The organism is Photobacterium sp. 270122K (genome assembly GCF_059941365.1).
Genome location: NZ_JBPOEN010000008.1, coordinates 57672 through 114937 on the forward strand (window position 1 = coordinate 57672; position 57266 = coordinate 114937).

Below are 57266 nucleotides of genomic sequence, written 5' to 3' on the forward strand. Positions count from 1 at the left end.
TATCAACCCGCTTCGCTCTGATGCGGTGACGCGCACGGTGATATTGTAGTTCCCCACAAATCCCCCGCCCCACACGGTATCAATGATCCGCTCGGCCGCCACATGGCGTAACTCTTCCAATTGCTCACAATCGCTACGGTGCACAGAAATCCCGCGGCCTTGCGTCACAAAGCCTTGGATCTCATCACCTGGGATCGGCTGACAACAACGCGCCAAATGTGTCATGAGGTTATCCACCCCTTCCACCACCACCGCATCACGCTGTGGTTTTTTGGCTGACGACATTTTGCTGTTCGCTTCCGCCAACTTCTCCAGCAACTGCTGATCTTCTTCTTCCGCGGTCGGCTTGTTAACCAAGGCATTGATATGGTTAATGACTTGGTTGATACGCAAATCACCACTGCCGACCCCGGCAAAGAGTTCATCCGTCGAGTTTACGTTAAAACGCTTCAGCGCATAGGCTTCGGCATCTTTCAACGTGGCACCGATTTTGTGCAGCTCGTGCTCCAAAATCTCACGGCCTGCCGCAATGTTTTTGTCGCGATCTTGTTTACGGAACCACGCATGCACCTTCGCACGCGCTCGGCTTGAGGTCACAAAGCCTAAGTTCGGGTTCAGCCAGTCACGGGATGGATTCGGCTCTTTCTGGGTGATGATTTCAACCTGATCGCCCATCTGCAAGTGGTACGTGAACGGCACAATGCGCCCTTCCACCTTGGCCCCGATACAACGGTGCCCCACTTCCGAGTGAATGTGATAAGCAAAATCCAACGGCGTGGCATTTAGTGGCAAATCCACCACGTCCCCTTTCGGGGTAAAGGCATACACGCGATCATCAAACACTTGGCTACGCAGTTCGTCGAGCATTTCACCCGAATCCGACATTTCTTCTTGCCATGCCAGTAGCTTACGCAGCCAATTGATTTTCTCATCGTACGACGATTTTGCGCCACCCGATGACGACCCGCTTTCTTTGTATTTCCAGTGTGCGGCGACACCCAGTTCCGACTCTTCGTGCATTTGCTTGGTACGGATCTGAATCTCAATGGTTTTGCCTTCCGGCCCCAACACCACGGTGTGGATAGACTGATAGCCATTGGGTTTCGGGTTCGCGACGTAGTCATCAAACTCTTTAGGCAAGTGGCGGTATTTGGTATGTACCACCCCTAACGCGGCGTAACAGTCTTGCAGCGCATCAGCGATAATGCGCACAGCACGCACATCAAACAGCTCGTCAAACGCCAAGCTCTTTTTCTGCATTTTACGCCAGATGCTGTAAATATGTTTTGGTCGACCTTGTACTTCGGCTTTGATGTGGCATGCCTTCATCGAGTCCGCTAAGTCTGTAACAAAGTGTTCGATGTAATGTTCGCGGTCGATACGGCGCTCAGACAGCTGCTTCGCGATCTGCTTATAGGTGTCTGGGTGACGATAACGGAAGGCGTAATCTTCAATTTCCCACTTCAGCTGACCAATCCCGAGACGGTTCGCCAACGGGGCATAGATATTGGCACACTCTTTCGCGGCGGCACGGCGCACGGCATCCGGCTCATCTTTCACTTCACGCAGGTTACAAATGCGCTCCGCCAGCTTGATCACCACGCAGCGGAAGTCATCCACCATCGACAGTAGCATGCGACGAATATTATCGACCTGCGCTGACTGCTCCGCCCCTTCTTTGGTGGCATTGAGCTGGCCGATGGCCGCCATCTGGCTGACGCCGACCACCATCTGTGTGATGGTTTGGCCGTAGTCCTCTTGCAACTGCTCAGGGGCATACACCCCCGCTTCCACCAAGGGGAACAGCAGTGCCGCAACCAAGGTATCTCGGTCCATGCTTAGCGTTACTAAGATCTCGACCATTTCGCGGCCGCGCCATAGCAACAAGGGTGCCGTCTCTTCCTTCGCCGTCAAATCGAGACATCGCTGGTAGGTCTGCGTTAATCGGTTGGCGACCTTGCCATCCTGCTGCAGACTGTCAATCCAAGACGAAAGCTCGAATGTATCATTTTCCTTTAAATGCGCACCGCGAACTGCGACCATTTCTCTATCCTGTTTCTCTGTGTAGATGAATCAAGGGCGGTAACAATGAAGACACGATCAACGACGTGACTTCACGAATAACGCCATGGACTCCAAATGCCCGGTATGCGGGAACATGTCCATCATACCCAGCTTTGCCAACTGATAACCGTGTGCCAGTAACACCTGACTGTCCCGTGCAAGGGTGGCCGGGTTACACGACACATACACCACCCGCTCTGGGTGTAATTTCACGACATGTTCCATCACGCCTGCTGCACCAGCACGCGCTGGGTCCAACAGGATTTTATTGAATTTTTCCTGTGCCCACGGCATGGCGGTCACATCATCGTCAAGGTTCGCTTGGTAGAACGCCGCATTGTGTAATTGGTTATTAGCAGCATTCTCTGATGCACGATGCACCATCTCATCGATACCTTCAACACCTACCAGTGCATTTGCCTGTTTTGCCAGCGGCAGGCTGAAGTTGCCTAAACCACAAAACAGATCCAACACACGATCTTGCGGGGTGATCGCTAACCAATCCATCGCCTGCGCCACCATGTTTTCATTCACCTCACGGTTCACCTGAATAAAATCTTTCGGTGAAAACGATAAGGTTAACCCATCCAACACGTAGTGTGGGTGAGCGTCTGACAGGCTCTCCACCGTCTCTGCGGTTGGGGCGAGGTATAACATTACCTGATGTTCGTCAGCGAACTGCTTGAGCACCGTCATGTCTTGGTCAGAAAACGGCTGTAAGTGGCGGATCAGTACCACGCGCCCATTATCCGCTTCAACCAACTCAACGTGGCCTAAGTGTTTTTTACCTTGTAGCGACAACAGCGTCTCACGCAATACCGGCAACAACGCATTCAGCGAGTCAGCCAGTACCGGACACTGCTCGACGTTTACAATGTCTTTGCTTTGTTTTTTACGGAATCCCATCACCAGCCCTTTGCCCATCGGCATCACGCTAAAGCGCGCACAACGGCGGTAGCCCCATGGTTGGCTAACAATCGGTGCGACTTGGTCAACATGACCGGCATTGGCGAATTTCCCCATCAACTCACTCAGGGATTGCTGCTTGGCAGCAATTTGTCCGTCGTGCGACAGGTGTTGCAAGTTACAGCCCCCACACTCGGCGTATAGCGGACACTGCGGTGCAATGCGGGATTCGCTGCTGGTCAGGCGCTTGATCAATTTGGCGCGGGCGTACTGTTTTTTCTCTTCCGTGAGCTGCACCACCACGTGTTCACCCGGCAAAGCGCCGTCAACAAAGACGGATTTGCGATCAACGTGACCAATACCGGCACCAAGGTGATCCAATCGGCTAATAGTGATTTCTTTGTGCTTGGTGTCGGTGACTTTTCGTTTCTGAGGCTTAAAAAAGCGTGCCATAGTTTTGGACTCACGGAGCAGTTAGTACAAACTGAGTGATAATATCGACAGTTTGGGATTAGTGGATTGTCGAATAGCCCTAGTTTCATTAAGCTAACGACCACAGATGGGCGACAATTCTCCCACAGAATCGCATTCTTGTAATTAAGAGAACCATGACCAAATATGGACTTCGTGCCAGGGTCTTCACCCTGACATTAGCACCGACACTGATTATCGGCCTCCTCCTCAGCGCTTTTTTTACGATGAGCCGTTATCGCGATCTGGAACATCAGCTCCTTTCGACCGGTGCCAGCATCATCGAGCCCTTGGCCATTTCGACGGAATATGGCATGGCGGACCAAAACCGGGAAGCCGTGCGTCGCTTGATCAGCTATGCCCATCGTAAGCATTCGCAAATCATCCGCAGTATCGCGGTGTTCAACACCCACAATGAATTGTTTGTGACCTCGAATTTCCACCGTAATTTCGAGGCACTGATGTATCCCGATGATCAGCCTATCCCGTTATTACTGGAAACGCGGCTCAGCGAAAATTCATTGATCCTGCGGGCGCCGATCCTCAAAGAAGGCCAGTTTAGCAATCCGTCGTTCCCGGGCTATCAAGCGCAGGCCCTCGGCTATATTGCGCTGGAGCTCGATCTCAGTGCGTTGCGTTTGCAGCAATATCAGGAAGTGTTTACCGCTCTAATGGTACTGCTGCTTGGCCTGACCCTGTCATCGCTGTTTGCCTACCGGTTGATGAAAGATGTCACCCGCCCAATTTCGCACATGGTCAGTGTGGTCGACAGAATTCGCAGGGGCCACTTGGATATCCGTATCGAGGGCCACCTGCTTGGTGAGTTAGACACCCTGAAAAACGGGATCAATGCGATGGCCATTTCACTGTCGGAATACCACATCGAAATGCAACAAAGCATCGATCAGGCCACCTCGGATCTGCGTGAAACGCTCGAACAGTTGGAAATTCAAAACGTCGAATTAGACATTGCCAAGAAACGTGCGCAGGAAGCGGCGCGCGTGAAATCGGAATTCTTGGCCAATATGTCCCACGAATTGCGAACACCACTAAATGGTGTGATTGGCTTTACCCGTCAGATGCTCAAAACCCGCTTGAGCAGCAGCCAGCAGGATTACCTGCAAACCATTGAAAAATCAGCTAACAACCTACTAACTATCATTAACGACATCCTCGACTTCTCGAAGCTGGAAGCCGGTAAGCTGTTGCTGGAAAATATTCCGTTTGATTTCACCGACTCGCTTGATGAAGTGATGAAATTGCTGGCGCCAAGTGCCCATGAAAAAGGGCTGGAATTAACGCTGAAAATTGACCAACGCATTCCAACGGGCATGATTGGCGATCCTCTGCGTATCCAGCAGGTGCTGACCAACCTGATCGGTAATGCGGTGAAATTTACCGAGCGCGGTAACATTGATGTCTCGGTAGAGCTGAAAACCGATCGCAATGAAAGTATTGAACTGCAATTTATGGTGCGTGATACCGGGATCGGGATCTCTGAGCGTCAACAGGCACAGTTATTCCAAGCCTTCAGTCAAGCCGATGCCAGTATCTCTCGCCGTTATGGCGGTACGGGACTGGGGCTGGTGATCACCCAGAAACTGGTGTCACAGATGGGCGGCGAGATCAGCCTCACCAGCCGTCTGCACCAAGGCTCAACCTTCTGGTTCAGCTTATACCTGAACAAAACCGATCTGCCGGTATCGCAGCCGATGGATACGCACTCACTGCAGCACAAGAAACTGCTGTTGATTGAACCGAACATGCAGGCGGCCTCTGTGCTGCAACAACGTATGATCCACGCCGGCTTGCAGGTCACCTACCGCTCGACCCTGCCGGAAGACGCGGAGCATCATGACTTTACCCTACTCAATCTGGCGCCGGGCGAGCAGCCGCCACTCGCCGCCTTGCTCAATACCGTCTTTAAAGCAGAACAGCTCAGTGACAAAGTGATCGTCAGTCTGCCGACCACGGAATTGGCGCTGTCTGATCGCTTGCTCAATGCCGGTGTGTCCGCCTGCTTACCGAAGCCTTTAGGCCACCGTAAACTGCTGGAAACGCTGATCAGTGAGCCGGAGGCACTCCATGAACCGGAACCGCTGCCAGAGCCCTTGCAGGCCCCGACGGTGCAGCCTTTAACGGTCATGGCCGTCGATGACAACCCGGCTAACTTGAAGTTGATCTCTGCCCTGCTCAGCGAGCGCGTGGAAACCGTGATCACCGCGACCGGTGGGCGCAAAGCGGTCGAATACGCCCAGCAGAAACAATTTGATTTGGTGTTCATGGATATTCAGATGCCTGAAATGGACGGGGTCACCGCCTGTCAGGCCATTCATGAAACCCACTTAAACCACAGCACGCCAGTGATTGCCGTGACCGCCCATGCCATGGCCGGTGAACGCGAACGCTTGATTAAAGCGGGGATGGATGACTACCTGACCAAGCCGATTGAAGAGCACATCTTGCAGCAGATTTTGGCCAAGTGGACGGATCCCAACAAAGTGACGGCTGCACTACCAGACTCGACCACGATCGAACAGGCACACCCCGAGCCCACAGCGGAACACCATAACGTCAGTTGGGACTGGAATTTGGCTTTGAAACAAGCCGCAGGCAAAGAAGATCTGGCCAAAGACATGCTACAAATGCTGCTCGATTTCATGCCGGAAGTGGAAATGCTGGTCAATGAAGCGCTGGATGGCAAAGCCATTGAGCTCTGGCCGCCGATCCACAAACTGCATGGCAGCTGTGCGTACAGCGGTGTGCCGCGCCTGAAAAACTTGTGTTACACCATTGAAACCGCGCTGAAAGCGGGTGCCAGCATGGACGAGATCGAGCCTGAGTTATTTGAATTGATTGATGAAATGGAGAATGTGGTCAAGGCCTCGAAAGCCTATAAGAGTTGAGCACTGTAACCGTTTCTCCGTCACTGTCCTAACAATAAAAACGGCGAGCCAAGGCTCGCCGTTTTTTTATCTGTTTCTCGGTTAGGTGCTTAGGTCGACCAAGTGCTTAGACCCCTAGGCGGTCAGGATTCGAGGATCACCGTCGCCACGGCGTATTTCTTTTCATCAGCAATGGTCAGGTGGACATGATTCACGCCCCGCTGTGTCGCAAGTTCCGCGGCTTTACCCGACAGGTGCAACACCGGTTTGCCGAAATCATCATTACTGACCGTAAAATCCTGAAAGCTCACGCCACACGCAATGCCGGTACCGAGGGCTTTGGCCCCCGCTTCTTTCACCGCAAACCGTTTGGCCAGATAACGTTCTTTCCGTTTCAGCGAATGGAAGATCACCAACTCTGACGGCGACAACACCCGCTCAGCAAACGCATCACCACTGCGCGCATACACGTTCGTGACACGCTCAATATCCGCAATGTCTGTCCCTAAACCGAGAATCGCCATTAACGACGGGCGCTCTGCATTTCGGCTTTCATGTCCGCCACGGCTTTTTGCAAGCCATCAAACACCGCACGTCCCATGATCGAGTGACCAATGTTCAACTCATACAACTCTGGCAACGCCGCAATCGGCTTCACGTTGTGGTACGTCAAACCGTGGCCCGCATTCACTTTAATGCCTTTATCGTGTGCATAACTGGCCGCGGCAGCGATTTTCTTCAGCTCTGCTTGTTGCTCGGCTTCGGTTTCTGCATCTGCATAGTGACCGGTGTGCAGCTCAATAAACGGCGCACCACATGCCAGTGCCGCATCAATTTGACCGCGATCCGCATCAATGAACAACGACACTTTAATGCCTGCCGCGCTCAAGGTCTCTGTGGCCGCTTTCACTTTATCCAATTGACCGACGACATCCAGCCCGCCTTCGGTGGTCAACTCTTCACGTTTTTCCGGTACCAGACACACAAACTCAGGTTGCGTCGCCAGCGCGATCTGCACCATTTCATCCGTCACGGCCATTTCCAGGTTCATGCGCGTTTGAATGGTTTCACGCAAAATGCGCACATCACGATCGGTAATGTGGCGACGATCTTCACGTAAATGAATGGTGATCCCATCGGCACCGGCGCGCTCAGCAACTTCTGCGGCGTGCACAGGGTCCGGATAACGGGTGCCGCGTGCGTTACGTAGTGTGGCAATATGATCGATATTGACGCCGAGTAAGATGTTGTTCATTTTCCGGTACTCCTTCCTCTAGGGATAAACAATTCCCTGCTTTTTAATGGTTTACTGCCAAGGTACGGCTTTAATGCTATCCGTGTAAAGCGCTTCGCAGCACGCAGCTGTTCAGGGGTTTCAAACCGTCTGGCATCAATCGCCTTGAGCTGTTCGCCGGAAAAGGTGAGGTGTCCCACCTTCATTGAGGCGATAAATCCCCGTTGCTCACGGTAGTTGTAAGTCATGGTGTCATCCACTGGCAAGCCGCTGCCTGCACAGTGAAGAAAGTCGATACCGTAGCCTAAATGGTACAGTAATGCGAGTTCAAAACGGCGCAATGCCGGCTCTGGGTTATCCGCTTGCGCCAGCTCACGCAGCACATTCAGATAATCGAGAAACAGCACAGGATAAGGGGTATTGGTTTCCAGCACACGCGCCACTAATTCATTCACATACAGGGCGGAGTACAGGATATAGCTGCGCATCGGCAGACCGATACTGATGGGTTCAGCATGGGTCAACACGGGCATGGTGCCGCGACCGGACCATTTCATAAAGAGAGGGGTGAAAGGCTGAAGAGCGCCTTTAAGATTGGAGCGCTTACGGCGCGCTCCTTTCGATAGCAGTGTGATACGGCCTGAGTCCTCGCTAAAGACGTCGAGGATCAGGCTCGTCTCACTGTAGGGACGAGTATGGAGGACGAAACAGCGCTGAAGCCCTTCCATAACCGTGCCTTATAGATCGTCGATATAGCCCAAGCTACGCAAGGCGCGTTCATCGTCAGCCCAACCGGACTTCACTTTTACCCAAAGCTCTAGGTAAACTTTACGCTCGAACAAACGTTCCATATCAAGGCGGGCTTCACGGCCAATCACTTTGATTTTCTCGCCGGCTTTACCGATCACCATTTTCTTCTGGCCAGTACGCTCAACCAAAATCAAACCGTTAATGTCAAAGCCATCGGTATCTGGGTTGTAATCGAAACGTTCGATTTCAACCGTCACCGAATACGGCAACTCTTCACCGGTGAAACGCATCAGCTTTTCACGGATGATTTCAGACGCCATAAAACGCTGTGAACGGTCTGTCACGTACTCTTCAGGGAAGTAGTACTGACCTTCCGGTAGGTGTGCGCGAACAATATTTTCAACGGTATCAACGTTGGTCCCTTTCTTTGCAGAAATCGGCACAACATCAACAAATTCCATCTTACGCGCCAACTCTTCCAAATGCGGGAACAGTTCATGCTTGTCTTTCACATTGTCGACTTTGTTGATCAACAACACGGTCGGCAAGCCGCTTTTCGCTAGCTTGTTCAATACCATTTCGTCATCGGCAGTCCACATGGTGCCGTCAACAAGGAACAAGACCAATTCGACATCTGTGATAGAACTGCTGGCCGCTCGGTTCATCAAACGGTTAATCGCACGCTTTTCTTCAATGTGCAAACCCGGGGTGTCGATATAAACCGCTTGGTAACCGTCACGGGTATCAACACCCATGATGCGGTGGCGGGTAGTCTGTGGCTTACGCGAGGTAATTGACAGCTTCTGACCAACCAAACGGTTGAGGAGGGTTGACTTACCGACATTCGGACGGCCAACGATGGCAATGAAGCCACAATGTTGCTTATCTGTCATGATTCCAACTGCTTAAGTGCAATTTCTGCTGCTGCCTGCTCTGCCTTGCGCCGACTGCCGCCTTTACCAATAACAGGCTGATCCAAGCCCGCCACTTCACACTGCACGGTAAACTCTTGGTTGTGCGCTTCGCCATGTACCTTGGTCACAGTGTACGCAGGTAAGGGTAGACGACGTCCCTGCAGGCATTCCTGCAGACGAGTTTTCGGGTCTTTCTGGTTGATCCCTGGTTGAATCGTTTCAAGACGCGACTGGTACCATTTCAAGACAATGGTACGAACAGATTCGGTACCGCTGTCGAGGTAAATCGCGCCAATGATCGCTTCTACGCAGTCCGCCAGAATAGAATCACGACGGAAACCGCCACTTTTCAATTCGCCAGGACCCAGTAACAGGTGATCACCCAGTTCAAATTCACGGCCCAACTCGGCCAGTGTTTTGCCGCGTACCAAGGTGGCACGCATGCGGCTCATATCGCCTTCATCAACCGATGGAAAGCGATGATACAAGTCATCAGCAATCACGAAGCTCAAAATAGAATCGCCCAGAAACTCAAGGCGTTCATTGTGTGTTCCGTTAGCACTGCGGTGTGTCAGTGCTAGGGTCAACAAGGCTGAATCATTAAATGTATACCCCAGCTTACGCTGAAGTCTATTTGCAGGAGTGGTCATTTTTTCCCGATCAGTTTATGCCACCGATGCGATTGAAACGCACACCGGTAGGAATCCAAGATGGAAGTGCACTATCAGCACCTCGTTCAAACTCAAAGCTGATCCAGATCCCGACCGCTTTACCCACTAAGTTGGCTTTTGGCACAAATCCCCAGTAACGGCTATCTGCGCTGTTGTCGCGGTTATCACCCATAACGAAATACTGCCCTTCCGGCACAACCCACTCATTCACACCAGGACGAGGCTGGTATGCCAGCGTGTTATCACGCTTAAGTGGATGCACCAAAATTTGGTGTTCGTGCTCACCCAATTTTTCATTGAATTGCACAAGTCGGGTCATCCCCTGGCTAAAGTCGCTATCAGTCATATTGGTCAGTGGGACTGGTGTACACTCTGCGCTGCCTTTCGGGGCAATACACAGTTGTTTGTGTGCGCTGTAACGCACTGTGTCACCAGGTAAACCTACCACACGTTTGATGTAGTCAATATTTGGCTGAGGCGGGTATTTAAACACCACCACATCGCCACGTTCCGCTTCACCGGTTTCCACCAACTGATGACGGAAAACAGGGTCTTTCAGACCGTACGCGAATTTTTCAACCAAGATGAAATCACCGACCAATAGCGTCGGCATCATCGAACCGGATGGGATCTGGAACGGCTCATAAATAAATGAGCGAAATACCATAATCAGCGCGATCACCGGAAACATCGAGCTAGCAGATTCTACCCAGCTCGGTTGCGGTGCAACGGCTTGTAGGGTTTGAGCATCCACCTGATCGCCAGCATTTGCCGCCGCCGCTTGAATCTTCAATTGGCGTTTCGGCGCCCAAATAAACTTATCTAAAGCCCAAATGATCCCTGTTACCAGCGTCGCCAGCACAAGAATTAGCGAAAAAGTATTTGCCATGTTTATCCCTACTTAATTAACTATCAGGCAAAACGGTCGGCAATGCCAAATCCCGTTCGCTCGATAAAACAATGCAGCAAGACCAGCTTGCTGCATTGCCATTATTATCTATATTACTGAGGACAAGAGTAGCAACTCTGGTCTTTCATTGTCTACGGATAACAATAGGTTAAATCTATTACTTATCTTTGCCCACATGCAGAATCGCAAGGAACGCTTCCTGAGGCAGTTCAACGTTACCGATCTGCTTCATACGTTTCTTACCGTCTTTCTGCTTCTGCAACAGCTTCTTCTTACGGCTGATATCGCCACCGTAACATTTTGCGATTACGTTCTTACGCAACTGTTTTACGGTTGAGCGGGCAATGACATTGGTACCGATCGCAGCTTGAATCGCGATGTCGAACATCTGGCGAGGAATGAATTCTTTCATTTTCTCTACCACGTCACGACCGCGCTGCTGTGAGTTATCTTTGTGCGTGATGATCGCAAGCGCATCAACACGATCACCGTTAAGCAGAATATCAACACGAACCATGTTGGATTCTTCATAACGCTGGAAGTTGTAGTCCAGTGATGCATAACCACGTGACGTTGATTTCAGACGGTCAAAGAAGTCCAAAACCACTTCAGACATAGGAATGTCATATGTCAGAGCAACTTGATTGCCGTGATACACCATGTCTACCTGCATACCGCGCTTTTCAATACACAGGGTAATTACGTTACCCAGGTATTCACTTGGTACAAGGATATTACAACGTGCGATCGGCTCACCCATGATGGCAATGTCGTTCACCGCAGGCAGTTTTGCCGGGCTATCAACATAAATCAAGGTACCGTCAGTCTTTGTCACTTCGTACACAACCGTCGGTGCCGTCGTGATCAGGTCGATGTTGTATTCACGCTCAAGACGTTCTTGAATGATTTCCATGTGCAGCATGCCAAGGAAGCCACAACGGAAACCAAAGCCCAGCGCTGAAGAGCTTTCTGGCTCATAGAACAACGACGCATCGTTCAAGCTAAGTTTGCCCAGTGCATCACGGAAGTTCTCGTAATCGTCTGACGATACTGGGAACAAACCCGCGTAAACCTGAGGTTTTACTTTCTTAAAGCCAGGTAGTGAGGTTTCACAGCCATTTTTGGCATACGTCAAGGTATCACCGACAGGGGCGCCGAGGATATCTTTGATACCACACACCACCCAGCCCACTTCACCGGTACGCAGCACGTCTTTGTCGATCTGCTTCGGTGTGAAGATACCCAAACGATCAATGCCCCAGACTTGGCCTGTGCTCATTACCTTGATCTTGTCGTTTTTCTTCATGATGCCGTTTTTAATACGCACCAAAGAAACAACGCCAAGATAGTTATCGAACCAAGAGTCAATGATCAACGCTTGCAATGGCGCGTCAGGATCACCTTCTGGTGCCGGAATGGCAGATACGATGTTTTCAAGTACATCATCAACACCCAAGCCGGTCTTTGCAGAACAGCGTGTCGCTTCAATCGCGTCGATGCCAACAATGTCTTCAATTTCTTCGGCTACACGCTCTGGTTCAGCCGCTGGAAGGTCGATTTTATTCAAAATCGGCACCACTTCCAGGTCCATTTCCATCGCGGTATAGCAGTTTGCTAATGTTTGGGCTTCTACACCTTGACCCGCATCTACCACCAGCAGCGCCCCTTCACAAGCGGCCAGTGAACGAGAAACTTCGTATGAGAAGTCTACGTGTCCAGGGGTGTCGATAAAGTTAAGCTGATAAGTTTCACCATCTTTAGCCGTGTAGTCGAGCGTCACGCTCTGGGCTTTGATAGTGATACCGCGTTCGCGCTCAAGGTCCATGGAATCAAGAACCTGCGCAGCCATTTCACGATCGGAAAGGCCGCCACAGACTTGGATTAGACGGTCGGATAAGGTCGACTTACCATGGTCGATATGTGCAATAATCGAAAAGTTACGAATGTGCTTCATGAATTGGCGTGACTAACTCGTGATAAAAAATGAATGGGATCTACAGATCAAGTTCACGGATTCTACCGAATTTCCCCGCTACTCGCTATCTTTCGATGCGGCATTTATTGCCAATCCTGCCGAAACAGGCTGACCAAGGACACGGATCAAGCTCGGTTGATAGGCAGAATCCCCTTCTAATCGTGCAGCATAATGCTTCGCAACCCCCACGCCGAGTGCGGCGCAACTTAATGCGGTGAGGATCACACCGAGTTCACTGCCGCCGGCCATGCCTACAAACCACCACTGACCGAGAGCAGCACCTACCACTAAGCATAGCAAAGGCAACACGTAGACTAACAAGGCTGAGTGAATCATGCTTCGCTCAGACAAGCCGATCTCAACCACATCCCCGACATTGACGGGTTGCAGCGTCGGGATGGTGATCTGGTGCTGGCGGCCAGGCAACGCTTTATTGACGATGCCACTGCCGCAGCTGTGTTGTGAGGCACAGCTGCCGCAACTGGTTTGTTGCTGACAACTGACCACGATGTGATCAGCGTGGCAAGCCACCACCGTGGCCAATGAATGCATCATTGTGGCTGACTCCCGGCAGCAGGAAACTCCACCGACTCGGCAACACGACGGGCGGTCGCGGGCGGAATATCCCCCACCACCGTCACTTCTTTGCCTTTGAGCATGTAGCTGTGCAAGGTACGACGCCCCTGACGCACTAACTGCTCACGCACGGTAAAATTATCAGCGGCAGAGACATAAATCGAGAAACTGAACAGGCCGTCACTGTACATTTTGCTCTCTACCGGTCGTTCGGTCATCATCAAGCGATGGCGATTTCGCGAAATCGATTCAAACCCTTGTGGCAACCATTTTACTTTCCAGTCCAGCTCCGCTTGGGGTTTAGGCGGCAACTGCACCACCGCTGGCAACTCAACGTTTTCAAGGCTTTTCAGCACATCCCCGACTTTCGGGTTAATCACGTAAGAAACGGCACGGTATTGTTCTAGCGGCTCACCATCACGATCCAGCAAGTCGGCCCGCATCACCAGTTTGCTGCGGGTATCAATCCACAATAAATAGGAATAACGGGCGCCGTCTTTGGGGGCGATACGCACTACATCACACGCAACGCCCGCCTCGCGCGACCGGCCCATGGCAATGAAATCGTAATAGTCGGCTAATTCGCTGATGTCTGTTTTCATGATCGGCGGCAACGGCGCCACCATCTTGTTACTGTCGATAGTGAACGGGTCAAGCCCCGGTTCAAAATAACTGACTTCATTGCCTCGCTGGATCACTTCGCGCGGTGGCCCACTGAGGTACACCAAATGAGCATAGGTTTCCCCGTTTTCCAACGCATGGCGATAACGCAGCGGTTCAATGCTGTTTTTCTTGATTAGGATGTACGACAACTCATAACTGAGTGCACGGCTGGCCTCATCCATTTGATGCAACAAAGCCTCGGCAGAAGGTGTCACATCTTCCGCAGAGGCTTGCAGTGGCATCGCAAGGCTGACCAGTGTCATCACACCGACCAGAATCTTCTTCATTTTTCCGCCATCAATTAGTTCGCTTCCAACATCGAGCGGTCAATGGAACCGTCTTCAGCGTTTAAGCGCAGCTGTAGTTCGTAGTCCTGCAACATCGCATTAATGCGACGGCGCTGCTCCATTACCTGCGCTTCCGTTGGCCCCGCATGACGATGATTGGCTTGCACCGAATCTCGCGTGAGGCTAACGGGCTCAGCAGTGCCAGCAAAAGGGATAGTTTCCAATACTGGGAGTTGCTCGCTGTTTGCTAAGCCGTCGGCACCAATGTCATTGCCGTTGTATTGCTGTACACCGACAATCACGGCCAATGACACGCTGGCGGCTACCGCCACCTGACCCAGTTGGGTTAACCAACTCGGGAGTGTCCACTTTGCCTGTTGTGGTGTCGGCTGAGATTCTGTTGGCACCGTCTGTGTTTCACGCACATCCGCAAGGTGCACCACTGGCGCGACCTCTTGCGGTGCCATACCGGTATGAGCCGGCTCATCGTCCAGCGCCAGTGCTACCTTGGCCGCAATATCCCAATCCATTGTTTGCGGTGCTTCCCCGCGCATGACATCCCCGATTAAAGAGAAGCTCTGCCAGGTTTCTTGACTGCTGTTATCAACAGCCAATGCATTTACAATGCTCTGATCCAGCTCTTCGCCATCTAACAATGCCGAAATTTTTTCTTTATCAGCCATCTTTTTTCACCGTTTGGCCCAACACTATCGCTGCATGAGAGGACGAATGCGTTTTTCAACCGCCTCTCGTGCACGGAAAATACGAGATCTCACCGTACCCACCGGACAATCCATGACTTCAGCAATCTCTTCATAACTTAAGCCTTCCAGCTCGCGCAACGTGATCGCTGTTTTAAGATCATCCGGTAATCCTTCAATGGTACTAAAGACAACCCGCTTCAATTCTTCTGACAACATTTGGTTCTCAGGGTTCGATATTTCTTTTAGCGCATTACCATTTTCATAATATTCCGCCTCTTCAGCATCCACATCGGACGCAGGCGGACGCCGCCCCTGAGCGACTAGGTAATTCTTCGCGGTATTCACCGCAATACGATAGAGCCATGTATAAAAGGCACTTTCACCACGAAACGTCGGTAACGCGCGATAGGCCTTAATGAATGCCTCTTGGGCAACATCCGGCACATCGCCAGAATTGCTGACATACCTTGCCACCAAATTACAGACTTTATTCTGGTACTTCACGACCAGTAAATTAAAGGCCTGCTTGTCGCCACGCTGTACCCGCTCAATGAGTACTTGGTCAGTTTGCTGCTCGCTCATCCGAGCGTGTACTCCTATGTCTATGACACCCGTATTTCTTATGCGTCCTGGCTAAAAAAGATTGTGAGCCATCAACGGAACCGATCGCATCGCCACTATGCGACCCAAACTGATCTGCCGTGCCCAACCAAAACAATATGATAAAAATATATGAGCGTGAGCACTATCTCTGACTCGGCAGAACCGACAAAGTTCCCGATAAAAAAATAACTTCTCAGAAATAGTGCGCGATTTTTCGGCGCCAATACCGCAGTATTAACATTCGCTTTGCTTTCCGCCACCGGCGTACTGAGCGCGGTCTGATACGAAAGAGAAACACCTTAGACTGTGCTTCGTCGCGCATTATAGCGTTTCATGAGAGCAATTTGTGAACCCGCCGTCAAAAATGAACAAATGACAGGGAATTTGGTAACATAACGGCATGACCACAGGGATATGAGATCATGATGAACGAAAACCGAGAGCATCAATGTGATGTACTAGTCATCGGGAGTGGTGCCGCAGGACTGTCACTGGCATTACGCCTTGCCCCCAAGGGGAAAGTGATTGTTTTAAGTAAAGGACCACGCAGCGAAGGGGCGACGTATTATGCCCAAGGCGGCATTGCCGCTGTGTTTGACGAAGGCGACAGTGTCGATTCCCATGTGGAAGACACCCAGATCGCCGGCGCCCATTTATGCGACGAGCAAGTGGTGCGCTTTATTGCCGAAAATGCCAAGCATTGCGTTCAATGGCTGATCGATGGCGGGGTCCCCTTTGATCGGGAAGAATGTGACAGTGACGACGCCCCCCGCTACCACCTCACCCGTGAGGGCGGCCACAGTCATCGCCGCATCCTCCACGCCGCCGATGCCACTGGCATGGCGGTACAAAATAGCCTGCAAGACAATGTCCACCAACACCCCAATATCACCGTCCTTGAACGTCACAACGCCCTCGATTTAATCACCGGCCAAAAGCTGGGACTGACCGACCAACCTAACCGCATCCTCGGTGCTTATATCTGGAACCGCAACCGCGAAGCGGTAGAAACTGTGCGCGCCAAGTTTGTTGTGCTGGCCACCGGCGGTGCGTCGAAAGTGTATCAGTACACGTCAAACCCCGATGTTTCGTCCGGCGATGGGATTGCCATGGCCTGGCGTGCCGGTTGCCGCGTCGCGAACCTCGAATTTAATCAGTTTCACCCCACCTGTTTATTCCACCCGGATGCCCGCAACTTCCTGCTGACCGAAGCCCTGCGTGGCGAAGGCGCCTACCTGCGCCGTCCGGATGGATCACGCTTTATGACGGATTTCGATGCGCGAGGCGAACTGGCCCCCCGTGATGTCGTCGCCCGTGCCATCGACTATGAAATGAAGCGCCTCGGGGCGGACTGCATGTACTTGGATATCAGCCACAAGCCGGCCGATTTTGTCATGAAGCATTTCCCGATGATCCACGAGAAACTGCTGACGTACGGCATCGATATCACCAAAGAGCCCATCCCGATTGTCCCAGCCGCCCACTACACCTGTGGCGGGGTCATGGTTGATCAGCAAGGACGCACGGATCTGGACGGCTTATATGCCATTGGAGAAGTGAGCTACACCGGTTTACACGGCGCAAACCGCATGGCTTCCAACTCGCTGTTAGAGTGCGTGGTGTACGCTTGGGCGGCGGCAGAAAGCATTGCCACACACATGGACAGTGTTAGCCTGCCAGATAGCTTGCCAGGATGGGATGAGAGTCAGGTTAGCTGCTCAGATGAAGAGGTGGTGATCCAACACAACTGGCACGAACTGCGCCTGTTTATGTGGGACTACGTGGGCATTGTCCGTTCCACCAAACGCTTAGAGCGGGCGATGCGGCGTATTCAATTGCTGCAAGACGAAATCAATGAATACTACAGCCACTTTCGCGTCTCAAATAATTTGCTTGAGCTGCGTAATTTATTGCAAGTGGCAGAACTGATGGTGCGTTGTGCATTGGAACGCAAAGAGAGCTTGGGCTTGCATTATACCTTGGACTATCCAGAGTCTTCGGCGGAACCTCGCCCGACCATCCTGACACCGGATCACCCCTGCTAATCGTACTTTTGTCTTGTGGCTTCGGTCTCGAGACTGCTGTCTTGTGGCTGACGTCACGAGACAGCTTTTCCAGCTTTTCTTTCCCCGCTCACTCACTCGGCCGATAATCCGCGATCCCATTCGGGTAGCGCGCAAATAACGTAATTTGATGATACGCCGATACCGTACAACTGTCCGGTGCGACTGCGACCCACACGGTTCGGGGGTTGGCTGGACGCGACGTCGACAACGGAGAATAAACGGGCGACGGAGCATGGCGTAATTGAAACACCACCAGCCACGGTGTGCGTAAGGTAAGGCGTTTGAGAGTCCACGACGTATTTTGCCACTGCACCTGACCGTCACAGCGGATCACCAGTCGCCCTTGCTGGCGGACGTGGTGCCACGCCCATTGCTCCCCTTCATGCCACAACCCCCACACACCGAGAACAAGCAGCGACAGCGGCAACGCATGCACAAACACCGTGAGCAGTAACAGAAACAGCGCACTGGCATAACCGACCACCAGTGCGTAAAAGAGGAAGCGAGAAGGGATCAGCGCAATATCAGCGAAGTTTGCTGTTGTTGTGGGCAACAATTTTATCGACCATGGCCGCGTGAGCCAGGTTGTCGCTGCGACCGTGTTGCATCATCCACTTAAACAAATCCGGATCATCGCAGGTTAACAGTGAAATAAAGTCTTGTTGTTCTTCAACAGGCAATGCCTCAAAACACTCTTCGAAGAACGGCATGATAATCACATCCAATTCCAACATACCACGGCGGCATGCCCATTTAACCCGTGCTTTATCTTCTGCACTCAACATTGTTACAACCTCAATCATCTTGCTCAGGGCGACAGGGCTGACGTGATATGCCATGCCCATGCGGGTGCCCCATCATGGAATATGCCACTCATACTAGCAGCCCCCTTTGGGCGCGACTATGCGCCAGCGCAAGCAAACCCCCAAGTTGAGATCTGCGATCACTTTTGTCCCCTCTCACCGCCCTGACAGTATCTGAGCGTTTACCTCAGGTATAGGTGCTGACAAACGGAAAAAGTCGCTTTAACATAGTCCTATCAGGGACGTTACTTGGCCGTTTACGTGCACAAGCATGCGCGAGTCAACATACCCCCTCCCATTCACCCCTTTTTGTCGTGGGGCACCATGAGGGATCGGCAACACGCCACCCGCTCACGATACGACTATGTTGGAAATACTATGAGCACTTGGTCTGAAAACTTCACGTTCCCGCCTCTCGCCCTGACATCAGAGGCAGATTTGCCGGCGCTGGCCTTGGTGGATTTAACGCACTGGGCACTGATCACGCTGATCGGCAATGACAAAAAATCGTACCTGCAAGGTCAGGTGACCTGTGATGTCGTGAGCCTTGCCGCTGATCAGTCCACGCTGGGCGGTCACTGCGACGCCAAAGGCAAACTGCGCACCCTCTTCCGTCTGTTCCACCACAACGACGGTTACGGCTTCTTCCAGCGCCGCAGTGTCATGGACACGCAATTGCCGGAACTGAAGAAGTACGCCATTTTCTCGCAAGTGGATATCAATGCCAGCGATGACATCCTGCTTGGTTTGGTCGGTCACGACGCCACGGCACGCGTGGATGCCCTGTTCGGCGGCGAAGGCGATGTGCGTGCCATTGACGGCGGCAGCGTGGTAAACATTGACGAACAACGCTGGCTGATCGCCGTGACGGCTGAACGCGCTAACGCCATTGCGGCACAGTTAGCGGATGCGGCGACCTTCAGCGATGATACCCTGTGGGATCGTTGTGATGTGGCAGCGGCGGTACCGCGCATTGACGCGGCCACCGAACTCGAATTTATTCCACAAGCCCTCAACCTACAGGCACTGGATGGGATCAGCTTTAAGAAAGGCTGCTACACCGGCCAAGAAACCGTCGCCCGTGCAAAATACCGTGGCATCAACAAACGTGCCATGTACCTGCTGAGCGGCCCGGCTGACACCTGCCCACAAGCGGGCGATGCCCTAGAACGCAGCGTTGGTGAAAACTGGCGTAAAGGCGGCACCATTATCGCCGGTTACCGTTTCAGTGATGGCACCGCCATTGCCTTGGTCTGCCTACCTAACGATTTGGATGCCGACACCCAATTCCGCCTTGCCGGTCACGAGGCGCTTTGGCAGCAACAGGTTTTACCGTACTCACTCGAAGAAGCGTAAGCCCGTATGCAAACATCCGTTACCCGTTATTTAGAGGAAGAAGGCGTGGAATATCGCCTGCTTCCTCACCGTCAGCCAGCCAAAACGGTTGAGGAAGCCGCCCGTGAACGCGGGGTCGATCCGCAACAGATGGTGAAATCGATTCTGCTGCGCGACATGAGTGGCTTTCATGTGTTGGCCTGTGTACCGGGCCCGGCACAAGTGGATCCCACCAAAGTCCGCACCATGTTTGGTTGTCGCCGCATGACCTGTGTGGCGGCCAGTGAGGTGGAAAAAGTCACGGGGCTCGTTATCGGCACCGTTGCGCCGATCGGCCTGAAACAGCCGTTGCCGATCATTTTTGATCACAGCATTACCGCGCACTCGCACGTCAATATCAGTAGCGGTGATCGCATGGCCGGTATCGAGTTGGCCACCGACGACTTACTGGTGTTGTGTGATCCAATGTTGGCAGATATCTGCCGCACGTCGTAACGAAGCAGGAGGCTTCATGAACACCATCAACTGGCGCGGCGTCGATCTGAATTTGCTGATCGCGTTTTCGGCCTTAATGGAAACCCGCAGTGTGACCAAAGCGGCCGCCAAACTGTCAATGGGACAATCGGCCATGAGCCATAATCTGTCCCGCCTACGCGCCCTGATCGACGATCCGCTGTTTGAACGTCATGGCCATCAGATGATTGCCACGGATAAAGCCTTGGAGTTGGCGCCAGTGGTGGAGCACATTTTGCAGTTGGTCACGTCAGAGATCTTGCAGCCGGGAGATTTCTCGCCCGCGCATTATCAGGGGATCTTCCGTATTGGCCTGACCGACTACGCCGAATTGCTGTTCGCTCCCGCGTTGTTTGATGCGATCCGCGAGCAAGCCCCGCACAGCCAGTTAAGCTTTTGCAATGTCGATAGGAATAACTATCAGCATGCCGCGGAAGCGCAGCAAATCGACCTGATCATCGGCTCGATGAAAGATCTGCCCCGGGAATTTGAGAGCCAGTATCTCTACACCGAAGATCACGTGTGCTTGTTTGACAGTCAGGCGACCGGCTTATCGACGCCGATAGATCTCGCGCGCTACATTCAAACACCGCAAGCCTTGGTCACCCCTGACGGCAAGCTGGCCAGCAATGTCGATAACCAATTGCAACAGCAAGGTTTTCAGCGCCACATTGCTGTCGGCTCCAGCAGCTTTTTGACCATTCGCCACCTGCTGACAGGCCGCAACTTGTTGTGTGTGGTCTCGACCTTAATGGCGCAATTGGATGTCTTCCAAGACACCCTGACCCAGTGCCGACCCCCTGTTGAGATCCCGGATTTTGATATCAATATGCTGTGGTTACGCCGCAACGCTAACCACCCGCGTCAAGAATGGCTGCGCCAGTGCGTACATCAGACCATCACGGCGAGAGTGAGTGAACTGCGTCAGCTCAACTAAAATCCCTCCGTGTTGTCGCGCTAACCTGATGCGTTAGCCATAAAAAAACGGTGTCACGTTCTACGCGACACCGTTTTTCTTTGGGATTCAGCCCACGCTTACCGCGCATGCGCAATCCCATTATTTATCCGCAGAAGGCTCGCTCTGCCCAGGCTCTTGGATCTGATACAACTTGTGCTCGTCACACGGCTCTTTGCAATTGCATTCTTTATCCACGCCCACATTGGCCAAGCCACCACAACTGCCTTGAATCGAACGCTTCTTCAGTAGACCGATGGCCATGCCGCCGATCACCAATAAAAATACCACCACCGTTAAGATGTAGGTCATAGTTTCAATCCTCCAATTTTCGTCAGCCCTTTCAGCACAGAAGCGCCCAGCGTACGGGTGCCGATCTTCGCCACAGGCGCTGGCGCAGCCTTCTTGGTGCCGCATCCACAGCCGCATCCGCCTTTTTCCCGCTTACACGGACGGCCTTGCTCAGCCGCGGTTAACGCTTCACGGGTGACCGTGCCATTGAGCACATCCGTCAGCGCACTGCGTGACGGTACACGGAAAATGACAAAGCCGGCATTGAGCAGCCTTGCCAGAGAGCGTTGCCCTACATTGCCCAGAATGAGGGTCGACACCCCTTGCTCTGCCAACTGGCGTTGGATCAGCTTTTTATGCTTACATCCCACCGCTTTACTGCCGCTGTTTTCAATGTCAGCGAGCCAACGCCCTTGTTCATCATAGACCTTAAACGTCGCCGCTTTGCCGAAGTGGCCCGCCACTTCTTGTCTTGGTGTCACTGCAATTGCCAATGCCATTTTTTATTCCTTTTCACGATCACTTGTTAGCGGCGAGGCCAGCTCTAACGCCATGCCTCCCACCAGCGCTTTAGCCACTTTATGCCGCGCACTGGCCACAATATTACCCAACGTTTGACGAGAAACGCCAAGCACCAAGGCCGCCGCTTGTTGATTGAGCCCATTCGCGTCAACCAACTTCAGCGCCTCAAGTTCATCCGCCGCCAGCGGGATAGCCGTCAGTTCTGACATCGGCACCCCATTGGGTTTAAAACACTGATAAGCGGGGCGGCAACTGATCCGGCGGGCTATTTTCGGTCTAGGCATCCTCTTTTACTCTCGTCATCGCGTTCATCACAATTGCACCTATTATTGGCATATGCCAATAACTCACTTTGATCTTGCGCAGTGATCGTGCAAAAACACCCACATCAAAGCAAAATAATGCTTAACAGCTTTGTAGCCAATCGGTGACACACCCGATAAACGATCCCCCCCGTAATAAGCACGTACATCTCTACTTTGTTGCCTTTCACCACCATTTCATCGCTGATAGGTAAAAAGTCCGTATTTTCACCGTTAAACCTCCCGAACAAAGCGCATGGATCCCCTGACCGCTCCTATCTGGTGTGTTAACACAAGGAGAATTCACTGCCGTGGCACTTACTGACAAAAGAAACACAATAATAAGATAGTTTTAACATTTTCATTATGCTGAAGGCATCACAGAAGCGGGCAAAAAGTTGATTTACACTTCTCACCGTCAAAAACAGAGGGAAAGGTTGGCTAATTATGCGCATGTTCAAACGCTACGTGCCTAAAATGATCGCAAAGCACGTCAGTCGTTTATTCAGTGGTCGGATCTATATTGATGGCCGTGGAGGTTATGAATTTAACAATGGATTGTTAATGGTACCCATTAAGGCTGAGCACCGTCACTACCAAACCGTGAATGAGATCAATCAAGAAATCAGACGCATGAAAGACAGCGCCTGCTAACCGTTTCAGCGTGTTCGCAAGAAAAAAGCCCATCGTTGGGCTTTTTTTATCCGTTAATCGTCATCATCGGCGATCACATCAAGATAACTGTCCGCATCCAGCAAATCCCCGTCTTCACCGTCATCATCCACTTTGATTTGGAATAACCAGCCGTCACCGTATGGATCGCTATTCACTAACTCTGGCGACCCTTCTAGCTCTTCGTTTACCGCCACCACAAACCCGGTTAAGGGCGCATAAATGTCTGACGCGGCTTTCACCGATTCAGCCACCGCACAGTCTTCACCGGCTTCTGTGGCACTGTCTAGTTCCGGTAAATCCACAAACACCATATCACCCAATAAGGATTGGGCATGATCGGTAATGCCGATGGTGTACACACCCTCCCCTTCAGGGCGCACCCATTCGTGCGTGTGGGTATATTTCAATTCAGAAGGGATATAGCTCATCGTAAACGTCCTTATGAAAATAACCTGCTCGACACCGAAAAAAGCATCAGGCAGCACGGGTTTCGTCATCATGAAAGAGAGCGACATCGTGGGATACGCCGCCCCTCGTTTTTCCTGATATTTACTGTAGGAGAAAAATTCCCGCTCCGGATCGATTTTTTCAAACTTGCGATAAAGCGCTATTTATTCATAGTATTAACTGAAGAAATCGGCATTCATCAGGCATAAAAAAACCGCCCAACAGGCGGTTTAAAATCAGCAGTGCGTATCACTCAGTAACGGGCCAAATCCGGCAACTCACCGCTCAGTCCCAATGCGCGACGCATAAACTCGTCTTTCAGTCCCGGCGCCTTATCGGCCAGCAACATACCCAAATCACGCACCAGCTTTTTCGCCGGGTGCGCGCCAGCAAACAAGTCTTTGAACCCTTGCATCGCCGCAATCATCTTGGCCGCCTCGGCTTTACGCCAGCGCTCATACGGACGCAAGTTCGCCAGCTTGCCGATGTCTTGATCCTGTTGCCACAAGCGTTTCACTTCTTGTGCCAAGGCCGCGGCATCTAACAAGCCAAGGTTTACCCCCTGACCCGCTAAAGGGTGAATGGTGTGTGCCGCATCCCCCACTAACGCCACGCGATCACGAACGAAACTGCGGGCATAACGCATCTTCAATGGCACAGCTCGACGCTCACCTTCCACCTGACATAAGCCCAAGTGATTATCGAACGCGCTCGTCAAACGCTTGTTGAATTCGCGGTCTGACATGGCACATAACGCGTCCGCTTCTAGCGGCGGCATTGACCACACAATCGAGCACAGGTCTGCCTCAGGCAAAGGTAAAAATGCCAACGGCCCTTCCGGACGGAAGATCTGACGCGCGGTATTCTGGTGCAGCTCGGCGCAGCGAATGTTCGCCACAATCGCACTGTGGCCGTAGTCCCAATGGGTCAACGGAATATCCAGTTTGTCACGCAGCCATGAATGCGCGCCATCCGCGCCCACCACCAGCTTGGCAGTCAGGTGTTTACCGGACGCCAGCGTCAACCAGGCTTCGCTTTCACCAAACACGATATTCTCGCAACGCTCAGGGGCCAACAAGGTGACGTTATCCTGTTGCGATACCTTGTCCCACAAGGCCAATTGGATCACACGGTTTTCAACAATGTGCCCCAAATTCGGCTGGGCTAAACGCGCGGCATCAAAGGCGATCTTGGCAAAGCTGTCTTGTTCCCACACCTGCATTTTGTCATACGGGGCACTGCGGCGGGCTTCAATGCCCTGCCATGCGCCCACGCGGCGCAAAATACGTTCACTGGCACGGCTTAAGGCAGAAACACGCAGATCGGGCAATTCCGCCAAGGTCGGATCCGGTTGGTGACCTTCAATCACGGCAATCCGCAACTCGGTTTCCGCCAACGCGGCCGCCAAGGCCAAGCCCACCATTCCACCGCCAATAATCGCGATATCAACACTTTGCATCATGGTTATCTTTCTACCTGTCCCATCGCTCGCCGTACCAGCGGAGCTTTCAATACATCAAAGGTGTTCATGGCCATCAGACCAAGATTACGCCCCGCCACCAGCGGCATCAGATCGTTAGCAAACACACTCACCAGCCCCGCCGTCATGCCAATCGTGGCATCACGATCCGGTGTTCGACGCTGGCGATAACGGCTCAGTACCGCCGTGCTACCGGCATCGCCAGTTTTCGCCACGCCAGCGACAATTTCTTCCGCCAGTGTCATCACATCACGCAAACCCAGATTAAAACCTTGTCCGGCAATCGGATGCAGGGTTTGTGCGGCATTGCCCACCACCGCCACACGGTGTGACGTCACACGCTGGGCTTGACGCAGTAACAACGGATACGCACTGCGGGCACCGGTTTTGATCAGTTGCCCTAAGCGCCAACCAAAGGCCGACTGCAGGTGTGCCAAGAACTCATCATCACTCCAGTCCATCACGGTATCACGCGCATCCGGACGGACACACCACACCAGTGAACTGCGCCCTTCCGACATCGGCAGCAAGGCCACCGGGCCGTGCGGCGTAAACCGTTCAAACGCACGGCCACGGTGCGGCTCGGCGGTCGTCACATTGGCAATCACCGCCACTTGTTCAAAATCGTATTCACTGCGACCAATGCCGACCATGTTGCAACAGGCCGACACCGCACCATCGGCGGTCACCAACAGCTTACCGCTCAGCGAGGCACCGGTGTCTAACGTCAACGTCACCGCTGTTTGACTGCGCGCAATGGCACAAATCGTGGCGGGACAATACATATCGACCGCGTGGGTGTCGGCCAACATCTGATGAAAAATGCGACCGGCATCCGCCAATTCAATCACATACCCCAACGCATCCACCGCAAGTGCATGAGCGTCCATCGTCACACGCCCTGCATGGCCGCGATCCGAGACATGGATATGGTCAATCGCCGTCGCCACCGCAGACAATGGCGCCCAGCATCCAAGATGATCCAAGGCATGCGCGGATCCCAATGACAGCGCAATGCTGCGCGCATCATAGCCCGGATGCTGATCCTGCTGCGGCGCGACCGCTTCAACGACCGCAATGCGCAACTGCCCGCCGCTCAAACGGTCTAACGCAATTGCCAACGTGGCACCTGCCATCGCCCCACCGGCAATGACGACATCGTACTGCTTCACATTTCGCCTCTTCGTGATGACCGTGATGGATTAATGCAAGGTTGGCTGATCGTCAGACGGGGCACTAAGCGCATCGTCTTCATCAACGTCACCGCGCTGGCTCAAGCCCACCAAACACACCAACACGCACTCCGGCACGTACGCCACGATGTTATCAAACAGCATCGCTTGCTCGTCCATTTCTTCGTCTTCATCAATGCCAAGCTGGGCGATTTCTTCCAACGCCGCGACCGCTTCTGTCACATCGTCAGAAAGGGTTTGTTTGTCCATGCCCATCAGGCCCAGACCCGAAATAAAATTGGTCACCCATTCACTCAAGGCTTCCGCACGCACCATCAAGTCCGCGTCGTCTGCCGGTAGCAGAAGGGAAACATGGAAATCCACGTCGGCCAATTCTGCCGCCGTCGAGGTAAACAGGGTTTGTGTCACCTGTGTCAGCTCACCGGACACCGCAGTAAACACAGAACGCACCACACTTTTGGCGCCGTCTGTCATCACTTCGCCCTGATTGGCGTAATCGCAGATCGGGGTGAGCCATTGTTCGCCGTCGACGGCCAGTCCGCCACAGATCATGCCGCTCAACAAACCGTGCAATTCTGACGGTGTTACAGCAAGGCCCTGCTCTTTCAAGCGTGGCTCAAGGATTTCGTAAGCTGGCAATTTCACTTCGCTCATGGCGTTCACCTTTTTCTCGTGGGTGTCTATAGGGGTATCTATGGTAGAGTATGCTACCACTTAACCGAAAGCAGCGTCACTTGGCAATTCCGGCCGCAGGGCCACGTTTACCTCAATCTGGTTAATATCTGATTAGTCAGACACTATTGAGCATAAAGCGTGATATGCTTGCTTGCATGTTGGTAGGGCTTTTTCTATATTGAGCCACTAAACGCGTATCGCAAGCGGAATGCTATATTGAGCAATCTGACACGGAGCAGATTAAAAAGCTATGAGTAATCAGGCAGTAGAAATTCAGATTTTTGGCCGCACCCTTAAAGTGAATTGCCCAACCGGTCAGGAAGAGGCATTGCGTGCGGCTGCCGCTGATTTTGACCAGCGCCTGAAGGATCTCTCTGAACGTACGAAGATCACCAACCCAGAGCAACTTTTGATCTTCACCGGTCTCAATATCTGCAACGAGCTTCACAGCGAGCGCCAAGAACAACAACGTAGTGCTGAAAAGATGTCCAATAGAATCAACCAGATGGAAGATTTATTGGAGAAAGCATTGCAATATCAGCCTGAGCGTTGATAATGAATTGACCCTGGGGTGTTCGTCAGCGGATTAACGTCCCCGAGCCGATAAGCAAATACCCAGGATCAGCTTTGATTAGCTATTGAGCATGCTCGGCCCGTACCGAGAAGCCTACGGTTAATGTTGCTGGTCCACCTTGAACATCTGGTTCAAGGGCCTAAATTCGCAACGGCACCCTGGGGCATCCCTTTGCAGCGACGAACGGAATTCGTCCGCTTACTGAAACGACACCTTGTCAGTCAGAACGTCATTGGATGACCCATGAAACCTGCCCCACACGCACGCGCTTCACACACCTCCGTTCGACAAATATTACGCCAACAGATCCGCCAACAACGTCGCGCGCTCAATGCAAATGAACAAACACAAGCCGCACACGATCTCTTGGCCCGATTTCGCCAATCCCCACAACTTGCTCAAGCACAACACATCGCGCTCTATCTGGCCTATGACGGCGAAATTGATACCCAGCCCCTGATCCATTGGCTGTGGCAGCAAGGGCGTGATGTCTATTTGCCGGTTCTGCACCCGTTCAGCCCGGGGCATTTGTTGTTTTTACACTACACCCCGACCACCCCCATGCACACCAACCGCTATGGCATTGCCGAGCCCAAACTGGATGTCCGGGCGGTGAAACCTGTTATGGCGCTCGACGTCATTTGCACTCCCCTGGTGGCCTTTGATCAACACGGACAGCGTTTAGGCATGGGCGGCGGCTATTACGACCGCACCTTAACGCAGTGGCACCAAAGCCGTCAGGGGCCGCGTCCGATTGGCCTTGCCCACGACTGTCAGCACGTTGCCTCTCTGCCGGTTGAAGCGTGGGATGTTCCCTTGCCTGATATTCTCACCCCGTCTCGCCATTTTCATTGGTAGTCCCTGCGATTTTGTCGTGATAAGACCCTGGCCTTAAAACAGCGCTTAAAACCGTTATTCAAACGGGGCTAACGGCTGTTATGTGAGTATTTATCCGCCGTCTTTCTGCGCTTTCTCCGACGCTCTGCCCCCTCTTGACGCAATCGTTTGGTTTTTTATCACCACAGCGCCAACATTAAACCTATGTTATTAATAGAATTATCTTTTCTCCCTGCCTCTAGCACAAAAAACATTCCCGCTTAGGGACTGACGACACGCACGGCTTTGGCTATAATCAGCGCTCTGCGCTATGTATGTCATCATCAGGAGAAAAGCATGACACAAGATGAAATGAAAAAAGCTGCCGGCTGGGCTGCACTTGAGTACGTCAAAAAAGGCAGCATTGTGGGTGTGGGCACTGGCTCAACCGTGAATCACTTCATCGATGCTTTGGAAACCCGTAAAAAAGAAATTAGAGGGGCGGTATCGAGCTCTGTGGCTTCAACAGAACGCCTGGAAAAAATCGGCATTCCTGTGTTTGATGCTAACGAAGTGGCGAGCCTTGATGTGTATGTTGACGGCGCTGATGAAATCAACGGCGAATACGACATGATCAAAGGCGGCGGTGCAGCCCTGACCCGTGAAAAAATTGTCGCGGCTATCGCCGACAAATTTATCTGCATCGTCGATGACACCAAGCAAGTTGACGTCCTAGGCCAATTCCCACTGCCTGTGGAAGTGATCCCAATGGCGCGCTCTTTCATTGGCCGTGAGTTGGTGAAGTTGGGTGGCGATCCGGTCTACCGTGAAGGCTGCATCACCGATAACGGCAACATCATTCTGGATGTGCACAACATGGCGATCACCGACGCGAAAGATCTGGAAGACAAAATCAATGCCCTTCCAGGCGTGGTTACTGTCGGTCTTTTTGCTCACCGTGGTGCAGATGTGCTGCTCATGGGCACCCCGGAAGGCGTGAAAAAATTTGAAAAATAACCGTTTAGCGTAGATTCCTCTTTCTCTATGAAGGAATAGCGCTGAATACGTTACTTTCTTACGAAACGGCATCATTTATGCCGTTTTTTTTATTCAGTTCTGTAATATTTTTACCCATTCTGGTTATTTTTTGGTAGTTTAAGCAATAGCATGTAAGCAACCTATAACGTGACGAGAATAGGCACCTCCGGATTCGGTGAGCGCATTAGCACACCCAAATCAGCGAAGCATTTCCTTCCCGCTTCCCCTTCCCCAGAGACCAATATCGCCACGTTATGCCTCACGTATTAAGGATGGATATCAATGGCACACTTTTCACTGGATAAAGAAAAAATAAAGATCTTGCTACTCGAAGGCGTACACCCTTCGGCGATCGAGGTGCTACAACAAGCGGGCTACAGCAACATTGAGTACCACAAAGGCTCGCTCTCCGGTGAGGAGCTTCAAGACGCCATTGCCGACGCCCATTTCGTCGGGATCCGTTCGCGCACCCAATTAACGGAAGAGGTGTTCAGCGCGGCGAAAAAACTGATCGCGGTCGGCTGCTTCTGTATTGGTACCAACCAAGTCGATCTGACCGCTGCGGCAAAACGCGGTATTCCCGTTTTTAACGCCCCCTTCTCAAATACCCGCAGTGTGGCAGAATTGGTCCTTGGTGAAATATTGCTATTGATGCGCGGGATCCCAGAGAAAAATGCCAAAGCCCACCGTGGCGAGTGGATCAAATCCGCCGATCAATCCTATGAAGCCCGTGGTAAGCGTCTCGGTATTATCGGTTACGGCCACATCGGTACGCAGTTGGGGATCCTCGCTGAAAACCTGGGCATGAAAGTCTATTACTACGATATCGAAAACAAGTTGTCGCTCGGTAATGCCACGCAAGTCATGACCATGAGCGAGCTGCTCAACAAGTGTGATGTGATCAGTCTGCACGTACCGGAAACAGCGGGAACGCAAGATATGATGGGCGCAGAAGAATTTGCCCGCATGAAACCGGGAGCCATCTTTATCAATGCAGCCCGTGGTACCGTGGTCGATATTGACGCGCTGTGTAGTGCCTTGGAAAGCAATCACCTTGCCGGTGCAGCCATTGATGTCTTCCCGATCGAGCCTGAAACCAACAAAGACCCGTTTGAAAGCCCACTGATGAAGTTTGACAACGTGTTGCTGACACCGCACATCGGCGGCTCAACGCAAGAAGCCCAAGCCAACATCGGGGTGGAAGTGGCAGGCAAGATGGCCAAATATTCTGACAACGGTTCAACCCTGTCAGCCGTTGGCTTCCCAGAAGTGTCTTTGCCTGAACACCGTGATTGTTCACGTCTGCTGCACATCCACGAAAACCGTCCGGGTATTTTGAATCAGATCACCACCATCTTTGCCTCGGAAGGCATCAACATTGCCGCCCAATACCTGCAAACGGGGGCTGAAGTGGGTTACGTCGTGATTGACGTCGAAACCGAGCGTTCAGAAGAGGCATTGACGAAGCTCAAAGCCATCGACGGCACCATTCGCGCCCGTATTCTGCACTAAACGGTTCGAGGTTCGAGGTTCGAGGTTCGAGGTTCAGTAATATTATGAAAATGGGACACGGCAACGTGTCCCATTTTTTTCATCCGTGCTTTATCTGGCTTTTCCTGCTTTTCCTTTAGACGCGCCCCTCGTCCCTGCTCTTTTGCTTAATCTTCCAGCTTAAACGTCACTGCCACTTGGTCACGAATGGTGATCTGGGCATCTTGGTAGGTCATGGCCGCTTCATTCGGGCTGTCCATCGCCATACGCATCATGATCGGGCGTGGCTGATTAGACTGATACGAAATATTCCATACCCCATCCAACTTCTCACCAAAGCCTTTCGCTAGCGATTCCGCTTTATTGATGGCATCTTGAATCGCGGCCTGACGCGCTTGCTCTTGGAACGTTTTCTCATCACGCACTTTCAGCTCAATAACATTGATGCGGTTAATACCATCCCCTAAGGCATGATCCAAATAGGTATTGAGGTTATCCAGTTGATTCACCGTGACCGTGATCGTACGGCTGGCACGGTAGCCTTTCAGCTGTGGCGCATTGTTTTTCGGGTAGGTGTATTGTGGCTGCAAACTGATATTGGCACTTTGGATCTGATTGCGCTCTAAGCCCTGCGCCAGTAAGCGCTCAACAAATGCCGTCACGGCTTGGTCCGCCGCCTGCTTGGCGGCTTGTGCGGTCGGCTTCACTTCTTCCACCGCGACAGAGAACACGGCCATATCCGGTTGTACTGTGATCTCACCGCTGCCGGTCGTTTCCAAATGCGGGACTGAAATATTCGCTGATGCCACGCCGCTTGTGCCTAATAAACCGAGCCCGAGCATCACTGCCAAAAGGTGTTTTTTCATCGAAATTGTCCGTCTTTATTTTAGGATATGTACCTTCGACAACAACATAGGGCAAAAGATTCCATTGATTTCATCTTTTTTGTACATTGTTTTATTATGTAAAAAAAAATGGAGCCAAACGGCTCCATTTTTTAAATCAATTCAGCAACAAAGGCTTAGCCTTCAAGCTTGTTAAGATGCACATCCATTTGTGGGAATGGGATCTCAATACCTTCTTCATCAAGACCTTCTTTGATCGCTTGTAGCAAATCAAAGTACACGCCCCAATAATCTTCCGTGTTCACCCACGGGCGAACCACAAAGTTCACAGAAGAGTCAGCCAATGCCACAACACCCACTGTCGCTTCAATGTCTTTCAGCACGCGCGGCTCAGCAGCAACAACGCGCTCTAGTACGGCTTTGGTTTTCTTCAGATCCGCTTTGTAAGACACGCCAATCACAAAGTCGATACGACGGGTCGCATGACGCGAGTAGTTCGTGATTGGACCACCAATGACACCTGAGTTAGGCACAACAACCATTTTGTTGTCAGTAGTTTTCAAAATAGTAGAGAACACCTGAATCGCTTCAACTAGGCCTGATACGCCGCCCACTTCCACAAAGTCACCTGACTTAAATGGACGGAACGCAACAATCAAGACACCCGCAGCAAAGTTAGACAGTGAGCCTTGCAATGCCAGACCAATCGCTAAACCGGCGGCACCGATCACAGCAACCACAGACGCAGTTTGTACGCCCACACGGCCCAATGCCGCGATCAAGACAATCACAAACAACAGGTAACGAACCAGCGAGTGCAAGAACTCGACGACGGCTTCGTCCATTTCTTTTTTGCGCAGTACTTTTGCTACGCCGTTGGCGATGCCTTTGGTGATCATATTACCGATAAACAGGATCAACAGGGCAGAAATGATGTTCACACCATACTGCACCAATAAATCGTGGTTATCCGCAACCCAGTTACCAGCATGCAATACGCCGTTGGTCAAATCATTATCGGTAATGGTGTCCACTACTTTGTCAGTTACATCAGTTACCGTTGAAGCAACGCTCTCACTCATATTTATCTCATCCTGCTTGTGGCATGACCCACCCGCCTGTTAAAGCGAAGTTGCGGTCATACGCGTCGATAAAGAATATTTACTATTTATGCAATCATCACTATATCAGCGATCAGTGCGGTATGGCCAAAAACGATGGCCATTTTATGCGCAGGATAATAACCCTACTGCCACTGAACACCAATAAAAAAGTAGATTCAAATCACACTTCACATTGTTCAGATATAAAAAAGCCCGCGAGTGCGGGCTTTTCTGAATTTCGTTTAAAACGAAATTATAGTACGTCGATTGCGTTTAGGTCAGCGAATGCTTTCTCTAGACGAGTAACCATTGACGCCTGGCCAGCACGTAGCCATACGCGTGGATCGTAGTACTTCTTGTTTGGCGCAGATTCGCCTGTTGGGTTACCGATTTGACCTTGTAGGTAATCACGGTTTTCAGCTTCGTAAGTACGAACGCCATCCCAGTTAGCCCACTGAGTATCAGTATCGATGTTCATTTTGATAACACCGTAAGAGATAGACTCTTTGATTTCTGCTTCAGAAGAACCAGAACCACCGTGGAATACGAAGTTTAGTGCGTTTGGTGCAATACCAAACTTCTCAGCACAGTATGCTTGAGAATCACGTAGAATCGTTGGAGTCAGTACAACGTTACCTGCTTGGTAAACACCGTGTACGTTACCGAAAGATGCTGCGATAGTGAAACGAGGGCTGATAGCAATCAGTTTCTCGTATGCGTAAGCAACGTCTTCAGGAGAAGTGTATAGCTCAGACGCGTCCATATCAGAGTTGTCTACGCCGTCTTCTTCACCACCAGTACAACCTAGTTCGAATTCTAGTGTCATACCCATCTTTTCCATGCGAGCAAGGTACTTAGCACAGATTTCGATGTTCTCTTCTAGTGACTCTTCAGATAGGTCGATCATGTGAGAAGAGAATAGAGGCTTGCCAGTTTCAGCGAAGAATGCTTCACCCGCGTCTAGTAGACCGTCGATCCAAGGAAGTAGTTTCTTAGCCGCGTGGTCAGTGTGAAGAATAACAGGTACACCGTAAGCTTCAGCAACAGCGTGTACGTATTTAGCACCAGCAACAGCACCAAGGATTTGTGCACCTTGACCTTCTAGTTTCACGCCTTTACCAGCGAAGAAACCTGCACCGCCGTTAGAGAACTGAACAACAACTGGTGCTTTTACTTTAGACGCTGCTTCAAGAACACCGTTGATTGAGTCAGTGTTAACAACGTTAACAGCTGGAAGTGCAAAGTTGTTCTCTTTTGCTACTTCAAATACTTTCTGTACGTCATCGCCAGAAATTACACCAGGTTTTACGAAATCGAAGATCTTAGACATAACAATAGTCCTATTTACCTTGTTGTCTTGTGAATTTAAAATCTTTGCAAACGTTTGCGACTGGCCAGTATTCTATTAAAACCTGCTCCAATGCACAAACGTTAAAGTACGGGAGCTTCATGCTCCCGCCTTATTTATTACGCTTTTGCACGCTCTTCTAGCATTGCAACCGCTGGAAGTACTTTACCTTCTACGAACTCAAGGAATGCACCGCCGCCTGTTGAAATGTAAGAAACATCCGCTTTGATACCGAACTTGTCGATAGCCGCTAGTGTGTCACCACCGCCCGCTACAGAGAAACCTGCAGATTTCGCGATAGCTTCAGAAATACCTTGTGTACCCGCTTCGAAGTTCTTGAACTCGAATACGCCAACAGGGCCGTTCCAAAGAATTGTTTTTGCGTTAGCAATGATGTCAGCAAGTACCGCTGTTGAATCTGGACCTAGGTCGAAGATCATGTCGTCATCTTGAACGTCTGCAACGTTCTTGATTTCAGCTTCTGCGTTTTCATCGAATGCTTTTGCACATGCAACGTCAGTTGCAACTGGAATCGCACACTCTTTCATTAGCTTCTGTGCCGTTTCAACCAGATCAGCTTCGTATAGAGACTTACCTACGTTGTGGCCTTCTGCTGCGATGAAGGTGTTTGCGATACCGCCACCAACAACTAGCTGGTCAGCGATTTTAGACAGAGACTCAAGTACAGTCAGCTTAGTCGATACTTTAGAACCACCCACGATAGCAACCAATGGACGCTCTGGGTTGCTCATTGCTTTACCTAGTGCTTCTAGTTCAGCCGCTAGCAATGGGCCAGCACATGCTACAGGTGCGTGCATGCCTACGCCGTGCGTAGACGCTTGTGCACGGTGAGCCGTACCGAATGCATCCATCACGAATACGTCACACAGTGCTGCGTATTTCTTAGATAGTTCTTCTTCGTTCTTCTTCTCGCCTTTGTTAAAGCGAACGTTTTCAAGCACAACAAGCTCACCGGCGTTTAGCTCTAGGCCGTCTAGGTAATCTTTCGCCAATGTCACGTCGCAATCTAGTGCGTCGTTTAGGTAGTTAACCACAGGAGCTAGAGAGAACTCTTCCGCGTACTCGCCTTCAGTCGGACGACCTAGGTGAGAAGTAACCATTACTTTTGCACCAGCTTCTAGGCAAAGCTTGATGGTTGGTAGTGATGCAAGGATACGTGCATCTGAAGTCACTTTACCGTCTTTTACTGGTACGTTCAGGTCAGCACGGATAAATACGCGTTTACCTGCTAGATCCAGGTCAGTCATCTTGATTACAGACATGGTTTGTCCTCTCAACATTAATTAAATTAAAAAATCAAAGTTTTGCTAGCTCAGCGTCACTGCCAAGCCCTACGAATTCTTATTGCTCGCTGCTCACCGACGGAATGTGCCCGGTTGCATGCATGGCTAACGCGGTATCGAGCATCCGGTTAGCAAATCCCCACTCGTTATCACACCACACCAACAGCTTGATCAAATGCTGGTTACTCACGCGGGTTTGGGTGCCATCAACAATCGCACTGTGGGGATCGTGATTGAAGTCAGTCGACACCAAGGGGGCTTCGGTGTAATCCACTATGCCATCTAATGTACAACGAGACGCCTCGGCCAGTGATTGATTTACGTCATTAACTTTCACATTTGTTTTTATTGTGACACTTAAATCCATCGCTGTAACATTTATTGTCGGAACACGCACAGAGATCGCTTCAAATTTGTCAGAAAATTTCGGGAATATACGTCCGATCCCGAGATGAAGTTTGGTATCAACCGGAATAATAGACTGACTGGCGGCGCGTGTACGACGGAGATCGGTATGGTAGGCATCAATCACTTGCTGATCATTCATCGCGGAGTGAATAGTCGTGATGGTGCCGGACTCGATCCCGAAGTGTTCATCCAGCACTTGGATGATAGGAACGATGCAGTTAGTGGTACAAGAACCGTTGGACACAATCTTGTGTTCCGGTTTCAGTGAAGTGTGATTCACACCGTAGATGATGGTGTGATCAATGTCATTGGCAGCAGGATGGGAGAACAACACTTTTTTTGCGCCCGCAGCAATGTGGGCATCGCCGTCGGCGCGGGAGCCGAATACACCAGTACAATCGAGCACGATATCTATATTGAGATCTTGCCAAGGAAGCAGGTGGATGTCGCTTTGATGCAAGATACGGATACTGTCTTGCTCACCGTTTTGATGGGCAATAAACAAGTGCTCCTGGTCATGGCTGACAGGCTTGCAAAATCGGCCATGGCTGGTGTCATATTGCAGGAGGTGAGCCATCGCTTCCGGCTCAGCCAACTCATTGACTGCCACTACCTTAATCTGTTCAGACTTTCCGCTTTCGTACAGCGCTCTTAACACGCTGCGGCCGATGCGGCCAAATCCATTAATTGCGACGTTTAGTGTCATATCCGTGCTACAAAATTAATAAGCCGGACTAGTGTATACCAAGCGATACGTAGAATCACCATAATTGTGAGCAGGGTCACCACCCCACTTTACGACCTTTATAATCAACAGCTTAATCGCATTTTTTCGCTTTTTGCAGACAAACGAAAGAGAAATACAGCCGTGACCAATGTCTCATTTTATATAAAAAAAGCCTCCGCTTGGGAGGCTTTTTTTGCTTAGCGAAATAAATCACCTTATCGGGCATCACACCCGATAGCGGTTATTTATGACTGACTATTACGCCAATAGGCTCTGTGCGGTTTCTACCACGTTATCCACGGTAAAGCCGAACATCTCGAACAGTTGATCCGCAGGTGCAGACTCACCGAACGTGGTCATGCCGATGATGCGACCGTCAAAGCCCACATACTTGTACCAGAAGTCAGCAATGCCCGCTTCGATAGCAATACGTGCGGTTACATCTGATGGCAATACCGCTTCACGGTAAGCCGCATCTTGCTTGTCGAACGCATCGGTTGCAGGCATAGACACCACGCGTACCGCTTTGCCTTCTGCAGTTAACTGCTCTGCCGCTTTCACGGCCAGTTCAACTTCAGAACCGGTTGCAATCAAGATCAGCTCAGGCTTACCTGCGCAATCTTTCAGGATGTAACCACCGCGAGCGATGTTCGCCACTTGCTCCGCATTACGCGGTTGCTGTGCCAGGTTTTGACGCGAGAAGATCAACGCAGATGGGCCATCTTTACGCTCAATCGCCAGTTTCCACGCGACGGCTGATTCCACCTGATCACATGGACGCCATGTGCTCATGTTCGGTGTCAGACGCAGTGATGCGATTTGCTCAACCGGTTGGTGCGTTGGGCCGTCTTCGCCCAGACCGATAGAGTCATGGGTGTACACTTGGATGTTCTGAATTTTCATCAGCGCAGCCATACGCATGGCATTACGTGCGTATTCCATGAACATCAGGAAGGTCGCACCGTAAGGCACAAAGCCACCGTGCAGGGCGATACCGTTCATGATCGCCGTCATGCCGAACTCACGCACACCGTAGTGGATGTAGTTACCTGAGAAATCGTCTGCTGTCAGTGATTTAGAGCCAGACCACATGGTCAGGTTAGACGGTGCAAGGTCTGCCGAGCCGCCCAAGAATTCAGGTAGCATCGCACCGAACGCTTCCAGTGCGTTTTGTGACGCTTTACGAGACGCAATGTTCGCAGGGTTCGCTTGCAGATCAGCAATGATAGCGGATGCTTTTTCTTCCCACTCAGCAGGCAGTTCACCGTTCATACGGCGCTTAAGCTCAGCCGCTTCAGCAGGGTAAGCCGCTGCGTAAGCTGCGAATTTCTCGTTCCATGCGGCTTCTTTTTCAGCGCCCGCAGCTGTTGCATCCCACTCTGCAGCAATATCTGCAGGGATTTCAAACGGACCGTGTTCCCAACCAAGGAATTCACGTGCCGCTGCAATTTCTTCTGCGCCCAGTGGTGCACCGTGACAGTCGTGAGAGCCTGCTTTATTTGGAGAGCCAAAACCGATAATGGTCTTGGTACAGATCAGCGTCGGACGACCTGTTTCTGCTTTTGCTGCTTCAATCGCTGCATTGATTGCGTCAGCATCGTGACCGTCAACCGCAGGGATCACGTGCCAGCCGTACGCTTCAAAACGTTTAGGGGTATCGTCAGAGAACCAACCTTCTACGTGACCATCGATAGAGATACCGTTGTCATCCCAGAATGCGATCAGCTTGCCCAGACCTAGCGTACCCGCCAGTGAACACGCTTCGTGCGAGATCCCTTCCATTAGACAGCCGTCGCCCATGAACACGTACGTGTTGTGGTTAACGATGTCGTGGCCTTCTTTGTTGAACTGTGCAGCCAACGCTTTTTCAGCCATTGCCATACCCACGGCATTGGTGATGCCCTGGCCTAGCGGACCGGTTGTGGTTTCAACACCCGGTGCGTAACCGTATTCAGGGTGACCCGGTGTTTTTGAATGTAGCTGGCGGAAATTTTTCAGATCATCAATCGACAGCGCATAGCCTGTCAGGTGAAGCAGAGAATAAATCAGCATCGAGCCATGGCCGTTTGATAGCACAAAACGGTCGCGATCAGCCCACTCAGGGTTCTGTGGGTTGTGGTTCATGTGGCCACGCCACAATACTTCAGCAATATCAGCCATACCCATTGGTGCACCTGGGTGACCTGAGTTTGCTTGTTGGACACCGTCCATGCTGAGGGCGCGAATGGCATTAGCGAGTGCTTTACGAGAAGACATGTCTGCTCCAGAAATTCCTAGACTATTTAGATTCGGTTTGATCTCGGTCTTCATGACCCAGATAACCAGAGTTCGGCGGGCGGGTATTGTCGCAAACACTGCCCTATATCTGCAAACGATTTCCTTCCTAAAATGAGTGTTATATCAAAGCGCTGATCGCAGACTTCGCTCAACTGACTGTAATAAAAGCCCGCCAAGGTAATCGTTTGCTTGCCAGATTCCGTATTTCCGTAACATTCGTACGGTTGATTTTATACGGTGAGCAGGTATTATAGACGTCTAGACGGAGGTAGCTCTATACATACAAACGTATACACGGATATATAGTGTGTGTTTTCTTCTCGATATTGGGTATAGAGCCCATCATTTCAACAAACATTACTTGTGGGAGCGCTCATGGCGAAGCACCTGTTTACTTCTGAATCAGTATCAGAAGGTCATCCAGACAAAATTGCAGACCAAATTTCAGATGCAGTATTGGATGCGATCTTAGAACAAGATCCTAAAGCACGTGTGGCGTGTGAGACTTACGTAAAAACCGGCATGGTAATGGTTGGCGGTGAAATCACCACGTCAGCGTGGGTTGATATCGAAGAAATCACCCGTCAAACCGTGCGTGAAATTGGTTACGTCAACTCTCAAATGGGTTTTGATGCCGACTCTTGTGCCGTACTGAGTGCAATCGGTAAGCAGTCACCAGACATCAACCAAGGTGTTGACCGTGAAGATCCACGTGAACTGGGCGCCGGCGACCAAGGTATCATGTTTGGTTACGCGACCAACGAAACTGACGTGCTGATGCCAGCACCGATCACGTACGCACACCGTCTGGTTGAACGTCAGGCAAAAGTGCGCAAGAACGGCGCACTGCCATGGTTGCGTCCAGATGCAAAATCTCAGGTAACCTTCCAGTACGACCAAGGCAAGATCGTCGGTATCGATGCCGTGGTACTGTCAACGCAACACTGTGACAGCATTGACCTGCCAGTACTGCAAGAAGCCGTCATGGAAGAAATCATCAAGCCAGTACTGCCTTCAGAATGGCTGAACAAAGACACCAAATACTTCATCAACCCAACCGGTCGTTTCGTTATCGGTGGCCCAATGGGCGACTGTGGCCTGACAGGTCGTAAGATCATCGTTGATACCTACGGCGGCGCAGCGCGTCACGGTGGTGGTGCATTCTCTGGTAAAGATCCATCAAAAGTAGACCGTTCAGCAGCATACGCAGCACGTTACGTAGCGAAAAACATCGTTGCAGCGGGCATGGCAGATCGCTGTGAAATCCAACTGTCTTACGCCATCGGTGTTGCAGATCCAACGTCTATCATGATCGAAACGTTCGGTACTGAAAAAGTATCACACGACATCATCGTAGAAGCGGTACGTCAGCACTTCGACCTACGCCCATACGGCCTGATCGAAATGCTTGACCTGTTGAAGCCTATGTACAAGAAGACAGCGGCTTACGGTCACTTCGGTCGTGAAGAATTCCCTTGGGAAGCGACTGACAAAGCTGACATCCTGCGTGACTTCGCTAACCTAAAGTAAGCGATAGTCCATCAGTAAGATGACACGAAAAAAGGAAGCCTCGGCTTCCTTTTTGTGTTTTTAAGGGACGAGGAAAAGCGTTTTAAGGGACGAGTATCGAGTCTAAAGGCACGAGAAAGAGCGGTCCTGTGGTCCTGTGGTCCTGTGGTCCTGTGGTCCTGTGGTCCTGTGGTCCTGTGGTCCTGTGGTCCTGTGGTCCTGTGGTCCTGCAAGCAGGATTTCAGATCCCCTTATGGATGCAAGCACTTCCGCTCCTGCTTTTTCCATAGGACCTTAGTGCCATAGGTCCGCTTTTGCTTTTGCTTTTCCGCTCTGACTCGAAACTCGTCCCTCGGCGCGCAGCATGACTAGTCCCTGCTCTTCTGCTTTTATTCGTCCCTTTAAACTCGCCCCTTCTCTCCCCCTGCTAAATTTTTTATACTTCCCCTTTCCACCAGCACAGTGCCTGACCATGTCCCCACTCCACGACCAAGTGACCGCCCGTGTCGCGCAATGTATAAAAGTTGCCAATCAGCGACTGAACAAGCGTATGCCGATGCCCGTAGTCAGCTTTACACAGCGGGGAAAAATTGCCGGCACCGCCCATTTACAACGTTGGGAAGTGCGCTTTAATCCAGTGCTGCTGGCGGAGAACCCTGATGCCTTTCTCAATGAAGTGGTGCCTCATGAAGTTGCGCACCTTGTGGTGTTCAAACGCTTCGGCCGCGTGCGTCCCCATGGCCGGGAATGGCAGGTCGTGATGCAGGAAATCTTTGGCGTCCCCCCGCGTACTACCCATCGCATGGATGTCAGTTCCGTACAAGGCACAACCTACCTCTATCGCTGTCAGTGCCAAGAGCACTCACTCACGGTACGCCGTCATAACAAGGTGCAACGTGGCGAAACCCAATATCGCTGCCGTCGTTGCGCACAACCGCTTGAGTTTATACCGGCGTAAAGCCTGTTATCCCCGCCGTACTCCCTCTTCCCACGCTTCTTGTTTCTCTTATTCCTTTCATTCTTCTCATCTTGCTTCGTTCACGGCTGAATCCATGTAAATAACAAAAAACACAGTGTGACCCCCTTCTAAAACCCCTGTTCAGTGATAGGCTTATCAGTATCATTCACTGTTCAAGGACTGCCATGCGACACCTCATGCCCACTACACCTCGCCACGCTTGCTACGGATTGGCACTGACCCTACTGCTGCCTTTTGCCACCACGGCGCACGCGGCTGAATCCACGGTGGTAAAAAAATCCACCAGCGGGATCTGCCATGACAGCAGCAGCGCGTCTTATCAACGCACCAAGAATTTCACCGCCTACGACAGCCTTTCAGCCTGCCTTGACAGTGGCGGTCGTCTGCCAAAAGGCGCACAAACGAAAAAGCCGACAACCACCGCCAATAGCACCACTTACCAACGCCACTATTTCGGTCACGGCTGGAGCGATAACGATAAAGACTGCCAAAATGCCCGCATGGAAACCCTGATCGCCCAATCGGTGGGCCAAGTGCGGTTCAAAGATGACAAACAGTGCCACGTGGTTTCAGGCCGTTGGAACAGCGCCTATTCCGGCAAAACCATTTATCAAGCGTCTGATATCGATATTGATCATATCGTGCCGCTCAAATGGGCATGGGAACACGGCGCCAACACATGGACGACCCACCAACGTAAAACCTTTGCCAACGATCCGAAAAATCTGGTCAGCGTGGAAGCGTCGCTCAATCGCCAGAAAGGCGCCAAAGGGTTAGATGAATGGCTGCCACCGAAAAACCAATGCCAGTACATTCCGCGTTTTCTCGGGGTGGTGAAAAGCTACAAGCTGACGCTGACCCCGCGTGAAACCACGCAATACCAAGCCTTGCTTGCGCGTTGTAAAAACACCGCGAAATAATCGCCCTCAAGCGTGTAAGCGGGTCAGTGTGCGACCGCTTACACCCTCATCCGTCCCTCTGCCGCCCCTCAGCCAACGGTAACATTGTGATCCCTGTTCGACTGGGGTATATAATACGGCCAGAATAAACCCAACAGGTTACAAGATAGCCATGAGAATCCCACGTATTTACCACCCTGAAGCCCTACCGTCTTCAGGCACCGTGCTGCTGAGCGATGATGCAGCAAACCATGTTGGCCGTGTGATGCGTATGCAAGCCGGACAAGAGGTTTTACTGTTTGATGGCAGCAATGCCGAATTCCCTGCCGTGATCACGCAAGCCAGTAAAAAGAGTGTGGAAGTCGAGATCCAAGCCCGTCATGAGAACAGCAGCGAATCGCCGCTGGATATTCACCTCGGTCAGGTGATTTCTCGTGGTGATAAAATGGAGTTCACCATCCAGAAATCCGTGGAACTGGGTGTAAACACCATTACGCCTTTGATTTCAGAACGTTGTGGCGTAAAACTCAATGCCGAGCGTTTCGACAAAAAAATGCAACAATGGCAGAAAATCGCCATTGCCGCGTGTGAACAATGTGGCCGTAACGTCGTACCTGAAATTCGCCCGGTCATGAAATTGGAAGACTGGTGCGCAGAAACGTACGATGGTTTAAAACTGAACCTGCACCCACGCGCAAAATACTCCATCAACACCCTGCCTACGCCAGTCACCAACGTACGTTTGCTGATCGGCCCGGAAGGCGGTTTAACGGCCGAAGAAATCAGCATGACAGAACAATACCAGTTCGATGAAGTGCTGCTTGGCCCACGCGTGCTACGCACAGAAACCGCGGCAATGACCGCAATCACGGCGTTGCAGGTGCGTTTCGGCGATCTTGGCTAATGCCCAACGGGAAGACTAACGAGGAAAAAAGAATGATCAAACTGGGTATCGTGATGGATCCCATTGAATCCATCAATATCAAAAAAGATTCCAGCTTTGCCATGATGATGGAAGCCCAACGTCGCGGTTGGGAAATCCACTACATGGAAATGAATGACCTATCACTCGAGCAAGGTAAAGCCGTTGCCCGTACCCGAGTGGTCAGCTTGAAAGAAGACCCAACGGGTTGGTTTGAATTCACCAGCGAGCAGGAAATTGCCCTGTCGGATCTCGATGCGGTACTGATGCGTAAAGATCCCCCGTTCGACACCGAGTACATCTACGCGACGTACATCCTTGAGCGTGCTGAACTGGAAGGTGCACTGATCGTCAATAAGCCACAGAGCCTGCGTGACTGTAACGAAAAACTGTTCACCGCCTGGTTCCCTGAGCTCACACCAATCACCATGGTGACGCGCCGCGCCGATAAGATCAAAGCGTTCCACCAAGAACATGGCGACATCATCCTGAAGCCCCTTGACGGCATGGGCGGCTCGTCGATTTTCCGTGTAATGAAAAACGATCCGAACGTCTCTGTGATCATCGAAACCCTGACCGCTATGGGCCAGAACTACTGCATGGCGCAAACCTTTGTGCCAGACATCAGCAACGGTGATAAGCGTATTTTGGTCGTCGACGGCGAACCGATGCCATACTGCCTAGCCCGTATTCCGGCTAAAGGCGAAACCCGCGGTAACTTGGCGGCCGGTGGCCGTGGTGAAGCGCGTCCGATCAGCGAGACTGACCGTAAGATCGCAGAAGCAGTAGGCCCAACACTGAAAGAAAAAGGCCTGATCTTTGTGGGTCTTGACGTAATCGGTGACAAGCTGACCGAAATCAACGTCACCAGCCCAACCTGTATCCGTGAAATTGAAGCCGCGTTTGATATCTCTATCACCGGCAAACTGATGGATGCGATTGAGCGTCGTATCAACAAGGCGTAAGCACCCGCTCACCCCGCCTTGATACGCATAATCCGCAACCGGCCTCGGTTGCGGATCCTCACCAGAAAACACGCCCAAGATACCAATTCTGCCGATTAGTCGGCATACTGTTAGAAAGCAGACAGGTAGCAGGTAGTCCCATGAATTTGACCAATCACTTTCTGGTTGCGATGCCCAGCATGCAAGATCCCAACTTCAAAGGCAGTGTCGTCTACATCTGTGAACACAACGATGAAGGCGCGATGGGCATTGTTATCAACCTACCGATTGATATTTCGGTCGGCAGCATGCTCGATCAAATTGAGATTGAACGCGAACAACCGATCACCAATCCTGACAGCCTAGAACAACCGGTCTTCAATGGCGGGCCTGTCTCGGCCGATCGCGGCTTCGTGCTGCATAATCAAACGGGGCGTTTTAGTTCCAGCATCACGCTCACAGAGCAAGTCGCGGTCACGACCTCTAAAGATATTTTGTCCCTGCTGGGCACCCATGAGGCACCGGATCACTTTCTGGTGGCACTGGGGTATGCCGGTTGGGATGCCGGGCAACTTGAGCAAGAGCTCACGGAAAATACCTGGCTGACCACCGAAGCGGATCCGGACGTGGTGTTCAGCACACCGATACATGAACGCTGGGCGAAAGCCATTGCACAACTCGGCATTAATGCCACCCACCTTTCGATTGATAAAGGACACGCATGAGTCAAGCACGTAGCGTCTTAGCCTTTGACTATGGCACCACAAGCATCGGTGTCGCTATCGGCCAAGAGCTGACTGGCACCGCCAGCCCTTTAGCGGCGCTAAAAGCCAAAGATGGCACCCCGAACTGGGATGACATTGGAAAAATCCTGAAAGAATGGCAACCCGATTTAGTCGTGGTTGGCCTGCCGCTGGATATGCACGGCGGTGAGCTGGAAGCCATCACCCCGCGCGCGAAAAAATTTGCTAACCGCCTGCATGGCCGTTTTGGCTGTCAGGTCGAGCTGCATGACGAACGCCTGAGCACCGCAGAAGCCCGCTCTTCCCTGTTTGATCGCGGTGGCTACCGTAACCTGAGCAAAGGCAACATCGACTCCCAGTCTGCCGTTGTGATCCTCGAAAGCTGGTTCGAGCAGCAGTACGGCTAAGCGGTTCGAGGTTCGAGGTTCGAGGTTCGAGGTTCGAGCAAAAACGTAAAATTCCCAAAGCGAACGTCAATAGCGTTCGCTTTTTTGTATTCGCCTTTCCTCGAAGCAAAGCGTGACCCGTCCCGCTTTTACTCGTACCTTTATTGCCATAGGGCCTTAGGGCCGCTCTTCACCGCTTTCCCCTTCAGACTCGCCCCGCTCTTACTCGAAACGAGGAACTAGGATCTCACCCCTGCCCTCCCCGTACACCTTTTTCAACGATCAACACCCTTACGCTGACCGCCCTCTGCGGCTACTCAAACGATCCTCGCGGATCCTTGACTGCACAAGGTGCGATCAGCTTGTACAGCTTTTGGACACCTTAAACTCAAAAGCTCTATAACCTGATCACGTTGGAGGGCATCTCCACTAAGCCCTATAAAAACAACACCTTCTGTAGCACATTGTTTTATAAGCAATAAAAAAGCGTTAGGTCGGTGACGATCCTAACGCTTTTCGATCATGGGGGGTCAATAACGGTTTAGCGCGGGTATTAACCCATATCAACCGTCACACCGTTCAAGGTGCTTTGGAAGATCTTATCTTTACTGCCCACTTTGATCATCAGACGCAAGTCATTCGCAGAATCCGCATGGTGCAAGGCATCCTGCTCGGTGATCTTGCCTGTGCGGAACAACTCATACAGGGACTGATCAAACGTCATCATCCCCGCTTCGGTGGATTTTGCCATGGTGTCTTTGATTTCATGCAACTCACCACGGCGGATCAAATCCGCCACACGCGGGGTATTGAGCAACACTTCAAATGCCCCGTGACGCCCCATCCCGTGTGCATCCGGGATCAACTGCTGCGCCAAAATACATTTCAGGTTCAGGGACAAATCAAACAAAAACTGATCGCGGCGTTCTTTCGGCACTAAGTGCAAAATACGCTCCAACGCCTGGTTGGCGTTGTTCGCGTGCAAGGTCGCCATACACAAGTGACCGGTTTCGGCAAAGTTCATCGCGTACTCCATGGTTTCAGGGGTACGGATCTCACCGATCAGAATCATATCCGGTGCCTGACGCAGGGAATTTTTCAACGCTACTTCGTAACTTTCGGTATCCAACCCGACTTCACGCTGGGTCACGATACATTGATTATGCTTGTGCACAAATTCGATGGGATCTTCCACTGTCAGGATATGACCGCTACGGTTACTGTTACGGTAACCGGTCATGGCCGCCAACGAGGTGGATTTACCCGAACCCGTCGCCCCGACCACCAGCACCAAGCCACGCTTGGCCAGCGCCATCTTCTGCATATCCATCGGCAGGTTCAGCGAAAAGATATCCGGAATTTTCGTTTCAATACGACGGATCACCATTCCCGGCAATTCACGCTGCCAAAAAGCACTCACACGAAATCGGTTTTCACCCCGTACTAGAGCAAAGTTCGCCTCTTTCGTGATCTCAAACTCAGTGCGCAGGCTGTTGTCCATTGCATAATCAAACATCATATCGACCGTATCAAGGGTCAGGGTTTCACCGATAGGATGCAAGCTACCATCGACGCGCAGCAGACACGGTGCATCTACAGTAATGTAGAGATCCGAGGCTTTACTGCTCACCATTTCATTGAGCGCTTCTTGTAACGTCATGGGGATTCCTTAAATCGGGTTAAAACTGGACAAAGCTACTGTCGACTACACGGCGCCCTTCTTCGGCTTCGACCAGTCCTTGTGCCACCAACATTTTCACACTCTGCTCCATGGTCTGCATGCCCATCGACGAGCCGGTTTGGATCATGGAATACATCTGTGCCACTTTGTCTTCACGGATCAAGTTACGGATCGCCGGCGTGGCCATCATCACTTCGTGTGCCGCAATACGGCCTCCCGTGACACGCTTAAGCAGCGTCTGTGACACCACCGCACGTAACGATTCTGACAGCATTGAACGCACCATCGGCTTATCGCTGCCCGGGAAAACGTCAATGATACGGTCAACGGTTTTGGCGGCCGAGCTGGTGTGCAAGGTGCCCAATACCAAGTGACCGGTTTCTGCGGCGGTTAGCGCGAGACTAATGGTTTCCTGATCACGCAATTCCCCCACCAGAATGACATCGGGATCTTCACGCAACGCAGAACGCAGGGCGTTCTGGAAACTATGCGTATCACGGTGTACTTCACGCTGGTTAATCAAGCAACGCTTACCGGTATGAACAAATTCCACCGGATCTTCGATGGTCAAAATATGGCGATTAAAATTATCGTTGATGTAGTCCACCAATGCCGCAATGGTGGTGGATTTACCGGAGCCTGTCGCCCCTGTCACCAGTACTAAACCACGCTGACACTGTGCAATCTGGTAAAAAATATCGGGCACTTGCAGCGATTCCAATGTCGGAATATCGACCGGAATAGTACGGAACACCGCCGCACTGCCGCGCCCCTGACGAAAGGCGTTCACACGGAAACGGCCCACATCCGGTAACTCAAAAGAGAAATCCACTTCCAGCTTTTCTTCAAACTCACGACGCTGAGCATCGTTCATGATGTCAAACACCAAACGGTGTACTTCACCATGGTCTAACGCGGGCAAGCTGAGCTTACGTACATCACCATCCACCCGGATCATCGGAGGCACACCCGCAGAAAGGTGCAGATCGGAAGCATTATGCTTTACACTAAAGTCCAGTAGTTCGGTGATATCCATCAATTTTCCCCAAAGAATCAATTATGAACAGTATCAAGCAAAACATAGTGCAGGTCATCTCTCAGATTGACACTGCAACAGAAAAATGCGGTCGAAATGCAGGTTCCGTGCAACTTTTGGCTGTAACCAAAACAAAACCCATTGCAGCTATCGAAGACGCCATTACTGCCGGCCATTATGCCTTCGGTGAAAACTATGTTCAGGAGGGGGTGGAGAAAATCCAATATTTCGCACAAAAATCTTACCCTGAACCGCTGTGCTGGCACTTCATTGGCCCAATTCAGTCCAATAAAACCCGTCCGATCGCAGAGCACTTTGATTGGGTGCATTCCATTGACCGCGCCAAAATCGCGCACCGATTAAGTGAGCAGCGTCCCGCTCATCTGCCGCCACTCAATGTATTATTGCAAGTGAACACCAGCGGTGAAGACAGCAAAGCCGGTTTGAACTTTGCGGAAGTGGCCGCCTTGGCCGATGACGTGGCCAGCATGCCGAATTTGGTGCTGCGCGGCCTGATGTCGATCCCAGAGCAAGCCGATGACTACGACAGCCAGTTCGCGGCGTTCAGCAGCCTGCGTGATGCCATGACGGCGCTGCAAGCCAAACACCCACAACTCGATACCCTGTCAATGGGCATGAGTGGCGATCTAGATGCCGCCGTGGCTGCAGGCAGTACCATTGTGCGCATTGGTACCGCCATTTTTGGCGCCCGTGATTACACGACAAAAAAGTAACAGAACGTTGCAATACAACGTATAAATAATGCCACAACGTATAATCAGCCAAGGAAGGGCTGTGTCCTCCCTTTTGGCCTCTCGACATGATTGTAAGGATTTAACATGGAACAACGTACGATTGCCTTTATCGGTGCCGGTAACATGGCCCGATCTATCATCGCCGGTTTGATCGCCAGCGGGTATGCGCCCGATTTGATCACCGCGACCGCGCCGAGCCCTGCCCGCCGTGAGCCACTGGCGCGTGATTACGGGATCCACACCACCGACAATAATCTGCATGCCGCCTCTCAGGCCGATGTGATTGTGCTGGCGGTGAAACCGCAATTAATGGCAGAGGTCTGTCAGCCGCTGCAAATTCTCGACTTCTCCGGCAAGCTGGTGATTTCGATTGCCGCCGGCATCAATGCCAACCGTCTTAATGAAATGCTGGCGACCAAGCTTAACCTTGTTCGCGTAATGCCCAACACCCCGTCATTGATCGGCAAAGGCATGAGCGGCCTGTACGCGGGGGCGGATTTGAACGTCAACGATCGCCAGTTTGCGGAAGACTTAATGCATGCTGTCGGTGAAGTGTGCTGGGTGGAGCAAGAGTCTGGCATTAACGGCGTGATCGCGGCGGCAGGCAGTGCGCCGGCGTATTTCTTCCTGTTTATGGAAGCGATGCAGGCAGAAGCTGTGGCACAAGGCTTTAGCCCAGAGCAAGCCCGCCTACTGGTACAACAATCGGCATTGGGTGCCGCTGAAATGGTCAAAGCCAATCCAGACATTGCGCTGGATACCCTGCGTGAACAAGTCACCTCAAAAGGCGGCACCACGGCAGAAGCGATCCGCACCTTTAACGATCGTCAACTTGGTGATACCGTAGCCCAAGCGATGCGCGCGGCGGTTGCCCGAGCTCAAGAAATGGAAACATTATTTTAAGGTTAGTTTATGAATGCAATGGGTTTTCTTGTTAACACGCTCTTTGACCTCTACATCATGGTGGTGCTATTGCGCATCTGGCTGCAGTGGGCAAGAGCCGATTTTTACAATCCGTTCTCTCAATTTATCGTCAAAGCAACCCAACCCGTGGTTGGCCCGCTACGCCGTCTGATCCCATCAATTGGTTCATTGGATGTGGCCACCCTGCTGTTTGCTTACCTGCTCAGCATCGGTAAATTTGTGATCCTGACCTTGGTGGTCGGCGGGGGCTTAATGTTCTCACCGGATCTTCTATGGATTGGTGCGCTGTCTTTATTGAAAGCCGCGGGTGGCTTGCTGTTCTGGGTACTGCTATTGCGTGCGATCCTAAGCTGGGTCAGCCAGGGCCGCAGCCCAATGGAATACGTGATGCATCAGTTAACAGAACCAATGACCGCGCCAATTCGCCGTATTATCCCAGCCATGGGTGGCTTGGATCTGAGCGTGTTGGTGTTGTTCATCGGCCTGCAGTTTGCCAACTTCCTGATTGGTGACATGGTTGGCCAGATCTGGTTCCAACTATGACCGTGAGCGCCGTGAGCAAGGACGGGGACGATTTGGTTATTCGGCTGTATATTCAGCCTAAAGCCAGCCGTGACCAGCTCGTGGGGCTCCATGGTGAGGAATTGAAAGTTGCCATCACCGCACCGCCGGTGGATGGCAAAGCGAACGCCCACTTAACCAAGTACCTCGCGAAGCAATTTCGCGTGGCCAAAGGCCATGTGGTGATCGAAAAAGGCGAACTGGGACGACATAAACAAGTGCGCATTGAAGCGCCCAAAGTGATCCCGGATACCGTCGCAGCACTGTTGGCGTAACCCGCCATCCCGTGCCACCTTTCAGCCCGTCCCTCTCGTCTCAAACTCGAGGGACGGGCTGATTGCTATACTAATGGAACCCTACCCACCCGCTGTTTAGGGCGAGCCCCCAGCGCGGTGCGTATCACAAGGACTCGACGCCATGATCCGATACATCCGCCGACTGATGTTTTTGTCTGCCAGCTTGTTGCTGACCCTGCCCGCCTATGCCGAACAATTTGCAAAAATCGCTGCATTGGAAGTGCACTATTCCAGTTTCCCCTCCACGTTTCTTACCCCAGACATTGCCCAGCAATACAACATTCAACGCAGCCGCTACAACGGCGTGGTCAATATTACCGTGATTGACACCGCCCAAACTGGCAAGCCCGCGGTGGCTGCGGTTATCTCCGGCAAAGCCAAGAACCTGATAGGCCAAGAGAAAAAACTGTCATTCCGTGAGATCCGCGAAGGCAACGCAATTTATTACATCGCCGAAATCAAACACGCCAACGAAGAACGGTTTACCTTTACCATTGATGTGTCGCAGCAAGGCACCAATGGCTCGCTCGACTTCCAACAAACCTTCTACGTCGACTAAACCGCCTTGGCCAACAGAGCCTGAGTGCTATCCGGCCTTCTGCCCCAGCCTGTGCCCTTTTATTTTCGCCGTAGTAAGATAAGATAGCGCCCACTCACGCCCCACCGCAGGGGCGTGCTCCCACTGACTATCGATGTTTCGAGGAACCACAATGAGCAAATTAGTACTGGCCACGGGTAATCAAGGCAAAGTGAAAGAGATGGCAAGCCTGCTGGCTGACTTTGGCTTTGATGTGGTCGCCCAGAGTGATTACAACGTTTCCTCGGTCGCCGAAACCGGCACCACCTTCATTGAAAATGCCATCATTAAAGCCCGTCATGCCGCCAAAGAAACCGGCTTACCGGCCATTGCCGATGACTCTGGCTTAGAGGTGGATTTCCTCAAGGGTGCCCCGGGTATTTACTCTGCGCGCTATGCCGGTGAAGACGCGTCTGATCAAGCGAATATCGACAAACTGCTTGAGGCCATGCAAGGCGTGCCCGCCGACCAACGTACTGCGCGTTTCCATTGTGTGTTGGTGATGATGCGCCACGAAAATGATCCGACGCCATTGGTCTGCCACGGCACGTGGGAAGGCAGCATTACCGAACACGAACACGGCAATAATGGCTTTGGTTATGATCCGATTTTCTGGGTACCGGAAGATCAGTGTGCCTCTGCCGAGCTTGAACCAACGCGTAAGAAGCAACTGTCTCACCGTGGTCAGGCATTGGCGCAGTTGTTTGCCGCCCTGAAGGATCAATAAGCCATGCTCGTGCCACCACCACTCAGCCTGTATATTCACATTCCTTGGTGTGTGCAGAAATGTCCGTACTGTGACTTTAACTCGCACGCCCTGAAAACCGCGATCCCAGAGCTCGATTACATCGATGCCTTGATTGAGGATCTCGATATCGATCTCGCGGCTTATAACCTGAACGACAGCCAACGTCCGCTGCACAGTATTTTCATCGGCGGCGGCACACCTAGCCTGATCTCGCCGGAAGAAATTGGCCGTTTATTGCAAGCGGTTCAGCAGCGCATTCCGTTCTGTGATGACATTGAAATCACCATGGAAGCCAACCCAGGCACGGTCGAAGCCGGTCGCTTTGACGCGTATCGTGCCGCAGGCGTGAACCGTATTTCCATCGGCATTCAAAGTTTCCAGGATGAGAAACTGACTCGCTTAGGCCGTATTCACGGCGGCGAAGAAGCCATCAAGGCCGCTCAACTGGCCACGAATGCAGGCTTAAACAGCTTCAATATCGATTTGATGCATGGCCTGCCGGATCAAAGCGTGGACGATGCGCTGTCGGATCTAAAACAGGCGATCGCGCTGAACCCGCCACACCTGTCGTGGTATCAGTTGACGATTGAGCCGAACACTCTGTTCTACTCCAAACCGCCGACATTGCCGGATGATGATGATCTGTGGGACATTTTCGAACAAGGCCACCAGCTGTTGGCAGAGGCAGGCTATGTGCAGTATGAGATCTCGGGCTACAGCAAGCCGAGCAAACAATGCCGTCATAACCTCAACTACTGGCGTTTTGGTGACTACTTGGGCATTGGTTGTGGCGCACACGGTAAGATCAGTTTTGCCGATGGCACTATCACCCGTACCGTGAAAGTGAAGCATCCCCGCGGCTACCTCAATGCGGCTAAACCGTACTTGGATCAGGAAACTCAAGTGGCGGACAGTGAGCGCCCGTTTGAGTTCTTCATGAACCGCTTCCGTTTGCTCGAAGCCTGCCCGAAACAAGATTATCCGGCTCGAACTGGCTTACCGTTAAGCACGATTGCCGAGCCCATTGAATGGGCATTAGCACAAGGCTATCTCGTGGATAACGGCGAAGAATGGCAGATCACCGAACACGGTAAGCTGTTCCTCAATGATCTCCTCGCGGCGTTTGTCGAAGACGACGAAGAAGATACTGACGCTGACGCGTAAAAACACAAAGAGCAGCCCATGGGCTGCTCTCTTTTTTGTTACGCGTACAGGTTTATGACATGCACTGGCGTTACTCGGTAATGCTCACCGTCTGCCAACGTTTTAACGCCGGGATCAACGATTGGATTTCATGCTCTTTCGCTTGGCGCGCAGCCACACGCTGGCACAATTCTTCATTGATCAATTGCGAACGGGACAAGGTATAGGGCAAGTCATCACGCATGAAGGCGTGGTAGTCCGCCAAAGCCCCCATTTGATCCGCATTAAGCTTCACTTTATGAATGCCGAAATACAGCTGCCCACTGGATTTAACCAAAAAGGTTTTATCACGCATATCCAAGGTTAAAACATCATCTTGCAAGCTGATCCCATTGTGCCATTCCAACTGACACACCGGGGATGGCACGGCAGGAGAGGATGACACTGCGGATTCCGCTTGCGCCGATACCGGCTGTGCCTGCACGCTGGGGGTCGCAATTGTCGTGGCCGCGATGATCCACACCGCACCACACACGGCGCGAGATAGCGCCCCACTCATTTTGCACGTTATATCATGACCGTTAGGCCACCACGCGCACCCACGGGGAGTGCCCTTCTTTTCATGCTGCTGCGGATCATCGTGCATCGACTCATACGGCATAGTCTTCTCCCTTTCACCGAGAGCAGCCATGCCAGCGCAGCTGTCTCGTTAAAAAATCGAACGTCCAATACGCTCAGCGAGTAACTCCAGAGCCGCCGTCCCCGCCAGTGAATTGCCTGACGGATCCAACTCGGGTGACCACACCGCAATGGTCATTTCCCCCGGTACAATGGCGACAATACCGCCACCGACTCCAGACTTACCTGGCATCCCCACACGGTAAGCAAATTCCCCGGCACCGTCATACAGGCCACAGGTCGCGAGTAATGCATTCATTTGCTTACACTGAGTTTGGGTGATAATTGTTTTTTTTGCGCCCAAAGGAAGCCCTTTGTTTGCTAAGTAGCTGAATGTACGCGCCAAATCCACACAACTCATTTTGAGTGCACAATAGCTAAAGTAATTACTGAGCACCGGCATCACTTCGTTATCGAAGTTACCGAACGAGCGCATCAGGTAGGCAATCGACGCATTACGATCGCTGTGCTGCATCTCTGACGCCGCCACCGCTTTGTCGTACACAATGTGCGGATTGCAGGCCAATTCACGCACTAACTCCAGCATACGGTACTGCGGCGCCGACAAGCGGCTGTGCAGCAGATCCGACACCACCAGCGCACCGGCATTGATGAATGGATTACGGGGAATGCCGTTTTCCAGCTCCAGCTGGATCATCGAGTTAAACGCATGGCCCGACGGCTCTTTGCCAACCCGTTGCCAGATCTCTTCGGGTTCATACAGGCTCATCGCCAACGTTAAGCTCAATGCCTTGGAGATCGACTGAATCGAGAAGCCTTCTTCACAGTCGCCGGCTTGAATGATCTCGCCGTCGTTATAACACACCGCGACACCCAGCTTGTGCGCCGGTACTTCCGCTAACGCGGGAATATAGTCTGCCACCTTCCCCTGACCAAGCAGGGGTCTGACTTCATCTAGAATCTCATTAAGCAACTGTACGGTTGGCTTCATTACACGTTCTCCAAGGGTAAAAAAGCCAACACTAAGGTTGGCTTTCTTGTTTAACACAGTGGCCGTATTCGACGTTCACGCGGTGCCTATGGCACGCTCGACGTTCGAATCGGCAGGGGCATGATTTATTCAGTACGTGCGTACTTCATGTCCCATACGCCATGGCCTAAACGGTGGCCACGCGCTTCAAATTTCGTTAGCGGACGATCTTCCGGACGTGCGATGTAGTCGCCGTCAGTCGCCGTGTTCGCGTAACCCGGTGCCGCATTCATCACTTCTACCATGTGCTCTGCGTAGTTTTCCCAGTCAGTCGCCATGTGGAAGATACCGCCGATTTTTAGCTTCTTACGTAGCATTTCCGCGAATTCTGGCTGCACGATACGACGCTTGTGGTGACGTGCTTTGTGCCATGGATCAGGGAAGAACAACTGGACGCAATCAAGACTGCCATCTGGGATCATGTGTGCAAACACTTCTACGCCATCGTGACACATTACGCGTAGATTTGTCAGGCCCGCTTCTTCTGCTGCCATCAGGCAAGCACCCACGCCAGGGCTGTGTACTTCAATACCGATGAAGTTTTTCTCTGGGGCATTTTTTGCCATTTCAACCAAAGAGGCACCCATGCCGAAGCCGATTTCCAGTACCACTGGCGCTTCACGGTTGTACACCTCTTTCCAGTCCAGCATCTGCTGAGCGAAGTCGATACCCATTGTCGGCCAATTTTTTTCCATCGCCAATTCTTGGCCTTTGGTTAAACGGCCTTCACGACGAACAAAGCTACGAATTTTACGTACCAGTTTGCCGTCTTCGGTAAATTCAGTCAGGGTCACTTCACCTGACTTCTTTAAAACTTCGCTCATGCTTACTATCCAAACAAAAAAGAAACGGAACGGCATTATCCAAAGTTACAGATTAAGTGCAAGTCTATCGTTTGCGAGTCGTCCCAGTTTATGGTGCAATCAACAGCCCAATATGCACCCTATCATCATGGCACGCATTCATTGCGGTCAGTAACGAGAACCAAGCCTGTGACGAACACCTTCTCTGATGCCATTTTAGCGTGGTATGACAAATTTGGCCGGAAAACCCTGCCTTGGCAGCAAGAAAAGACCCCGTATAAAGTCTGGTTGTCGGAAATTATGCTGCAGCAAACCCAAGTGGCGACCGTGATCCCGTACTTTGAACGCTTCATGGCCCGCTTCCCGACCGTGGCGGATTTAGCCGCCGCCGAACAAGATGAAGTGTTGCACCTGTGGACCGGTTTAGGCTACTACGCCCGCGCCCGTAACCTGCATAAAGCCGCCAAGTACATTGTCGACCACCACCACGGCCAGTTCCCGATCGATATTGAACAGGTCATGGCGCTGCCGGGCATCGGCCGCTCAACCGCGGGGGCCGTCTTGTCGCTGTCGCTCAAACAACCGCATTCCATTCTCGATGGCAACGTGAAACGCACCCTCGCCCGCTGTTACGCCGTCGAAGGGTGGCCGGGCAAAAAACCGGTAGAAAATGCCTTGTGGGCGATTGCTGACGCCAATACGCCAACCGAGGGCGTTGAACGCTACAACCAAGCCATGATGGACATGGGCGCGATGATTTGTACCCGCAGCAAGCCCAAGTGTGAATTGTGCCCTGTCGCGACCATTTGCCAAGCGAAAGCCAGCGGTCGTCAGGCGGATTTCCCGGGTAAGAAACCAAAGAAAACCCTGCCAGAGAAAAACACCTGGTTTGCGATTTTCCAGCGCGGGGAAGAAGTGTGGTTAGAGCAGCGCCCGCAAAGCGGGATCTGGGGCGGCCTGTGGTGTTTCCCGCAACACGACACCGCGACTTTAGACACCCTGATTGATACGCGACTCGGCAGTGTGCCCAACCAACTGACCGAGCAATGCATTGTGGCGCAGGAGCAACTGACTGCCTTTCGCCACACGTTCAGCCATTACCATTTGGACATCGTGCCGATCCACTTCACCCTCAGCGATGAGAGCGATATTGTTTCACCACTGACCGATGAACAAGGCGAGCTTCGCACAGGCCAATGGTACAGCTTAACGGCACCAGCCAAAATTGGCTTAGCCGCTCCGGTACAGAAGATCCTTGATAGTCTGGCCTATCACCTCACTAACGCGTCATAACACGCTCAGCACACTCAGTAAAACAATGCGGGGAATAGTCGCCTTCACTGGCTATTCCCTCTTGAGATAAAAGCCGTTATTATCGCGCCGATTATCATCCCCTTGCTGCTGAGACGCATATATATGTCTAAATTTTCTCTCTTTTTCGCTCCTCTACTGGCTTTATGTTCTTTTTTTGCCTCCGCAACGCAAACGATTGCTATCGTCGGTGCCATGGATGTGGAAGTGAACAACCTGATCCCGGAAATTGAACAACACAAAGCGGTACAGATCGGCCAACATACGTTTCATACCGGTACCCTACGCGGCCACCCAGTTGTCGTGACCCGTTCTGGCGTCGGCAAAGTGAATGCGGCGATCACCACCACGCTGTTGATCCGTGAATTTAAAGCCGACCAATTCATTTTCACCGGTATCGCCGGTGCAGCGGCGCCTGAACTCAGCCCGACCGATGTGGTGATCTCGAATGCCCTTGTCCAACACGATGTGGATCTGACCGTCTTTGGCAGCCAACTGGGCCTAATGGACGGTTTTGAGGATCGTCTCTTTCACGCTGATCCGCGTTTGGTAAAACTGGCTCAGCAAGCGGCTGAAAAA

The 57266-nt window shown here is 51.8% G+C and carries 59 protein-coding genes and 1 other RNA gene (2 of these 60 cut by a window edge); 27 read left to right on the forward strand and 33 right to left on the reverse strand.

Features of this window, described 5'->3' with window-relative positions; genetic code table 11:
* Both relA and rlmD read right to left on the reverse strand, forming a co-directional pair.
* Window positions 1–2043 carry the 5' portion of a GTP diphosphokinase gene (gene relA / locus ACSF8W_RS15065; protein WP_500848063.1) on the reverse strand. Its footprint begins 189 nt before the window's first position, so the window shows 2043 of its 2232 coding nt (coding positions 1–2043); its start codon is at window positions 2041–2043; its stop codon lies off the left edge, out of view.
* A gap of 57 nt (window positions 2044–2100) precedes the next feature.
* Window positions 2101–3423, reverse strand: coding sequence for a 23S rRNA (uracil(1939)-C(5))-methyltransferase RlmD (gene rlmD / locus ACSF8W_RS15070; protein WP_500848064.1), 1323 nt, complete (start codon window positions 3421–3423; stop codon window positions 2101–2103).
* A gap of 155 nt (window positions 3424–3578) precedes the next feature.
* Between rlmD and barA the strand changes: the two genes are divergently transcribed.
* A complete protein-coding gene (barA, locus tag ACSF8W_RS15075; RefSeq protein WP_500848065.1) occupies window positions 3579–6347 on the forward strand; it encodes a two-component sensor histidine kinase BarA in 2769 nt (922 codons plus the stop codon).
* A gap of 122 nt (window positions 6348–6469) precedes the next feature.
* Here the strand turns inward: barA and acpS are convergent, their stop codons facing one another.
* The 11 genes from acpS to rpoE form a co-directional block, all read right to left on the reverse strand.
* On the reverse strand, window positions 6470–6850 hold the full coding sequence (acpS, locus tag ACSF8W_RS15080; protein ID WP_500848066.1) for a holo-ACP synthase: 381 nt from the start codon (window positions 6848–6850) through the stop codon (window positions 6470–6472).
* Complete coding sequence (gene pdxJ / locus ACSF8W_RS15085) at window positions 6850–7581, reverse strand: pyridoxine 5'-phosphate synthase (protein WP_500848067.1); 732 nt, start codon at window positions 7579–7581, stop codon at window positions 6850–6852. The genes acpS and pdxJ overlap by 1 nt, the downstream gene beginning before the upstream one ends.
* Window positions 7578–8288, reverse strand: a complete 711-nt coding sequence (gene recO / locus ACSF8W_RS15090; RefSeq protein ID WP_500848068.1) for a DNA repair protein RecO — start codon at window positions 8286–8288, stop codon at window positions 7578–7580. The genes pdxJ and recO overlap by 4 nt, the downstream gene beginning before the upstream one ends.
* 9 nt (window positions 8289–8297) lie before the next feature.
* Window positions 8298–9203, reverse strand: a complete 906-nt coding sequence (era, locus tag ACSF8W_RS15095; RefSeq protein WP_500848069.1) for a GTPase Era — start codon at window positions 9201–9203, stop codon at window positions 8298–8300.
* The gene (rnc, locus tag ACSF8W_RS15100; RefSeq protein ID WP_500848070.1) at window positions 9200–9874 is read right to left on the reverse strand and encodes a ribonuclease III; all 675 of its coding nucleotides are present in this window, start codon (window positions 9872–9874) and stop codon (window positions 9200–9202) included. Before rnc ends, era begins: the two co-directional genes overlap by 4 nt.
* Window positions 9875–9884: 10 nt before the next feature.
* Window positions 9885–10784 (reverse strand): signal peptidase I, encoded by a 900-nt coding sequence (lepB, locus tag ACSF8W_RS15105; RefSeq protein ID WP_500848071.1) that lies wholly within the window; start codon window positions 10782–10784, stop codon window positions 9885–9887.
* A gap of 178 nt (window positions 10785–10962) precedes the next feature.
* Window positions 10963–12759, reverse strand: coding sequence for a translation elongation factor 4 (gene lepA, locus ACSF8W_RS15110; protein WP_500848072.1), 1797 nt, complete (start codon window positions 12757–12759; stop codon window positions 10963–10965).
* A 78-nt stretch (window positions 12760–12837) separates the two neighbouring features.
* Window positions 12838–13335 (reverse strand): SoxR reducing system RseC family protein, encoded by a 498-nt coding sequence (locus ACSF8W_RS15115; protein ID WP_500848073.1) that lies wholly within the window; start codon window positions 13333–13335, stop codon window positions 12838–12840.
* A complete protein-coding gene (gene rseB, locus ACSF8W_RS15120) occupies window positions 13332–14306 on the reverse strand; it encodes a sigma-E factor regulatory protein RseB (RefSeq protein ID WP_500848074.1) in 975 nt (324 codons plus the stop codon). The genes ACSF8W_RS15115 and rseB overlap by 4 nt, the downstream gene beginning before the upstream one ends.
* Before the next feature lie 14 nt (window positions 14307–14320).
* Window positions 14321–14989, reverse strand: coding sequence for an RseA family anti-sigma factor (locus ACSF8W_RS15125; RefSeq protein WP_500848075.1), 669 nt, complete (start codon window positions 14987–14989; stop codon window positions 14321–14323).
* A gap of 24 nt (window positions 14990–15013) precedes the next feature.
* Window positions 15014–15592, reverse strand: a complete 579-nt coding sequence (gene rpoE / locus ACSF8W_RS15130) for an RNA polymerase sigma factor RpoE (protein WP_428478356.1) — start codon at window positions 15590–15592, stop codon at window positions 15014–15016.
* 446 nt (window positions 15593–16038) lie between these two features.
* On the opposite strand from rpoE, the gene nadB reads away from it, so the two are divergent.
* Window positions 16039–17658, forward strand: coding sequence for an L-aspartate oxidase (gene nadB, locus ACSF8W_RS15135; RefSeq protein ID WP_500848239.1), 1620 nt, complete (start codon window positions 16039–16041; stop codon window positions 17656–17658).
* An 88-nt stretch (window positions 17659–17746) separates the two neighbouring features.
* Here nadB and ACSF8W_RS15140 read toward each other — a convergent pair whose 3' ends face one another.
* Complete coding sequence (locus ACSF8W_RS15140) at window positions 17747–18232, reverse strand: protein YgfX (protein ID WP_500848076.1); 486 nt, start codon at window positions 18230–18232, stop codon at window positions 17747–17749.
* Window positions 18204–18464, reverse strand: a complete 261-nt coding sequence (locus ACSF8W_RS15145) for an FAD assembly factor SdhE (protein ID WP_500848240.1) — start codon at window positions 18462–18464, stop codon at window positions 18204–18206. The genes ACSF8W_RS15140 and ACSF8W_RS15145 overlap by 29 nt, the downstream gene beginning before the upstream one ends.
* Window positions 18465–18860: 396 nt before the next feature.
* Between ACSF8W_RS15145 and ygfZ the strand changes: the two genes are divergently transcribed.
* From ygfZ to ACSF8W_RS15160, 3 genes are read left to right on the forward strand one after another with little or no spacing between them, the layout of a single operon-like run.
* A complete protein-coding gene (ygfZ, locus tag ACSF8W_RS15150) occupies window positions 18861–19838 on the forward strand; it encodes a tRNA-modifying protein YgfZ (protein WP_500848077.1) in 978 nt (325 codons plus the stop codon).
* 6 nt (window positions 19839–19844) lie between these two features.
* Complete coding sequence (locus tag ACSF8W_RS15155) at window positions 19845–20312, forward strand: aminoacyl-tRNA deacylase (protein WP_500848078.1); 468 nt, start codon at window positions 19845–19847, stop codon at window positions 20310–20312.
* Window positions 20313–20328: 16 nt separating this feature from the next.
* Window positions 20329–21267: a LysR substrate-binding domain-containing protein gene (locus ACSF8W_RS15160; RefSeq protein ID WP_500848079.1), complete on the forward strand. Its 939-nt coding sequence runs from the start codon at window positions 20329–20331 to the stop codon at window positions 21265–21267.
* A 120-nt stretch (window positions 21268–21387) separates the two neighbouring features.
* Here the strand turns inward: ACSF8W_RS15160 and nqrM are convergent, their stop codons facing one another.
* Genes nqrM through ACSF8W_RS15175 form a run of 3 tightly spaced genes read right to left on the reverse strand, consistent with a single transcriptional unit; the run spans window position 21388 to window position 22382 of the window.
* The gene (nqrM, locus tag ACSF8W_RS15165; protein ID WP_500848080.1) at window positions 21388–21597 is read right to left on the reverse strand and encodes a (Na+)-NQR maturation NqrM; all 210 of its coding nucleotides are present in this window, start codon (window positions 21595–21597) and stop codon (window positions 21388–21390) included.
* Window positions 21594–22076, reverse strand: a complete 483-nt coding sequence (locus ACSF8W_RS15170; RefSeq protein ID WP_500848081.1) for a NifB/NifX family molybdenum-iron cluster-binding protein — start codon at window positions 22074–22076, stop codon at window positions 21594–21596. Before ACSF8W_RS15170 ends, nqrM begins: the two co-directional genes overlap by 4 nt.
* A 3-nt stretch (window positions 22077–22079) precedes the next feature.
* A complete protein-coding gene (locus ACSF8W_RS15175; protein ID WP_500848082.1) occupies window positions 22080–22382 on the reverse strand; it encodes a DUF134 domain-containing protein in 303 nt (100 codons plus the stop codon).
* A gap of 465 nt (window positions 22383–22847) precedes the next feature.
* Here ACSF8W_RS15175 and ACSF8W_RS15180 point away from each other — a divergent pair, with 465 nt between their 5' ends.
* The gene (locus ACSF8W_RS15180) at window positions 22848–23054 is read left to right on the forward strand and encodes a DUF1107 domain-containing protein (protein ID WP_500848083.1); all 207 of its coding nucleotides are present in this window, start codon (window positions 22848–22850) and stop codon (window positions 23052–23054) included.
* Window positions 23055–23107: 53 nt separating this feature from the next.
* Here ACSF8W_RS15180 and gcvH read toward each other — a convergent pair whose 3' ends face one another.
* The 4 genes from gcvH to ACSF8W_RS15200 all read right to left on the reverse strand — a co-directional run bounded on the left by gcvH (window position 23108) and on the right by ACSF8W_RS15200 (window position 26849).
* Window positions 23108–23494 (reverse strand): glycine cleavage system protein GcvH, encoded by a 387-nt coding sequence (gene gcvH, locus ACSF8W_RS15185; RefSeq protein ID WP_500848241.1) that lies wholly within the window; start codon window positions 23492–23494, stop codon window positions 23108–23110.
* A gap of 281 nt (window positions 23495–23775) precedes the next feature.
* On the reverse strand, window positions 23776–24984 hold the full coding sequence (locus tag ACSF8W_RS15190) for an FAD-dependent 2-octaprenylphenol hydroxylase (protein ID WP_500848084.1): 1209 nt from the start codon (window positions 24982–24984) through the stop codon (window positions 23776–23778).
* Between the two features lie 2 nt (window positions 24985–24986).
* Window positions 24987–26174 carry a 2-octaprenyl-6-methoxyphenyl hydroxylase gene (gene ubiH, locus ACSF8W_RS15195; protein ID WP_500848085.1) on the reverse strand — a complete coding sequence of 396 codons (1188 nt, stop codon included), beginning with the start codon at window positions 26172–26174 and terminating at the stop codon, window positions 24987–24989.
* Between the two features lie 30 nt (window positions 26175–26204).
* Window positions 26205–26849 carry a UPF0149 family protein gene (locus tag ACSF8W_RS15200; protein ID WP_500848086.1) on the reverse strand — a complete coding sequence of 215 codons (645 nt, stop codon included), beginning with the start codon at window positions 26847–26849 and terminating at the stop codon, window positions 26205–26207.
* A gap of 271 nt (window positions 26850–27120) precedes the next feature.
* On the opposite strand from ACSF8W_RS15200, the gene zapA reads away from it, so the two are divergent.
* From zapA to serA, 5 genes are all read left to right on the forward strand, one after another.
* Complete coding sequence (gene zapA, locus ACSF8W_RS15205; RefSeq protein WP_500848087.1) at window positions 27121–27423, forward strand: cell division protein ZapA; 303 nt, start codon at window positions 27121–27123, stop codon at window positions 27421–27423.
* A gap of 7 nt (window positions 27424–27430) precedes the next feature.
* A non-coding RNA gene (gene ssrS, locus ACSF8W_RS15210) (6S RNA) lies at window positions 27431–27613 on the forward strand.
* Window positions 27614–27687: 74 nt separating this feature from the next.
* Entirely contained in the window at window positions 27688–28302 is a 615-nt protein-coding gene (locus tag ACSF8W_RS15215) for a 5-formyltetrahydrofolate cyclo-ligase (RefSeq protein WP_500848088.1), read from the forward strand.
* Between the two features lie 315 nt (window positions 28303–28617).
* On the forward strand, window positions 28618–29277 hold the full coding sequence (gene rpiA / locus ACSF8W_RS15220; RefSeq protein ID WP_500848089.1) for a ribose-5-phosphate isomerase RpiA: 660 nt from the start codon (window positions 28618–28620) through the stop codon (window positions 29275–29277).
* Between the two features lie 303 nt (window positions 29278–29580).
* A complete protein-coding gene (gene serA / locus ACSF8W_RS15225) occupies window positions 29581–30810 on the forward strand; it encodes a phosphoglycerate dehydrogenase (protein ID WP_500848090.1) in 1230 nt (409 codons plus the stop codon).
* A gap of 146 nt (window positions 30811–30956) precedes the next feature.
* Here serA and ACSF8W_RS15230 read toward each other — a convergent pair whose 3' ends face one another.
* From ACSF8W_RS15230 to tkt, 6 genes are all read right to left on the reverse strand, one after another.
* Window positions 30957–31655 (reverse strand): oxidative stress defense protein, encoded by a 699-nt coding sequence (locus ACSF8W_RS15230; RefSeq protein ID WP_500848091.1) that lies wholly within the window; start codon window positions 31653–31655, stop codon window positions 30957–30959.
* A gap of 155 nt (window positions 31656–31810) precedes the next feature.
* A complete protein-coding gene (gene mscS / locus ACSF8W_RS15235) occupies window positions 31811–32716 on the reverse strand; it encodes a small-conductance mechanosensitive channel MscS (RefSeq protein ID WP_500848092.1) in 906 nt (301 codons plus the stop codon).
* Window positions 32717–32990: 274 nt separating this feature from the next.
* The gene (gene fbaA, locus ACSF8W_RS15240) at window positions 32991–34067 is read right to left on the reverse strand and encodes a class II fructose-bisphosphate aldolase (protein WP_500848093.1); all 1077 of its coding nucleotides are present in this window, start codon (window positions 34065–34067) and stop codon (window positions 32991–32993) included.
* A gap of 137 nt (window positions 34068–34204) precedes the next feature.
* On the reverse strand, window positions 34205–35368 hold the full coding sequence (locus ACSF8W_RS15245) for a phosphoglycerate kinase (RefSeq protein ID WP_500848094.1): 1164 nt from the start codon (window positions 35366–35368) through the stop codon (window positions 34205–34207).
* Between the two features lie 79 nt (window positions 35369–35447).
* Complete coding sequence (gene epd, locus ACSF8W_RS15250) at window positions 35448–36503, reverse strand: erythrose-4-phosphate dehydrogenase (protein ID WP_500848095.1); 1056 nt, start codon at window positions 36501–36503, stop codon at window positions 35448–35450.
* A gap of 279 nt (window positions 36504–36782) precedes the next feature.
* The gene (gene tkt, locus ACSF8W_RS15255; protein ID WP_500848096.1) at window positions 36783–38780 is read right to left on the reverse strand and encodes a transketolase; all 1998 of its coding nucleotides are present in this window, start codon (window positions 38778–38780) and stop codon (window positions 36783–36785) included.
* Between the two features lie 396 nt (window positions 38781–39176).
* Here tkt and metK point away from each other — a divergent pair, with 396 nt between their 5' ends.
* The 7 genes from metK (at window position 39177) to ruvX (ending at window position 45204) form a co-directional block, all read left to right on the forward strand.
* Window positions 39177–40331, forward strand: coding sequence for a methionine adenosyltransferase (gene metK / locus ACSF8W_RS15260; RefSeq protein ID WP_428478378.1), 1155 nt, complete (start codon window positions 39177–39179; stop codon window positions 40329–40331).
* 451 nt (window positions 40332–40782) lie between these two features.
* Complete coding sequence (locus tag ACSF8W_RS15265) at window positions 40783–41268, forward strand: SprT family zinc-dependent metalloprotease (protein ID WP_500848097.1); 486 nt, start codon at window positions 40783–40785, stop codon at window positions 41266–41268.
* Window positions 41269–41453: 185 nt separating this feature from the next.
* A complete protein-coding gene (locus ACSF8W_RS15270; RefSeq protein ID WP_500848098.1) occupies window positions 41454–42209 on the forward strand; it encodes an HNH endonuclease family protein in 756 nt (251 codons plus the stop codon).
* Window positions 42210–42360: 151 nt separating this feature from the next.
* Window positions 42361–43092, forward strand: coding sequence for a 16S rRNA (uracil(1498)-N(3))-methyltransferase (rsmE, locus tag ACSF8W_RS15275; protein ID WP_500848099.1), 732 nt, complete (start codon window positions 42361–42363; stop codon window positions 43090–43092).
* 32 nt (window positions 43093–43124) lie between these two features.
* Complete coding sequence (gshB, locus tag ACSF8W_RS15280; RefSeq protein WP_500848100.1) at window positions 43125–44075, forward strand: glutathione synthase; 951 nt, start codon at window positions 43125–43127, stop codon at window positions 44073–44075.
* Between the two features lie 140 nt (window positions 44076–44215).
* The gene (locus ACSF8W_RS15285) at window positions 44216–44779 is read left to right on the forward strand and encodes a YqgE/AlgH family protein (RefSeq protein ID WP_500848101.1); all 564 of its coding nucleotides are present in this window, start codon (window positions 44216–44218) and stop codon (window positions 44777–44779) included.
* Entirely contained in the window at window positions 44776–45204 is a 429-nt protein-coding gene (gene ruvX / locus ACSF8W_RS15290; RefSeq protein WP_500848102.1) for a Holliday junction resolvase RuvX, read from the forward strand. The genes ACSF8W_RS15285 and ruvX overlap by 4 nt, the downstream gene beginning before the upstream one ends.
* A 532-nt stretch (window positions 45205–45736) precedes the next feature.
* On the opposite strand, the gene ACSF8W_RS15295 is transcribed toward ruvX, so the two are convergent.
* Both ACSF8W_RS15295 and ACSF8W_RS15300 read right to left on the reverse strand, forming a co-directional pair.
* Window positions 45737–46843 carry a PilT/PilU family type 4a pilus ATPase gene (locus ACSF8W_RS15295; RefSeq protein WP_500848103.1) on the reverse strand — a complete coding sequence of 369 codons (1107 nt, stop codon included), beginning with the start codon at window positions 46841–46843 and terminating at the stop codon, window positions 45737–45739.
* 19 nt (window positions 46844–46862) lie between these two features.
* Complete coding sequence (locus tag ACSF8W_RS15300; protein ID WP_428479762.1) at window positions 46863–47900, reverse strand: type IV pilus twitching motility protein PilT; 1038 nt, start codon at window positions 47898–47900, stop codon at window positions 46863–46865.
* A gap of 23 nt (window positions 47901–47923) precedes the next feature.
* Between ACSF8W_RS15300 and ACSF8W_RS15305 the strand changes: the two genes are divergently transcribed.
* From ACSF8W_RS15305 to hemW, 7 genes are all read left to right on the forward strand, one after another.
* Window positions 47924–48634 (forward strand): YggS family pyridoxal phosphate-dependent enzyme, encoded by a 711-nt coding sequence (locus ACSF8W_RS15305; RefSeq protein ID WP_500848104.1) that lies wholly within the window; start codon window positions 47924–47926, stop codon window positions 48632–48634.
* 105 nt (window positions 48635–48739) lie between these two features.
* Entirely contained in the window at window positions 48740–49558 is an 819-nt protein-coding gene (proC, locus tag ACSF8W_RS15310; protein ID WP_500848105.1) for a pyrroline-5-carboxylate reductase, read from the forward strand.
* A gap of 9 nt (window positions 49559–49567) precedes the next feature.
* Window positions 49568–50122 (forward strand): YggT family protein, encoded by a 555-nt coding sequence (locus ACSF8W_RS15315; RefSeq protein WP_500848106.1) that lies wholly within the window; start codon window positions 49568–49570, stop codon window positions 50120–50122.
* Window positions 50119–50415, forward strand: a complete 297-nt coding sequence (yggU, locus tag ACSF8W_RS15320) for a DUF167 family protein YggU (protein ID WP_500848107.1) — start codon at window positions 50119–50121, stop codon at window positions 50413–50415. Before ACSF8W_RS15315 ends, yggU begins: the two co-directional genes overlap by 4 nt.
* Before the next feature lie 142 nt (window positions 50416–50557).
* Window positions 50558–50995, forward strand: a complete 438-nt coding sequence (locus ACSF8W_RS15325; protein ID WP_500848108.1) for a DUF4426 domain-containing protein — start codon at window positions 50558–50560, stop codon at window positions 50993–50995.
* 151 nt (window positions 50996–51146) lie between these two features.
* The gene (locus ACSF8W_RS15330; protein ID WP_500848109.1) at window positions 51147–51740 is read left to right on the forward strand and encodes an XTP/dITP diphosphatase; all 594 of its coding nucleotides are present in this window, start codon (window positions 51147–51149) and stop codon (window positions 51738–51740) included.
* 3 nt (window positions 51741–51743) lie between these two features.
* Complete coding sequence (gene hemW / locus ACSF8W_RS15335) at window positions 51744–52925, forward strand: radical SAM family heme chaperone HemW (RefSeq protein WP_500848110.1); 1182 nt, start codon at window positions 51744–51746, stop codon at window positions 52923–52925.
* 70 nt (window positions 52926–52995) lie between these two features.
* Here hemW and ACSF8W_RS15340 read toward each other — a convergent pair whose 3' ends face one another.
* From ACSF8W_RS15340 to trmB, 3 genes are all read right to left on the reverse strand, one after another.
* A complete protein-coding gene (locus ACSF8W_RS15340; protein ID WP_500848111.1) occupies window positions 52996–53565 on the reverse strand; it encodes a hypothetical protein in 570 nt (189 codons plus the stop codon).
* A 48-nt stretch (window positions 53566–53613) separates the two neighbouring features.
* Window positions 53614–54534 (reverse strand): glutaminase B, encoded by a 921-nt coding sequence (gene glsB, locus ACSF8W_RS15345; protein WP_500848112.1) that lies wholly within the window; start codon window positions 54532–54534, stop codon window positions 53614–53616.
* A gap of 125 nt (window positions 54535–54659) precedes the next feature.
* The gene (trmB, locus tag ACSF8W_RS15350; RefSeq protein ID WP_500848113.1) at window positions 54660–55397 is read right to left on the reverse strand and encodes a tRNA (guanosine(46)-N7)-methyltransferase TrmB; all 738 of its coding nucleotides are present in this window, start codon (window positions 55395–55397) and stop codon (window positions 54660–54662) included.
* A 168-nt stretch (window positions 55398–55565) separates the two neighbouring features.
* Between trmB and mutY the strand changes: the two genes are divergently transcribed.
* Together mutY and ACSF8W_RS15360 are read left to right on the forward strand one after the other, a co-directional pair.
* Window positions 55566–56669 (forward strand): A/G-specific adenine glycosylase, encoded by a 1104-nt coding sequence (gene mutY, locus ACSF8W_RS15355; protein WP_500848114.1) that lies wholly within the window; start codon window positions 55566–55568, stop codon window positions 56667–56669.
* A 123-nt stretch (window positions 56670–56792) separates the two neighbouring features.
* Window positions 56793–57266 carry the 5' portion of a 5'-methylthioadenosine/adenosylhomocysteine nucleosidase gene (locus ACSF8W_RS15360; RefSeq protein ID WP_500848115.1) on the forward strand. Its footprint extends 288 nt past the window's final position, so only the first 474 of its 762 coding nucleotides appear in the window; it begins with the start codon at window positions 56793–56795; its stop codon lies beyond the right edge, outside the window.

Coding starts and splice junctions, on each gene's coding strand:
- rlmD (WP_500848064.1), bottom strand. CDS start 3,423: ATGGCACGCTTTTTTAAGCCTCAGAAACGAAAAGTCACCGACACCAAG.
- barA (WP_500848065.1), top strand. CDS start 3,579: ATGACCAAATATGGACTTCGTGCCAGGGTCTTCACCCTGACATTAGCA.
- acpS (WP_500848066.1), bottom strand. CDS start 6,850: ATGGCGATTCTCGGTTTAGGGACAGACATTGCGGATATTGAGCGTGTC.
- pdxJ (WP_500848067.1), bottom strand. CDS start 7,581: ATGAACAACATCTTACTCGGCGTCAATATCGATCATATTGCCACACTA.
- recO (WP_500848068.1), bottom strand. CDS start 8,288: ATGGAAGGGCTTCAGCGCTGTTTCGTCCTCCATACTCGTCCCTACAGT.
- era (WP_500848069.1), bottom strand. CDS start 9,203: ATGACAGATAAGCAACATTGTGGCTTCATTGCCATCGTTGGCCGTCCG.
- rnc (WP_500848070.1), bottom strand. CDS start 9,874: ATGACCACTCCTGCAAATAGACTTCAGCGTAAGCTGGGGTATACATTT.
- lepB (WP_500848071.1), bottom strand. CDS start 10,784: ATGGCAAATACTTTTTCGCTAATTCTTGTGCTGGCGACGCTGGTAACA.
- lepA (WP_500848072.1), bottom strand. CDS start 12,759: ATGAAGCACATTCGTAACTTTTCGATTATTGCACATATCGACCATGGT.
- ACSF8W_RS15115 (WP_500848073.1), bottom strand. CDS start 13,335: ATGATGCATTCATTGGCCACGGTGGTGGCTTGCCACGCTGATCACATC.
- rseB (WP_500848074.1), bottom strand. CDS start 14,306: ATGAAGAAGATTCTGGTCGGTGTGATGACACTGGTCAGCCTTGCGATG.
- ACSF8W_RS15125 (WP_500848075.1), bottom strand. CDS start 14,989: ATGGCTGATAAAGAAAAAATTTCGGCATTGTTAGATGGCGAAGAGCTG.
- rpoE (WP_428478356.1), bottom strand. CDS start 15,592: ATGAGCGAGCAGCAAACTGACCAAGTACTCATTGAGCGGGTACAGCGT.
- nadB (WP_500848239.1), top strand. CDS start 16,039: ATGAACGAAAACCGAGAGCATCAATGTGATGTACTAGTCATCGGGAGT.
- ACSF8W_RS15145 (WP_500848240.1), bottom strand. CDS start 18,464: ATGTTGAGTGCAGAAGATAAAGCACGGGTTAAATGGGCATGCCGCCGT.
- ygfZ (WP_500848077.1), top strand. CDS start 18,861: ATGAGCACTTGGTCTGAAAACTTCACGTTCCCGCCTCTCGCCCTGACA.
- ACSF8W_RS15155 (WP_500848078.1), top strand. CDS start 19,845: ATGCAAACATCCGTTACCCGTTATTTAGAGGAAGAAGGCGTGGAATAT.
- ACSF8W_RS15160 (WP_500848079.1), top strand. CDS start 20,329: ATGAACACCATCAACTGGCGCGGCGTCGATCTGAATTTGCTGATCGCG.
- nqrM (WP_500848080.1), bottom strand. CDS start 21,597: ATGACCTACATCTTAACGGTGGTGGTATTTTTATTGGTGATCGGCGGC.
- ACSF8W_RS15170 (WP_500848081.1), bottom strand. CDS start 22,076: ATGGCATTGGCAATTGCAGTGACACCAAGACAAGAAGTGGCGGGCCAC.
- ACSF8W_RS15175 (WP_500848082.1), bottom strand. CDS start 22,382: ATGCCTAGACCGAAAATAGCCCGCCGGATCAGTTGCCGCCCCGCTTAT.
- ACSF8W_RS15180 (WP_500848083.1), top strand. CDS start 22,848: ATGCGCATGTTCAAACGCTACGTGCCTAAAATGATCGCAAAGCACGTC.
- ACSF8W_RS15190 (WP_500848084.1), bottom strand. CDS start 24,984: ATGATGCAAAGTGTTGATATCGCGATTATTGGCGGTGGAATGGTGGGC.
- ACSF8W_RS15200 (WP_500848086.1), bottom strand. CDS start 26,849: ATGAGCGAAGTGAAATTGCCAGCTTACGAAATCCTTGAGCCACGCTTG.
- zapA (WP_500848087.1), top strand. CDS start 27,121: ATGAGTAATCAGGCAGTAGAAATTCAGATTTTTGGCCGCACCCTTAAA.
- ACSF8W_RS15215 (WP_500848088.1), top strand. CDS start 27,688: ATGAAACCTGCCCCACACGCACGCGCTTCACACACCTCCGTTCGACAA.
- rpiA (WP_500848089.1), top strand. CDS start 28,618: ATGACACAAGATGAAATGAAAAAAGCTGCCGGCTGGGCTGCACTTGAG.
- serA (WP_500848090.1), top strand. CDS start 29,581: ATGGCACACTTTTCACTGGATAAAGAAAAAATAAAGATCTTGCTACTC.
- ACSF8W_RS15230 (WP_500848091.1), bottom strand. CDS start 31,655: ATGAAAAAACACCTTTTGGCAGTGATGCTCGGGCTCGGTTTATTAGGC.
- mscS (WP_500848092.1), bottom strand. CDS start 32,716: ATGAGTGAGAGCGTTGCTTCAACGGTAACTGATGTAACTGACAAAGTA.
- fbaA (WP_500848093.1), bottom strand. CDS start 34,067: ATGTCTAAGATCTTCGATTTCGTAAAACCTGGTGTAATTTCTGGCGAT.
- ACSF8W_RS15245 (WP_500848094.1), bottom strand. CDS start 35,368: ATGTCTGTAATCAAGATGACTGACCTGGATCTAGCAGGTAAACGCGTA.
- epd (WP_500848095.1), bottom strand. CDS start 36,503: ATGACACTAAACGTCGCAATTAATGGATTTGGCCGCATCGGCCGCAGC.
- tkt (WP_500848096.1), bottom strand. CDS start 38,780: ATGTCTTCTCGTAAAGCACTCGCTAATGCCATTCGCGCCCTCAGCATG.
- metK (WP_428478378.1), top strand. CDS start 39,177: ATGGCGAAGCACCTGTTTACTTCTGAATCAGTATCAGAAGGTCATCCA.
- ACSF8W_RS15265 (WP_500848097.1), top strand. CDS start 40,783: ATGTCCCCACTCCACGACCAAGTGACCGCCCGTGTCGCGCAATGTATA.
- ACSF8W_RS15270 (WP_500848098.1), top strand. CDS start 41,454: ATGCGACACCTCATGCCCACTACACCTCGCCACGCTTGCTACGGATTG.
- rsmE (WP_500848099.1), top strand. CDS start 42,361: ATGAGAATCCCACGTATTTACCACCCTGAAGCCCTACCGTCTTCAGGC.
- gshB (WP_500848100.1), top strand. CDS start 43,125: ATGATCAAACTGGGTATCGTGATGGATCCCATTGAATCCATCAATATC.
- ACSF8W_RS15285 (WP_500848101.1), top strand. CDS start 44,216: ATGAATTTGACCAATCACTTTCTGGTTGCGATGCCCAGCATGCAAGAT.
- ruvX (WP_500848102.1), top strand. CDS start 44,776: ATGAGTCAAGCACGTAGCGTCTTAGCCTTTGACTATGGCACCACAAGC.
- ACSF8W_RS15295 (WP_500848103.1), bottom strand. CDS start 46,843: ATGACGTTACAAGAAGCGCTCAATGAAATGGTGAGCAGTAAAGCCTCG.
- ACSF8W_RS15300 (WP_428479762.1), bottom strand. CDS start 47,900: ATGGATATCACCGAACTACTGGACTTTAGTGTAAAGCATAATGCTTCC.
- ACSF8W_RS15305 (WP_500848104.1), top strand. CDS start 47,924: ATGAACAGTATCAAGCAAAACATAGTGCAGGTCATCTCTCAGATTGAC.
- proC (WP_500848105.1), top strand. CDS start 48,740: ATGGAACAACGTACGATTGCCTTTATCGGTGCCGGTAACATGGCCCGA.
- ACSF8W_RS15315 (WP_500848106.1), top strand. CDS start 49,568: ATGAATGCAATGGGTTTTCTTGTTAACACGCTCTTTGACCTCTACATC.
- yggU (WP_500848107.1), top strand. CDS start 50,119: ATGACCGTGAGCGCCGTGAGCAAGGACGGGGACGATTTGGTTATTCGG.
- ACSF8W_RS15325 (WP_500848108.1), top strand. CDS start 50,558: ATGATCCGATACATCCGCCGACTGATGTTTTTGTCTGCCAGCTTGTTG.
- ACSF8W_RS15330 (WP_500848109.1), top strand. CDS start 51,147: ATGAGCAAATTAGTACTGGCCACGGGTAATCAAGGCAAAGTGAAAGAG.
- hemW (WP_500848110.1), top strand. CDS start 51,744: ATGCTCGTGCCACCACCACTCAGCCTGTATATTCACATTCCTTGGTGT.
- ACSF8W_RS15340 (WP_500848111.1), bottom strand. CDS start 53,565: ATGCCGTATGAGTCGATGCACGATGATCCGCAGCAGCATGAAAAGAAG.
- glsB (WP_500848112.1), bottom strand. CDS start 54,534: ATGAAGCCAACCGTACAGTTGCTTAATGAGATTCTAGATGAAGTCAGA.
- trmB (WP_500848113.1), bottom strand. CDS start 55,397: ATGAGCGAAGTTTTAAAGAAGTCAGGTGAAGTGACCCTGACTGAATTT.